Origin of the sequence: Isoptericola sp. NPDC056134 (assembly GCF_042264825.1) — a bacterium.
GTDB lineage: Bacteria > Actinomycetota > Actinomycetes > Actinomycetales > Cellulomonadaceae > Isoptericola > Isoptericola nanjingensis.
Window position 1 is genome coordinate 1 of record NZ_JBHJVM010000018.1, and the last position, 53,997, is coordinate 53,997.

A 53,997-nucleotide genomic window follows, 5' to 3' on the forward strand; every position below is an offset into this window, starting at 1 on the left:
CCCCTCGACCCGCCGTGACCAGGGCGCCGCCCCGGCGGGCTCCGCCACCGGGTACGGGCTGCCGCCGGTGGCCGCCCCGTCGAGCGCCGCGCCAGCGGCCCCGGCGGCCAGCCCGCCGGCGACGGTGGCGCCGCGCCCCGACGGCCCCGCCCGCCGTTCCCCGTTCGCGACGACGGGCACCTCCTCGCCGTTCGGCACCACGTCGGCCCCGGCGTCGGCGCCGCCCGCCCAGGCGGCCCCGAGCCCGGCGCCGACCGCCGCACCCACGTCGGCGGCGCCCCCGCTGCCCTGGGCCAGCCCGACCACGGAGCGGCCCGCGTCCGTGCCGCCGTCGCGCCCCACGGCGGGGGCCGCCCAGCCGGCGGCCGCGCCGGAGCGACCCGCCGCGTCCCCGTTCGACGCGCTGGTCGCGTCGGAGCAGCCCGTCCGCGCGCGCTCGGCCGCGCCGCTGGACGACGAGGACGACGACGAGGACTGGGACGAGCCCGAGGCGTCCTACACCTGGCTGCACTACATCGTCCTCGTGGTCGTCGCGTTCGTGCTGGGGCTCCTGGTCTGGAAGCTGCTGCTCGGCGACAACGGCGCCCAGGACTTCACGACCGACGGCGCCGCGCCCGCGAGCGTCGTCCTCCCGTACGAGCACCCCGGAGCCGCTGCATGACCGCCAGCCCCCGCGCCGTCGAGCTGGCGATCGTCGCCGCTCGGGCCGCCTCGGACCGCAAGGCGCAGGAGATCATCGCGCTGGACGTGAGCGACCAGCTGGTGCTCACCGACGTGTTCCTCATCGCCTCGGGCACGAACGAGCGGCAGGTCTCGGCCATCGTGGACGCCGTCGAGGAGGCGATGTTCCTCGCCGGGTCCAAGCCGATCCGCCGCGAGGGCAAGGCGCAGGCGCGATGGGTGCTGCTCGACTTCGGCGAGGTCGTCGTCCACGTGCAGCACGCCGAGGACCGCGTGTACTACGCGCTCGAGCGCCTGTGGAAGGACTGCCCGGCGGTCGAGCTGCCGGAGGACGCGCGCGGCGGCGACGGCGCGGCGGCCGCCGCCGAGTACGGCGACGGCGGGGGCGACGGCGCGATCCGTCTCGCGGGCGACGAGCGGTGACGGCCGGCACCGTCGTCCTGCTGCGGCACGCCCGCACCGCCTACAACGCCTCCCTGCGGCTGCAGGGGCAGATCGACATCCCGCTCGACGAGGTCGGACGCTGGCAGGCGGCGGAGGGCGGCTCCGCGCTCGCGTCGTCGCACCGCGCGACGCGCATCGTGTCGTCCGACCTGGGCCGCGCCGTCGAGACGGCGTCCGCGTACGCGGACGCGCTCGGCGGGGAGCCCCTGGTGACGGACGAGCGCCTGCGCGAGCGCGGCTTCGGCGCCTGGGAGGGCCTCACGGGCGCCGAGCTGCAGGAGCGCTGGCCCGAGGAGTACGCAGCCTGGCGCCTCGGTGCCGAGCCCGTGGGGGCGGGGGCCGAGACGAAGGCGGCGGTCGCGCAGCGCATGGCCGAGGCCGTGGCCGAGCACGCCGCGGACCTGGCTGACGACGCGACGCTCGTCCTCGTGTCGCACGGGGCCGCCATCTCGCTGGCGGTGACGGCGCTGCTCGGGCTCGACCCGGCCACCTGGCGCGGACTGGCGGGCATGCACAACGTGCACTGGTCGCACCTGCACCGTGCCGGGGAGGGCGCCGTGCCGGCATGGCGCCTCGTGGCGCACAACGTGGGCGCGGGGTACCCCCTGGACCGCTGGCAGGCGGGACCGGACTGGAATTTGGAACCTGGCCCGAAGTCTGCCTAAGATATCGACGTTCCGAGGGGCGCAAGCCCGGAGGAACACACCGAATCAGACGAATCGCCTGGCCGTCCGCGGTCGCGAGAGTCGGTTCTCGGGGCTGTGGCGCAGCTGGTAGCGCACCTGCATGGCATGCAGGGGGTCAGGGGTTCGAGTCCCCTCAGCTCCACCCCGACAAGAAGGCCCGGAACCTCATGGTTCCGGGCCTTCTTGCGTGACCAGGGGTTTCACGGTGCGGGACGGTCTTGCGCGGACGCCGACGTCGCCTAGGGTCGGACCTGCGGCCGCGTCGTCGGCCGTCACATCTGAAGACACCCATGACAGGGGAGCGCCGTCGAAGGGGCGCTGAGAGTGCGGGCACAGCCGCAGACCCTTGGAACCTGCTCCGGTTAGCACCGGCGAAGGGAGTTACCTGGAATGTCCGCGCCCATCTCTCTGCGCAGCGCGTCCCCGCGGTACCGTACCGTCGACCTCGTCACCGTGGCCATGCTCGGCGTGGCCGTCGGTGTCGTCTTCTGGGGCTGGACCCAGCTCTACCACCTGCTCTCCGCCGGGCTGGCGGTCGCCTTCCCGCCGGCCACCGGGCTGCTCGGGGGCGGCTGGCTGCTCGGCGGCGTGCTGGGCGGCCTCATCGTCCGCCGCCCGGGCGCGGCGCTGCTCACCGAGGTCGTCGCCGCGAGCGTCGAGGCGCTGCTCGGCGCCGGCTGGGGCTTCTCGGCGATCGTCTCCGGCGTCGTCCAGGGGTTCGGCGCCGAGCTCGTGCTCGCCCTGTTCCTCTATCGCCGGTTCGGCACCGCCGTCGCGGCCCTGGCGGGTGCGGCGGCGGGCGCGTGCGGCGCCGTCTACGAGTGGTTCGCCTACTACCCGGACTGGGCGTGGGGCTTCCGGCTGGCGTACCTGGGCCTGTTCGCGCTGTCCGGCGCGCTGCTCGCGGGCCTGGGAGGCGCGGCGCTCGTGCGCGCCCTCGCGCGGGCCGGCGTGCTCGACGCGTTCGGGCCGGGGCGCGACCTCGCCGACCGCGGCGTCGGTCGTGCCGCCGATCGCGCCCGGGCCTGACGGCGTGGCGCGCGACGACGTCCGGGCGCGCGTGCGGGGGCTGAGCTGGCGGCCCACCGGGCGCCGGGTCCCGACGATCGAGGGCCTCGACCTCACCGTCGGCGCGGGGGAGCGCATCGGCCTGGTCGGGCCGAGCGGGGCGGGCAAGTCGACCGTGCTGCACGCCCTCGCGGGGGTCCTGGGGGACCCGCTGCCCGGCGACCTGTCCGGCACCGTCCACGTGGACGGCGGGGTGGGGCTCGTGCCGCAGGACCCGGGCTCCGCGGTCGTCGCGGCCCGGATCGGCCGGGACGCCGCCTTCGGCCCCGAGAACTCCGGCCTGCCGCGGGACGAGATCTGGCGTCGGGCCCGGAAGGCTCTCGACCGGGTCGGGCTGCGGTACCCGCCCGACAGGCCGACGTCGGCCCTCTCGGGCGGCGAGCTGCAGCGGCTCGCGCTCGCAGGGGCGCTGGCGAGCGCCCCGGGCCTGCTGCTCCTGGACGAGCCGACCGCGATGCTCGACCCCGCCGCCGCGGCCGAGGTCCGCGCCGCCGTCGTCGGCGCGCTGGAGGGCACGGGCACATCCCTCGTGGTGGTCGACCACCACGTCGGGCCGTGGCTCGAGCACCTGGACCGCGTCGTGGTGCTCGGGCCGGCGGGTCGGGTCACGCACGACGTCGCGCCCGCCGCGCTGAGCGACGGCGCGGCCGGCCGGCGCGCTGACCTGACGCGCGCCGGCGTCTGGCTGCCCGGGGTGGCGGCGCCCGATCCGCTGCCCGTCCCGGCCGCGCTGGTCGCGCCGGACGACGCCGGGCCGGAGGTCTCGGTCGACTCCCTCGAGGTCGACCTGACGACGCGCGGCCTGCGCGGCCGTACCACCACGCGGGCGCTCGACGGCGTGGCCGCGCGGCTGCCTGCGGGGCTCCTCACGGCCGTCACGGGGCCCTCGGGTGCGGGGAAGTCCACGCTCGTCGCCACCCTCGCGGGGCACCTGCGGCCGACCGCCGGCGTGGTGCGGGGAGCTCCGGGGCGTACGGCCCGCTCGCGAGACCTCGCGCGGTCGTGCGGCTGGGTGCCGCAGCACCCGGAGCACGGCCTGCTCGCCCCGCGCGTGCGGGACGAGGTGGAGCTCACCGGCCGACGCCTCGGCGTCCGGGTGGACGTGGACGAGGTGCTCGCGCTGCTGCGCCTGGACCATCTCGCCGACGCGCACCCGTTCCGGCTGTCCGGCGGCGAGCAGCGGCGGCTCGCGCTGGCGGCCGCGCTCGCGCACCGGCCGGGGCTCGTGCTGCTGGACGAGCCGACCGTCGGCCAGGACCGGGGGACCTGGGCGGCGGTGGCGGGGTGGGCCACCGCCGCCGCCCGGCATGGCGCCACCGTCGCGGCCAGCACCCACGACGCGCACCTCGTCGCCCTCGCCGGGCACCAGGTGCAGCTCGGCGGCCCGGCACGCGAGCGACAGGCGGTGGCGGCATGACCGGTGTGCTGGGGCGCGTGAACGCCCTCGTGCTCGTGGCGCTCGGGCTGCTCGGGCTGGTCGCCTCCCTGGGCGTCCGGGACGTCGCGAGCGCCGGCGTCGCGCTGGGCGCCTGCCTGGCGTTCGGGCTGCTGCTCCTGCCGCGCGGGGCCGGGTCGCCGGCCCGGTACCTCGCGGTCGTCGTCGCCATCGCGTCGGTGGCGTGGTCCACCTGGCTGCTCGGCGGCCGCGACCCGGTGGAGGCCGGCGTCGCGGGGGCCCGCATCGCGGTGCTCGCGCTGCCGGGCGTGGCGCTCGCCCCGCTCGTCGACCCGAGCGGGCTGGCCGACCAGCTCGGCCAGCGGCTGCGCCTGCCGGCGCGCTTCGTCGTCGGCGTCGCCGCGGCGCTGCAGCGGTTCGAGCGGCTCGGTGCGGTGTGGGAGCAGGCGTCGCGAGCCCGCCGGTCGCGCGGCGTCGGGCCCGGCCGGGGTCCGCTCTCGCGGGCCCGACACGCGGCGTCCGTGACGTTCGCGGTCCTGGCCGCCACCCTGCGCGACGCGGCCGCCATGGCCGTCGCGATGGACGCCCGCGGCTTCGCCTCCGCCCACCACCGCACCTGGGCGGAGCCGGCGCCGTGGACCCGCACCGACACCGTCGTGCTCGCCGGCGGCGCGTTCGTCGCGGCGTTGCCGTTCGCCGTCCTCGTCGGGTAGCGGTCGCGCGGGAGGCGCCGCCCAGGAGCCGTGGGCGCAGAATGGGCAGCGGGAGGTGCTCCATGGCCCGCCAGGTGCACGATTTCGACGCCCTGTACGCCGCCGACGCCCCGCCGCCGTGGGAGATCGGCCATCCGCAGCCCGCGCTCCTGGCGCTCGTGCGCCGGTCGGTGCTCGCGGACCCGGTCCTCGACGTCGGGTGCGGCACGGGCGTGCTGGCTCTCGCCGTCGCTCGGGCGGGCCACCGGGTGGTGGGCGTGGACGCCGCGGCGCACGCGATCTCCCGCGCGCGGGAGCGGGCCGCGGAGTCGATCCTCGACCCGCCGGGCGAGGTGCGCTTCGAGGTCGCGGACGCCCGCCGGCTCGACCGCCTGGACCTCCGGCCGCGGACCGTCCTCGACTCGGGGCTGCTGCACACCCTGGACGACGCCGGGCGCGCGGCCTACGTGGCGGGGCTGGAGGCGATCTGCCGGCCCGACGCGCTCGTCGCCGTGCTCGCGATGTCCGTGGACGCCGGGCTGGGCTGGGGCACGACCGGCGCCCGGCTGCGCGCGGCGTTCGAGGGGCCCGCGTGGTCGGCCACGGTGGTCTCGGACGCCGAGATCGCCGCGCGCACCGCGGGGGAGGAGCTCAGCCTGCCGGCGCTGCTCCTCACGACGCGGCGCGCGTGACGAGACGTCCGTGAACGGACGGGCCTCGGACAGGTCCCGTGCGATAGGAAGGGGGCGTGCCGTCCCCGCCCCTCTTCCCCTTCCGTAGCGTCGTCCTCGGGGCGTTCCTCCCCACCCTGGTGCTGGAGATCGGCATCGGCGCGCTGCTGCCGGTCGTGGCGGTCACCGCCACCGGCCGCGGCGCGACCCTCACGGTCGCCGGGCTCGTGGCCGCGCTGCTGCCGCTCGGCAAGATCGCGTTCGACCTGCCGGCCGGCGCCCTCTCCCAGCGCCTCGGCGACCGGGTGGCGATGCTGGTCGCCGGCAGCGTCGCCGTCGTGGCGTTCACGACGATCGCGCTGTCCTCGGCGCTGTGGGGCCTGGCGCTGGGCGTGCTCGCCCTCGGCGCGGCGAACGCCGTGTTCAACCTCGCCCGGCAGGCGTACCTGACGGAGATCACGCCGCCGCTGCGGCGGGCGCGCGTCATGTCGACGCTCGCCGGGGTGCACCGCATCGGCCTGTTCCTGGGGCCGTTCGCCGGCGCCGCCGTGATCGCCGCGACGTCGCTGCACGGCGCGTTCTGGCTGGGCACCGGCTCGGCCCTGGTGGCGGTGCTGGTCATCGCCCTGGTGCGGCCGGAGCCGCGGGCCGACGCCCCGTTGCCGCGGCCCGCCGGCCGGCAGCGCGTGTCCATCGCCGCGGTCGCGCGCGAGCACCGGCAGCTGTTCGCGACCCTCGGCGTCGCCATCCTGCTGGTGAGCGCCGTGCGCGGCGCACGCCAGACCGTCATCCCGCTGTGGGGCGAGCACCTGGGGCTCGACGCCGAGGTGACGTCGCTCGTCTTCGGCGTCTCGGGCGCCCTGGACATGCTGCTGTTCTACCCGGCGGGCAAGGTGATGGACCGGTTCGGGCGGCTGTGGGTGGCGGTCCCGTCCATGCTCACGATGGCGGTGGGGCTGGCGGTGCTGCCGTTCGCGCACACCGCGGGAGCGCTCGCCGTGGTCGCCGCCCTGCTCGGTGTGGGCAACGGCATGGGCTCGGGCATCGTCATGACGCTGGGCGCCGACGTCGCGCCCGCCGCGGTGCGGCCCACGTTCCTCAGCGTGTGGCGGCTCTTCCAGGACACGGGCGACGCGCTCGGCCCGCTGATCCTGTCGGCGGGGGCGGCGCTGGGCTCGCTCGCCGCCGGGGTGTGGGCCACCGCCATGCTCGGCGGCGCGTCCGCGGCCACCCTCGCGCGCTGGGTGCCGCGGTACTCCTCGCTCGCGAACCTCGTGCCGCCCCGGCGCGGGCGGACCTGAGCCGAAGCCTCACGCGCGCAGGTGCACGCCCAGCCCGCGGCCGCCGGGCGCCACCGCGTCGCGCAGCTCCCCGTGCCCGTCGTAGTCCCCGCCGTCCTGGCGCCGGTAGGGCACGAGAGGCCCGTCCGGCAGAGCGAGCAGCCGGCGGCGCAGGCCGTCCGAGGCCGCGGCGAAGCCGGCGTCGTCCAGGCGGCTCGCGCCGGGCACGAGCACCGGCTCGGCCACCAGCATGCCCGTGTACCAGAACGTGCCGTGCAGCAGCGGGAACAGCACCTCCGCGAGGTCGCCGTGCAGGCCGCGCGGGCCGAGCCCGGTGCCCGCCCCGACGGTGACCACGGCGAGCGCGCGGCGGCCGGCCAGCCCGCCGTCGCCGTACCGGCGGGTGCGGCCGGCGCGGTCGCGCACGTTGTACGCGTAGCCCTGCACCAGCACCCGGTCGAGCCAGCCCTTGAGGATCGCGGGCGTGCCGTGCCACCACAGGGGGAACTGCACGACGACGGTGTCGGCCCGGGCGAGCTTGTCGTGCTCGGCCCGGATGTCGGGCGCGAGCGTGCCGCCGCGCAGCGCGCGCTCCGAGGCGCCCGCGACGTCGAGCCGGTCGCCGTCGCCCACGGCGTCGCCGAAGTCGGCGGCCGTCACCACGGGGTTCCAGCCCATCGCGTACAGGTCGGACTCGACCACCTCGTGCCCGGCCCCGCGCAGCGCGCGGACCCCCTCGTCCCGCAGCCGCGCCGTGAGCGACCGCGGTTCCGGATGGGCCAGCACCCACAGCACCCGCATCGGACCGTCCTTCCCGTCGGGGTCGGGCGCCGGTCGGCCGCCCGTCCCTCCAGGGTGCCGGGCAGGCCACCGGGCGACCAGTGGCCGGGAGGCCACGATGTGCAAGGATCAGGCCATGCCTGCCAGACGGACGCGCGCACCCCGCCGGCACCTCGTCGCGGTGCTGGTGCGCGACGGCGTGATGCCGCTCGAGCTCGGCGCGGTGCACCAGCTCTTCGGCGTCGCGCGCGACGCCGGCGGCGAGCGGCTCTACGACGTGCGCACGTGCGCGGCTGCACGGGGACCCGTGCGGACCGACGCGGACTTCACGATCGACGTCCCGCACGGCCCGGACGTGCTCGCGCTCGCCGACACCGTCGTCGTGCCGGCGTCGCACGCGCTGGACGACGTCGACGAGGACGACGGCGTCACCCCCGACCTGCTGGCGACCGTCCGCCCGGACGCGCGGGTCGCGTCCATCTGCACCGGGGCGTTCGCGCTCGCACGCGCCGGGCTGCTCGACGGGCGACGCGCGACGACGCACTGGCTGTCGGCGGACCGGTTCCGGCAGGCGTTCCCGAGGGTGGACCTGCACCCGGACGTGCTGTTCACCGAGGACGGCCGCGTCTTCACGTCGGCCGGCGAGGCGGCCGGGATCGACCTGTGCCTGCACCTGATCCGCTCCGACCACGGCGCGTCGGTCGCGAACGACGTCGCGCGGCGCACCGTCGTGCCGCCCTTCCGCGACGGCGGCCAGGCGCAGTACGTGGACGCCCCCGTGCCCGAGCCGGCAGGCGACCACACCGGCCCCGCGCGGTCGTGGGCGCTCGAGCACCTCGACGAGCCGCTCTCGCTGGACGACCTCGCCCGGCACGCGTCGATGAGCACGCGGACCTTCACGCGCCGTTTCCGCCGGGAGGTCGGCGTCTCGCCCGGGGCGTGGCTGCTGCAGCAGCGCCTGCTGCGCGCGCGCGACCTGCTGGAACGCACCGATCTCGCCGTGGACGCCGTCGCGCGCCGGGCCGGGTTCGGCACCGGGGCGTCGCTGCGCCAGCACTTCGCGCGGGCGCTGGGCGTCTCGCCCGCCGCCTACCGCGCGACGTTCGGCCCCGGCCCGCGACATCAGAACGTCACGAAGGTCGTCCCGCGAGTTGCTTGACGGGGCGGGCCTCGGGCACCTACATCTGGTTGATGGAGGTCTTCGAGAAGTGGGAATCCGAGATCCGGGGGTACAGCCGCACGTACCCCACGGTGTTCGCCTCGGCGTCGAACGCGCGGCAGGTGGACGAGGCCGGCCGTAGCTACGTCGACTTCTTCGCCGGCGCGGGCGTGCTGAACTTCGGGCACAACAACCCGCGCATGAAACGCGCGATGATCGAGTTCCTCGAGGCCGACGGCGTCGCGCACAGCCTCGACATGGCGACCACCACGAAACGCGACTTCATCACGAAGTTCGTCTCCACGGTGCTGGAGCCGCGCGGCATGACGATGAGGCTGCAGTTCATGGGCCCCACCGGCAGCAACGCCGTCGAGGCGGCGCTCAAGCTCGCCCGCAAGGTCACCGGGCGGCGCGAGGTGGTCGCCTTCACGCACGGGTTCCACGGCATGACCCTCGGGTCGCTCGCGCTCACGGGCAACGACGTCTTCCGCCGGGCCGCCGGGGTGCCCCTGGAGAACGTGCACCGGCTGCCCTTCGAGACCGCTCCCGGGGGCGGTCTCGCGTCGCTCGAGGCCTACCGGGCGCAGCTCGCCGACGTGTCGAGCGGGCTGCTGCCCCCGGCGGCGTTCGTCGTCGAGACGATCCAGGCCGAGGGCGGCGTCAACGTGGCGAGCGCCGAGTGGCTGCACGCCGTGCAGCGCCTCGCCCGCGACGTCGGGGCGCTGTTCGTCATCGACGAGATCCAGGTGGGCTGCGGCCGCACCGGCAGCTACTTCAGCTTCGACGGCATGGGGCTCGACCCCGACGTCGTGTGCCTCGCCAAGGGGATCGGCGGCTACGGGACGCCCCTGGCGATGAACCTCAACCGGCCCGAGCTGGACGCGCACTGGGCGCCGGGGGAGCACACCGGCACCTTCCGCGGCCAGGGCCTGTCGTTCGTGGCCGGGCGCGAGGCGCTGACGTACTTCGACGACGACGAGCTCATGACCCAGGTGCACGCCAAGGCCGAGCGGATGGTGTCCGTGCTGGACGGGCTCGCCGCCGCGGCCTCCGACCGCGGGTTCACCGTGCGCGGCCGCGGCATGATCCAGGGCCTCGACGTCGTCGACGGCGCGTTCGCCAAGGCGGTCGCGGCCGAGTGCTTCGCCCGGGGGCTGCTCATCGGCCCGTGCGGCAGCGGCGGCCGCGTGCTCAAGCTCATCCCGCCACTGACCATCCCCGACGACGACCTCGACGAGGGCCTGGAGATCCTCGCGGGGGCGGTGCGCGACACCCTCTAGCGCCCCGCCCGGGGGCGTGCGACAGCAGCTGAAGGAGGCCGGCATGCGGCAGCGCGACGACATGACGTTCCCGTTCGAGGAGTACGCGAGGCGCCTCGGCGATCTGCGCCGCCGCATGGCGGAGCGGATGCTGGACGCGGTGGTCATCACCGACCCCGAGAACCTCATGTACCTCACGGACTACCAGACCACGGGGTACTCCTTCTTCCAGGCGCTGGTCGTGCCGCTCGAGGACGAGCCGTTCATGATCACGCGCGCCATGGAGGAGTCGAACGTGCACGCCCGCACGTGGGTGGAGCTGACCCGCCCCTATCCGGACACGGGCGACGCCATCCAGAGCCTGGTGCAGTCCCTGCGCGAGTTCGGCCTCGACACGAAGGACGTCGGGTACGAGCGCAACAGCTACTACTTCCCGGCCTACCACCAGGACTACATCCACAACTCGTTCACCGACGGCCGCCTGCTCGACTGCTTCGGCATCGTGGAGGAGGGGCGCGTGACCAAGTCGGACGCCGAGATCGCCGTCATGCGGCGGGCCGCGCGCGCCACGGAGGTCGGGATGGCGGCGGGCATCGAGGCGGTCGCCGCGGGGGTGACGGAGAACGAGATCGCGGCCGAGATCGCGTCGGCGATGTTCCGCTCGGGCGGGGAGTTCCCGGCCGTGATGCCGTACGTCACCTCCGGGCCGCGCAGCATGATCGGGCACGCGACCTGGGAGGGCCGCACCGTGCAGCCCGGGGAGCACGTCTTCCTCGAGGTCGGCGGCTGCTTCCGGCGGTACCACACGGCGATGATGCGGACCGTGGTGCTCGACGACCTGTCGCGCAGCATGCTGGTGGCGCAGGAGCGGATGAAGCTGGCGCTCGCGGAGGTCAAGGCGGCCATCCGGCCCGGCCTCACCGTGTCCGACGCCGACAACATCGTGCGGAACATCATCTCGGACAACGGCGTCGGCGCACGGCTGGTGACCCGGTCGGGGTACTCGATCGGCATCGCGTTCCCGCCCAGCTGGGACGAGGGGTACATCGTCAGCCTCAACCAGGGCGACCCGCGCGTGCTCCGGGAGGGGATGACGTTCCACATCATCCCGTGGATGTGGGGCGTCGACGGCGACAAGACCGTCGGCATCTCCGACACGGTCCGGGTGACGGCCGACGGGTGCGAGTCGTTCTTCACCCTGGCCGAGGACTTCACCTGCAAGCCCGAGCACGCCGCGGGGAGGGCGGAGGCCGAGCCCCTCGCGCTCGTGCAGGACACGACCACGGACGCCACCGAGGAGGAGACCGCATGATGCTGATCGCGACCGACCCGAGCACGGGCGAGGTGGTCCGCGAGGTCCCGGCGGCGACGCCGGGCGAGGTGGACACCACCCTGGCGGCCGCCGAGGCGGCACGGTCCGCGTGGCGGGACCGGGGGCTCGACGGGCGCGCCGAGGTGCTGCACGCGGTGGCGGCGGACCTGCGCGCGCGGGCCGACGAGCTGGCGCCCCTCATGACGCAGGAGATGGGCAAGCCGATCTCCGAGGCGCTCGGCGAGGTGGAGAAGGCGGCCTGGTGCGCGGAGCACTACGCCGAGCACGCGGCGGCGTACCTGGCGACCGAGGACATCGCCTCCGACGCGACGCGCAGCTACGTGCAGCACCTGCCGCTCGGCACGGTGCTCGGCGTGCTGCCGTGGAACGCGCCGTTCTGGCTGGCCCTGCGCTTCGCGGCGCCCGCCCTCATGGCGGGCAACACGGCCGTGCTCAAGCACGACCCGCACGTGCCGGGCTGCGCGGAGGCGATCGGCGACGTGTTCGCTCGGGCGCTGTCGGCGTCGGGCGCGCCGCAGGGCGTGTTCCTCAACCTGCCGCTGGAGACCGCGGACGTCGCCGGCGTCATCCGCGACCGGCGCGTGCAGGCGGTGTCGTTCACCGGGTCGTCGCGCGGGGGGTCGGCCGTGGCGAGCGTCGCGGCCGCCGAGATCAAGCCCGCCGTGCTGGAGCTGGGCGGCTCCGACCCGTGCGTGGTCCTCGCCGACGCCGACCTGGACGCCGCGGCCGACACCATCGCCCTGTCGCGCATCATCAACGCGGGCCAGTCGTGCATCGCCGCGAAGCGGATCATCGTCGAGGACGCCGTGCACGACGCGCTGGTCGACCGGCTCCGGGACCGGCTCGCCGCGCTGAAGGTGGGCGACCCGCGCGACCCCGCCACGCAGGTGGGGCCGATCGCCCGCGAGGACCTGCGCGAGAACCTGCACCGCCAGGTCACGCAGACGGTGCAGGCGGGGGCGCGCCTGCTTCTCGGGGGCGAGCTGCCCGACGGCCCGGGCTTCTTCTACCCGCCCACCCTGCTCGACGACGTCACCGACGACATGACCGCCGCCTGCGAGGAGACGTTCGGTCCGGTCATGGCGGTGCTGCGGGCCGCCGACGCCGACGAGGCGCTCGAGACCGCGAACCGGACCGAGTACGGCCTGGCGGCGAGCGTCTGGACCACGCCGGAGCGCGGCGAGGCGATGGCCCGCCACATCGCGGCCGGTCAGGTCTCGGTGAACGGCATCGTCAAGACCGACCCCCGGCTGCCCAGCGGCGGGGTGAAGCGCTCCGGGTACGGGCGCGAGCTCGGCCCGCACGGCATCAAGGAGTTCGTCAACGTGCAGCAGGTGTGGGTCGGCCCGCGCCAGGGCTGAGCCCGGCGCGGGCCGACCGTGCGGGGACGGTCGTCAGTCCACCGTGGCGAAGCTGGGGTGCGGCGGCTGGTTGTACGCCGTGTTCTGCCACGCGACGGCCAGCCGGTACTGCCGGTCCTCCATGAGGGACGGGTGCGCGATGGCGGTCGGGATGTCCGTGGAGTAGATCCGCAGCGCGCTGGAGTCGGTCGTGCGGAAGACGACCTCTTCGCGCCAGTCGCCGAGGATGTCGGCCTGGAGCGCCGGCGTCGCCTTGGTGCCGTTGTTCGAGGCGACCCCCTCGCCCGTGAGGAGACGGGTGTCGCCGCTGGCGCCGTACTTGTCGATGTGGGTGTCGTCCAGCAGCTCGCGCTGCCCGTCGCCGTCCCACCAGATCACGAAGTTGGTGGAGCCTGGCTTGCGGCCGACCTCCGAGCCGTCCGTCGCGCTGCGCAGGCCGGAGACCTTGGACGACCAGACCTCGGCGCCGGGGTTGTCCGCGGTGATGTCCGCGGCCACTCCGCGCCCGTTGTCGGACCCGGCGGCGGGGGCGCTGGAGAGGATCCTGCCGGTGGCGGCGTCGGCCACCCAGTGGGCCGGGTCGGTGCCCGACTCCGACGGCTTGAACACCTCCAGCCCGGGGTTCGAGGGCACCAGGTCGCTCACGTGGTACGCGTCGCCGTGGTGGGTGCCGTTCTGCCACAGCCCGTTCCCGTTGTCGTCGATCGCCATCGACCCGTAGAGGATCTCGTCGCGGCCGTCGTCGTCCACGTCCGCGATCGACAGCTGATGGTTGCCGCGGCCCGTCCAGTCGGGCCCGTTGGTCGACGAGCTCGAGTCGAACGTCCAGCGGCGGGTGAGCGCCCCGTCGCGGAAGTCCCACGCGGAGACGGCCGTCCTGGCGTAGTAGCCGCGCCCCATGACGATGCTCGGCCGGGACCCGTCGAGGTACGCCGTGCCCGCGAGGAAGCGGTCCACCCGGTTGCCGTACGTGTCGCCCCAGTCGCCGACGTTGCCGCGGGCGGGGCGGAAGTCGACGGTGTCGAGCTCGGCGCCGTCGGTGCCCCGGAAGACCGAGAGGAACTCGGGCCCGCTCAGCACGTAGCCGCTGGAGTTTCGGTGGTCGGCGTCGCCGTCCCCGATCACCTGGCCGGTGCCCGAGACGGTGCCGTCGCCGGTCTTCACGGCGACCTCCGCGGCGCCGTCGCCGTCGTAGTCGTACACCTGGAACTGCGTGTAGTGCGCCCCGGCGCGGATGTTGCGGCCGAGGTCGACGCGCCACAGCCGCTCGCCGTCGAGCTCGTAGGCGTCGAGGTAGACGTTGCCCGTGACGCCGGACTGCGAGTTGTCCTTGGCGTTGCTCGGGTCCCACTTCAGGACGATCTCGTACTCGCCGTCGCCGTCGAGGTCGCCCACCGACGCGTCGTTCGCGGAGTAGGTGTAGCCGCTGCCGGCGGGCGGCACGTCCAGCGGGACGTCGAGCGAGCTCGCCTCGGCGCCCGCGACGGGCGCGAGCGTCAGGGACTCGCCGGCGACCTGCCCGGCGGCTCCCTCGGCGGAGGGGTCGTCGGACCGTGCGGCCGCGGCACGCGCGGCCCCGTCCCCGACGGCGAGGACGGCGTAGCGGGCGTCGGCGGGCGCGCCGCGGTCGAGGAACGACGTCGCGCCGGTCACGGCGGGCCCGGGCACCCGGACGCCGTCGCGGTAGACATGGAACGCGGCGTCGCCGCCGTCGGACGCCAGGAGGCGCCAGCTCACGCGGTTGCCGTCGGCGGTGGGTGTGCTGATCACCGCCCGGCCGCCGGGCGACGCGTCCGCGGCGGACGTCGGCACCGCGGGGGCGGGCGGGTCGCCGGCGGCGCCGGCGGCGCCGGCGGCGCCGGCGGCGACGGCGGGGGAGGCGAGGGCGAGCGCGCAGAGCGCGCCCACGGCGGTGGCGAGCGTGGTGGTGGCTGCGGTCGTGCGGAGTGTCGGCAGCATCGTTGCTCCGTTCCGGTTGAGACGATTCACACCGTTCGGGACCGAGGCTGCCAGAAACCGGTTGCTCGCGTCACCCCCGGGTCTCACGACGTGGGACGCGCGGGAGGGCGGGCGCTCAGGGCTTGGGGATGCTGGTCACCGTCGTGAGGAGGAAGACCGAGTCCTCCAGCGCGCTGACGGCGTGCCGCTCGTGGGTCAGCACGCGCAGCTGCCCGGCGTGGACCTCGTCGTTCCCGTCGAGCGCGGTCACCCGCACGCGCCCGTGCAGCACCAGGACCGAGGCCGCGGGCGGCGAGTTGTGCTCGCCCAGCTCGATCCCCTCGACCAGCGCCAGGATCGTCTGCCGCAGCGGGCCGTCGTGCACGACGATCTCCGCGCTGCGACCGTTCTCGGCGGCGCGGGCCTTGTCGAGGTGGGTCGTCGTGAGGGCGTCCAGGTCGGCCATCAGGGGCTCCGTCCGTCGGTCGGCACGCGGGTCCGCGTCGTCGCGGGCCAGCCGCCCTCACCGTACCCGCGGTCGCCGCGCGTCGGGGGCGTGGCGCGTCAGGCGGCGCCGTCGATCATCCCCAGCCGGGCGAACGCCTCCGCGACGCCGCCTCGCGCGGGCCCGGGCACCACGAAGTCCGCCTCGGCGAGGACGGCAGGCGGCGCGCCCTCGACCGCCACGGCGGTGCCCGCGTACTGGAGCATCTCGACGTCGTTGTGCCCGTCGCCGACGCCGACCGCCTGCGCGGCGGTGAGCCCCAGGTGCTCGATCACGGCCGCCATCCCGACCGCCTTGTGCACCCCGGCCAGGTGGATCTCCCCGGCGTTGTCGCCCGTGTCCGCGTAGGACGAGGGGAGGATGCCGACCTCGGGGCCGAGCTCGGTACGCAGCGCCGCGATCGGCACGCGCGAGTCGAAGTAGCTGATCTTGGCGTACCGGACGCCCGCGAGGTCGCCGGGCATCCGCAGCACGTCGAGGATCTCGTGGGGTGCCGCGTCCCCGCGGACCGCGAGCCGGGCGTCGAGGCCGACCGGCCCGTACACCGCGTCGGGGGTCTCCAGCAGGTACGCGACGTCGTGGGCGTCGAGCACGTGGCGCACGCGCGTCGCGAGGTCGTCGGGGAAGCGGAGGTCGGCCACGACCTCGCCGTCGAGCCGGACGAACGCGCCCGCCGTCGCCACGACGCCGTCGAAGCCCGCCGCCAGGAGCGACGGCGGCAGCATCGACTCCGGGCGGCCCGTGCACAGCAGCACCCGGTGGCCGGCGCGCCGCGCGGCGCGGACGGCCTCCTCGTGCGCGGGCGGCACCGCGCCGTGGTCCGCGTAGGTGCCGTCCACGTCCAGGAACGCCACGCGCGCCCCGTCACTCATCGAACCCGACACGGGCGCAGTCCTCCAGGTCTTCGGCGTCGTCGTGGGCACCGTCGAGCCTAACCGCGCCGTCGGTGTCCCGTGGTTGGCTGCCCACGTGACGACGAGCACCCCGCGCGCCGAGACCTGGTCCATGATCCGTGCCGAGCGCGAGGCGCTCGCGGACGAGCTCAGGGAGCTCGACGACGCGGCGTGGGCCGGGCCTTCGCTGTGCGGGGACTGGACCGTGGAGGACGTCGTCGCGCATCTCACGGCGGGCGCGAGCACCGGCCGGTGGGCGTGGCTGCGCAGCATCGTCGGGGCGCGGTTCGACGCCGACCTGCACAATGCGCGGCGCCTGGCGGAGCACCGCGGCGCGACGCCCGTCGAAACGCTCGAGCGCTTCCGCGCCGTCGCGACCAGCACGGTCGCGCCGAGCGGGCACACGGCCGCGTGGCTGGGCGAGGTCGTCGTGCACGGGCAGGACGTCCGCACGCCGCTCGGCATCCCGCGCGTGCCGCCGGTCGCCGCGACCACCGAGGTGGCGCGCTTCTTCGCCGCGCGCGACTTCACGGTCCCCGGCCGGAGCGTCGCGCGCGGCCTGCGCCTCGAGGCGACCGACGGCCCGTTCGCGCACGGCGACGGCCCCGTGGTGCGCGGCAGCACCCTCGCGCTCGTCATGGTGCTGGCGGGCCGGAGGGTGTTCTGCGACGCGCTGGCGGGTGAGGGGCTGGCGCGGGTGCGCGAACGGGTCTAGGCGCCCTGGGCCTCGGCGCCGGCCCCGGCGTAGAGGGCGGCGAACTCGGCGGACGGCGGGATCGGGGTGACGACGTCGACGAGCACGCCGTCGGGCCCGGCCACGATGAAGTGCCGCTGGCCGAACTCCTCGTCGCGCAGCGGCAGCAGCACGTCGTGCGCGCCCTCGGCGAGGACGCGGGCGTGCGCGGCGTCGACGTCGTCCACCTCGACGGTGACGAGGACGCCGGCCGCGCGGGCGCCGCGGGCGGGCTCGGGGATCGTCTCGTGGTCCGCGTCGACGACGGCGAGCTCCGCCGTGCCGGAGCGCAGGCTGACGTACCAGTCCGAGGAGAACGTCGGCGTCATGCCGAGCAGGTCGGCGTAGAAGCGCGCGGCTCCCGGGACGTCCGAGACGGCGAGGACGGGGTACAGGCTGGTGATCATGACGACTCCCGGAGGGTTTACGTACGGCGTGTATGTATCTATACATTCACGGTGTCGGTAATCTGTCAACCATGCCGAGGAGAACGAGGGCGGAGAGCGAGGCGACGGCGGCCGCGATCCTCGCCGCCGCGCGCGGGCTGTACGCGGAGCGGGGGTACGCCGCCGTGGCGGTCGAGGAGGTCGCCGCGGCGTGCGGCGTGACGCGGGGCGCCGTGTACCACCACTACGGCAGCCGCGCCGGGCTGTTCGCCGCCGTGCACGCAGACGTGACCGCGGCGGTCGGCGCGGAGATCGAGCGCGCGACCGACGGCCTCGGTGACCTGTGGGAGAGCCTCGAGGCGGGCTGCCGCGCCTTCCTGTCGGCGGTCGTCGCCGACGACGCCCGGCAGGTCGTGCTCGTCGACGGGCCGGCCGTGCTCGGCTGGGCGCGCTGGCGCGAGGACGACGCCGCGAGCTCGGGGCGGTTGCTCGACGAGGTGCTCGGCGAGCTCGCGGACGCCGGACGGGTGCGCGCCGCCGACGTGCCCGCCACGTCCGCCCTGCTTTCCGGAGCCATGAACGAGGCGGCCCTCTGGGTGGCCGCCTCGCCCGACCGCGACCGCGCGCTCGACCAGGCGTGGGCCGTGCTGCGCCGCCTGCTGCGCGGGATCGAGGCCTGAGCCCGGTGGGCCTGCCGGGTTCGGGTGCCCGTCAGGTGACCGCGCCGAGCTGCCAGGGCACGAACTCGTCGGCGCCCAGGTCGAGCTCCTCCGAGACGGTCTGCTCCCCGGACGCGACGGCGAGGATCTTCTCGAACAGCTCCTCGCCCACCTCCTCGACGCTCAGCCCGGTCTCGACGATCCGGCCGGCGTCGAGGTCCATGTCCTCGCTCATGCGGCGGTAGGTGTCGGAGTTCGTCGCGACCTTGATCGACGGCGACGGCTTGCAGCCCAGGACGGAGCCTCGCCCGGTCGTGAAGACGACGACGTTCGCGCCGCCCGCGACGATGCCCGTCACGGACACCGGGTCGTAGCCGGGCGTGTCCATGAAGGTCATGCCGCGCTCGGTGACGGGCTCGGCGTACTCGTGGACGGCGACGAGGTCGGCCGCGCCCGCCTTGGCGACGGCGCCGAGCGACTTCTCGAGGATGGTCGTGAGACCGCCGGCCTTGTTGCCGGGGGACGGGTTGTTGTCGAGCGTGCCGCCGCCGGCCGCCGCGTAGCCCTGCCACCAGTCGAGCCGGTCGAGCAGGCGCTGGCCCACCTCCCGCGACACGGCGCGGCGCAGCAGCAGGTGCTCGGCGCCGAACACCTCGGGCGTCTCGGCGAGGATCGACGTGCCGCCCTGCGCGACGAGCAGGTCGGAGGCGTGGCCGAGCGCGGGGTTGGCCGTGATCCCCGAGAACCCGTCGGAGCCGCCGCAGTTGAGGCCCAGCACGAGCTCGGACGCGGGGGCCTCCTCGCGTCGCAGCGCGTCGATCGCGGGCAGCATCTCGGTGACGGCGGCGACGCCCGCGCGCACGGTGGCGCGGATGCCGCCGGTGTCCTGGATGGTGAGCGTGCGCACGGGCAGGTCGTCGCGCAGCTCCAGGCCGTCGAGCACGGAGGCGGCGGGCAGCATCTCGCAGCCGAGCCCGACGACGAGCAGCCCGGCCATGTTCGCGTGGGACGCGTACCCGCGCAGCGTGCGCAGGGTGACCTGCGCGCCTTCCGACGTCGGGACCAGGCCGCAGCCGGTGTCGTGCGTGAGCGCGACGACGCCGTCGACGTGGGGGTAGGCGTCGAGCACCGGGCCGCGGAACTGGTCCGCGATCATCCGGGCGGTGGACGCCGAGCAGTTCACGGACGTGAGGATGCCGACGTAGTTGCGGGTGCCCCAGCGGCCGTCCGAGCGGCGGTAGCCCTGGAACGTGCGGCGCGTCGTGGGCTCGGGGAGCGTGGTGCGCGCGGTGCCGAACTCGTACTCGCGCGCGCCGTCGTCCATGCCCAGGTTGTGCGTGTGCACGTGGTCGCCCGGCGCGACGTCCCTCGTCGCGCGGCCGATGGACTGCCCGTACTTGCGCACCTCCGTGCCGGCCGCCACGGGGCGGACGGCGAGCTTGTGCCCCCGGGGCAGGGTGGAGCGGGTGGTCGCCTCGGTGCCGTCGGGCAGGCGCACGGTGGTGCCTGCGGGCACCTGGCGCGTCGTGACGGCGACGTCGTCGGCCGGCCGCAGCAGCAGCGCGACGTCGGCGAGGTCGACGACGTCCGGCAGCGGCGGATCGGCCGGCGCGCCCGGCGTGGGGGTCGCCGCGAGCGGCAGCAGCGGGTGGTGCGGGGCGGTGCTCATCGGATCGCGACCTCGGGATCGGTGGAGAGGGGACGGGAGTCGGTGACGGCGGGGGCGGGAGACGCCGGCGCGGTGGACGCGCGCACGACGAGCTCGACGGACAGCCGGCGGTGCTCGGGCTCGGGGGAGTCGCCGGCCAGCAGGTCGACGGCGACCCGTCCGGCCCGGGCCAGCGGGACGGCGACGGTGGTCAGGGCGGGAGTCACGAGCGACGCGGCGGCGACGTCGTCGAACCCGACGACGGACACGTCGGCGGGCGTGGCGACCCCGCGCGCGTGCAGCCGGGCCAGGACGCCGAGGGCGACGAGGTCGTTGAAGCACAGCACCGCCGTGGCGCCGGCGGCGAGCGCGAGGTCCGCGGCCTGGACGCCGCCCCCGTGCGTCGGCCGGAAGCTGCCGAGGTCCAGCACGGCGTCGCCGGTCGTGCCCGTCGAGAGCCTGGCCAGCGCCGTCCGGCGCTCGGCGTCCGACCACGAGGAGCGCGGGCCGCCGGCATAGGCGACGACGTCGTGCCCCAGGGCGCGCAGGTGGTCGAGCGCCTGGCGCACCCCGTCGGCGATGTCGAAGGAGACCGACGGCGCGTCGGGCGCCTCGCGGTTGACCAGGGCGACCGGGCCGTCCGCGGCCGCCAGCAGCGGTCCGAGCCGGTCGGCGGGCAGGCGTGGCGAGCAGAGCACGAGCCCGTCGACCCGGTCGCCGAGCCGGGTGATGACGTCGGGCTCGACGGTGACGTCCTCGTCGGTGTCGGCGACGAGGACCTCGCGACCCGTCTCCCGGGCCCGCGCCTGCACGCCCTTGGCGACAGCCGCGAAGAACGGGTTGGCGAGGTCGGGCACGACCAGCCCGACCGTGCCCGTGCTGCCGGTGGTCAGCGCGCGGGCTGCGGGGTGGGGCCGGTAGCCGAGCGACTCCGCGGCCCGGGCCACCTGGGCGCGGTTGGCCGCCGACACGTGCGGCGCGTCGCTCATCGCGCGCGACGCGGTGGCGAGCGAGACGCCCGCCGCGCGAGCGACGTCGCGGAGCGTGACCACGCGGGCCTCCCGGGGCTGCGTCGGGGTGGACGGTCGGTCGGCTGGAACCGGTTCCAGCCTGTTCCACACCCTACCCGCCGCCCGGGCTGTCGGGAACCCCGAGCTCAGGCGGGCTCGTCGTCGAGCCAGCGGAACCACGCGTCGGGCACGTCCTCGTCCAGCCGCCGTACCTCGTGGCTCCCGAGGACGCCCGCGGTGAGGAGACCGGTCGCGACGAGCCGGGCGACGGCTCCCGCGCCGGGCGGGTTGAAGTGCGTGTCGTCGCGGCGCCCGTCGTCGGCGTGGAAGAAGAGGTGCAGCGTGCGCTCCGGCCCGAGGTCGTGCCACAGCGCGAGCGAGTCGCGCTGGACGTCCACGAGCGGCACGTCCTCGCGCGCGGCGAGGGCGCGCATCGCGTCGGGGTACTCGCCGTGGGCGGGCACGGCCCGGCCCGCGGCGTCGAACCGGCGTCGTTCGACCGACGTCGCGAGCACCGGCTGCGCGCCGGCGGCGCGCGCGACGTCGACGAACCGGGCGAGGTGCTCGGTGTACGACGTCCACGGCTCGGTGTACCGCTCGGGGTCCTCGACCTTCGCGTCGTTGTGGCCGAACTGGATCACCAGGACGTCGCCCGCCCGCAGGTCGCGGGCCACGGCGTCGAGCCGGCCCTGGCCGACGAAGCTGCGCGAGCTGCGGCCGTTGCGCGCGTGGTTGGCGACGGCGACGGCGTCGTCGAGGTAATACGGCAGGGCCATGCCCCAGCCGGTCTCGGGCGCGGCGGCGCGGCTCTTCGGGCCGGCGGTGGAGTCGCCGGCGAGATGGACGGTGCGGGTCATGCGGGTCCTTTCGGAGGGAGCGGACGGCCGGAACCGGGCAAGCGCTTGCCGATCACCCTAGCGGGGGTGCGACACGACGAGATCGCGTGCATCCGCGCACGTCCAGGGCGTAGCGTCGGCGCCGAGCGACCGACACGTGCCACGCACCACCGGAGTATGCGAGGAGTCAGCGATGCCCCGTCCGCCGTTCCCGGCCCCCGTGCTCGACCTGCTGCGCCGTCCCCAGCCCGCCGCGATCGGCGTCGTCCGCCCGGACGGCAGCCCCGTCACCGCGGCGACGTGGTACCTGCTCGAGGAGGACGGTGCGGGCGGCTGGCACGTGCTGGTGAACCTCGACGCGACGCGCAAGCGGGTGCAGCACCTGCGCGCGAACCCGCACGTCAGCCTCACCGTGCTGGACGACGACTGGTACACGCACGCCACCCTGCTCGGCCGCGTCACCGCGTGGCGCGACGACGTCGACCTCGCCGACACCGACCGCATCGCGCGCCACTACACCGGCGACGCGTACGGCGTGCGGGACCGCGCGCGCGTGACCGCCGTGGTCGAGGTCGACCGCTGGACGGCGTGGGGCAGCCTGCGCAGCTCGCTCGGCACCCCGAACGACACGGTCCGCTGAGGGAGGCGGCCGTGCGCATCGGAGCCCCCCGCACCGCCGGGGCGGACCCGCGCCTCGTCGCCGTCACCCCGGACGCGGTGCGGCGCCTCGTCGACCTCGGGCACGACGTCGTCGTGGAGCCCGGGGTCGGGGACGGCGCACGCCTGCCCGCGCACGACTACGTGGCGGCGGGGGCCCGTGTCGCGGACCGCGCCGACGTGTGGGCGGCCGACGTCGTGGTCACGCTGCACGCGCCGGGCCTCGCCGAGCTCGACCTGATGCGGCCGGGCGCGACGCTCGTCGCGCAGCTCGCCCCGCCGACGAGCCCCGACCTGCTGGCGGCGCTCGCCGCCCGCGGCGTGACGGCGCTGGCCCTCGACGCGGTGCCGCGCATCTCGCGCGCGCAGGCCCTGGACGTCCTGTCGGCGCTGTCCAACGTGGCCGGCTACCGCGCGGTGGTCGAGGCGGCCGAGGAGTTCGGCGGCATGTTCACCGGTCAGGTGACGGCCGCGGGCAGCACCCCGCCCGCGCGGGTGTTCGTCATCGGCGCCGGCGTGGCCGGCCTGGCCGCGATCGGCACCGCGGTGAGCCTCGGCGCCGAGGTGCACGCGTTCGACGTGCGGCCCGAGGCGGCCGAGCAGATCGAGTCGCTCGGCGCGCGCGTCGTGCGGGCCGACGACGCCGTCCAGCAGGTCAGCGCCGACGGGTACGCGAGCGCGCAGAGCGCCGACCAGGAGGCCGCGGCCCTGCGCGCGTACGCGGAGCAGTCCGCGCGGGCGGACGTCGTCGTCACGACCGCCCTCGTGCGCGGCGCGGCGCCCACCACGATCACCCGCGCGATGCTCGACGCGATGCGACCCGGCTCGGTGGTCGTGGACCTCGCCGCGCCCGGTGGCGGCAACTGCGAGGCCACGGTGCCGGGAGAGCGGGTGGTCACCGGCCGCGGGGTCGTCGTGCTCGGCTACACGGACCTGGCCGCGCGGCTGCCGCAGCACAGCTCGCGGCTGCTCGGCACGGTCGTCGTCAACCTGATCACGCTGCTCACGCCGGGGAAGGACGGCCGGGTGGTGCTCGACCTCGACGACCCGGTGGTCCGCGGCATGACGGTGACCCATGAGGGCGCGGTGACGTGGCCGCCCCCGCCCGTCGCGGTGTCCGCGGCGCCGCCACCGGCCCCGGCGCCCCCGCCGCCCGAGGCTGCTGCCGCCGACCCCGGGGCCGAGCGCCGTCGCCGCGGGATGCGCCGCACGGTGCTGGGCGCGCTCGGCGCCGTGGCCGCCGGCCTGCTGATCGCCGCCTCGCCGCCGGACGCCGTCGGGCACTACACGGTGTTCGCGCTCGCGGTGGTGGTGGGCTTCTACGTGATCTCGAACGTCACGCACGCGCTGCACACGCCGCTCATGGCCCAGACCAACGCCATCAGCGGCATCATCATGGTCGGCGCGCTGCTGCAGATCGGCGACCCGTCGCCGCTCGTCACGACGCTCGCCGTCGTGGCCGCCGCGCTCGCGAGCGTCAACGTGTTCGGCGGGTTCCTCGTGACCCGCAGGATGCTGGGCATGTTCCGTCCTGAGACCCCGGGCGGGGAGGCGTCATGACGGTGACGTCGGTCGCGCAGGCCGCGTACGTGATCGCGGGGCTGCTGTTCGTGCTGTCCTTGGCGGGGCTGTCCGCGCAGGAGTCCGCACGGCGCGGCACGGTGCTCGGGATGCTCGGCATGGGGCTGGCGATCGCCGCGACGATCGCGCTGGCGCTCGACCGGTCGCAGCGCCCGTGGCCCGTGACGGCGGGGCTGATCCTGCTGGTGCTGGTCGTGGGCGCGGCGGTGGGGTCGTGGCGGGCGCGGCGCGTCGAGATGACGCAGATGCCGGAGCTCATCGCCCTGCTGCACTCGTTCGTGGGGCTCTCGGCGGTGCTGGTGGGCTACGGCTCATTCCTCGCGGAGCCGGTGGGTGCCGCGGCGGCGGGCGGCGACACCGTGCACCGCGTCGAGGTGTTCCTCGGCGTGCTCATCGGCGCGGTGACGTTCACGGGCTCGGTCGTGGCGTTCGGCAAGCTCTCCGGGCGGCTGCCCTCGGCGCCGCTCACGCTGCCCGGCCGGCACGCGCTCAACCTGCTGGCGCTCGTCGCGTCCGCCGGTCTGCTGGCCTGGTTCGTCACCGCGGACGACGTCGGGGCCGCGGTCCTGCCGCTGGTGCTCATGACGCTCGTCGCGCTGGCGCTCGGCTGGCACCTCGTCGCCGCGATCGGCGGCGGGGACATGCCGGTCGTCGTGTCGATGCTCAACTCGTACTCCGGCTGGGCCGCTGCGGCGGCGGGCTTCACGCTCGGCAACGACCTGCTCATCATCACGGGTGCCCTGGTCGGGGCGTCCGGCGCGATCCTCAGCTACCTCATGTGCCAGGCGATGAACCGGTCGTTCTGGTCCGTCGTGCTCGGCGGCTTCGGCGCGGGGGCGACCGGTGGCCCCGGCGGCGGCACGCAGGAGGCGGGGGAGGTGCGCGAGACGTCGCCGGACGAGGTGGCGGGACTACTCACCGCGGCGCGCTCGGTCGTCGTCGTGCCCGGGTACGGCATGGCGGTGGCGAAGGCGCAGCACCCGGTGGCGGACCTCGCCGAGCGGCTGCGGGCGCGCGGCGTGACCGTGCGGTTCGGCGTGCACCCCGTGGCGGGGCGGCTGCCGGGCCACATGAACGTGCTGCTGGCCGAGGCGCGCGTGCCCTACGACCTGGTGCTCGAGATGGACGAGGTCAACCCCGACCTGCCCGGCACGGACGTCGTGCTCGTCATCGGTGCGAACGACACGGTGAACCCGGCGGCGCAGGACGACCCGTCGTCACCCATCGCGGGCATGCCCGTCATCGAGGCGTGGAAGGCGCGCGACGTCGTGGTGTTCAAGCGGTCTCTCGCCACCGGCTACGCGGGCGTGCAGAACCCGCTGTTCTTCCGCGAGAACACCCGGATGCTCTTCGGCGACGCCAGGGAGCAGGTGGACAAGATCGTCCAGGCTCTCTGACGCCGCCGAGGAGGGTCGAGCTCAGAAGCGGGAGTCCGCCTGCGACTCGTAGACCGCGGCGTCCAGGACGCCGTCGGCGTGCAGGTACGACGGCGAGTCGGGGACCGGCGTCGCGTCGATCGTGCTGGCGTCGGCGGGCACGCCGTCCAGGCTGGGCATGACCGAGGCGAGCTCGGGACGCCACTTGGTGAACCGGAACGGGAAGCACCGCTCGAGCAGGTCGACCATCGCGGAGGCCGCGGTCGAGGCGCCCGGCGAGGCGCCCAGCAGGCCGGCGATGGAGCCCTCGGCTCCCGTGACGATCTCGGTGCCGAACTGCAGCACGCCCTTGCCGTCGGCGTCGCGCTTGATGACCTGCACGCGCTGCCCGGCCGTCAGCTTCTCCCAGTCCTTGGGGTGGGCGGTCGGCATGAACTGCTGCAGCGCCTGGAACTTGGTCTCGGGCGCGGCCATGAGCTGGCCGACGAGGTACTGCGTGAGGTCGAGGTTCTTGAGGCCCGCACCGAGCATCGACGTGACGTTGTTGGCGCGCAGCGACGTGATCAGGCCCAGGTACTTGCCCTTCTTGAGGTACTTGGGGCTGAAGCCGGCGTAGGGGCCGAACATGAGGTACGTCTTGCCGTCGACCACGCGGGTGTCGAGGTGCGGCACGGACATCGGCGGGGCGCCGACGTCGGCCTTGCCGTACACCTTGGCCTGGTGCTGGGCGACGAGCTCCGGGTTGTCGGTGCGCAGGAACTCGCCCGAGATCGGGAAACCGCCGAAGCCCTTGATCTCGGGGATGCCGGCCGACTGGAGCAGGGGGAGCGCGCCACCGCCGGCGCCGACGAAGACGAACTTCGCGGTGACGGTGCTGGTGCGGTTCCGCGCGTTCCACGAGCGGTCCTTGACGCGCAGGCGCCAGCGGCCGTCCTTGGTGCGCTTGAGGCTCTTGACCTCGTGCTGCAGCTTGAGCTCGGCCCCGTTCGCGACGAGCCCGTCCACGAGCTGGCGCGTGAGGTTGCCGAAGTCGACGTCGGTGCCCGACGTCGCGCGGGTCGCGGCGATCGGCTCGTCGGCGTCGCGCTCGGTGGTCAGGAGCGGCGCCCAGCGGCCGACGGTCGCGCGGTCGGTGCTGTACTCGAGGTCGCGGAAGAGGGGGTGCACGCGCAGGGTCTCGTACCGGCGGCGCAGGTAGTCCACGTTCTTCTCGCCGCGCACGAACGTCATGTGCGGGGTGTTGCTGAGGAACGAGTCGTCCTTGAGACGGCCGGTGGCGAGCAGGTGCTGCCAGAGCTCGCGCGAGATCTCGAACTGCTCGTTGATCGCCACCGCCTTGGTGATGTCGATCGAGCCGTCCTTGCGCTCGGGCGTGTAGTTGAGCTCGCAGAGCGCGGCGTGCCCGGTGCCCGCGTTGTTCCACGGGTTCGAGGACTCCTGCGCCACGTCGTCCAGGCGCTCGTAGATCCGGATGGACCACGACGGCTCGAGCTGCTGGAGCAGCGTGCCGAGCGTGGCGCTCATGATTCCGCCGCCGATGAGGACGACGTCGACGTCGGCCCCTGTGGGGGCCCCAGCAGTCGTAGCACTCGAAGTCACCGGCTCACCATACGCCGCGCGTGAAAACTGTCACAAAGAATGAGAGCAACCTCACACGGGCCCCTGACCTGCAGTGACGTGGGTCACATCGACCGCTGGGCGCCGCCGCAGGTCAGGGCTTCGGCGCCGCCGACGACGGCCACGGGCCAAGCGCGGGCCGCGGCACGGCGACGCCGTCCCGGAGCGCCGAGACGGGCCGCTCGGGCGTGCGCCCGGCGAGCCATGCGGCGACGTCGCGCGCGTCACCGACGAGCTCGAGCCCACCGCCGTCCGCCGGGAGCCGCACCGCGAGGAACTCCCGCAGGTGCGCGCAGAACGCGTCGTCCCACGTGTCGTACCCGAGGGCGCGGTCGCCGAGGCCGGCGGTCGCGTCGACGGAGTGGATGCGCGCCTCGCGCCACCAGGCGAGCAGGGCGTCAGTCAGCACCCCGTCGCGGTAGGCGACCCGCGCGGACCAGAGGGCGTCGCCCGGCGCGGGCCATGCCGCGGCGAGACGGGCGCGCGAGGCCTCGAGCGCCGCCGCGTGCTCGGTCGCCGTGCGGCCCGCGCCCGCCTCGATGGCGGCGTCGCGGCCGGCCTGTCCGCCGTCGTAGGGCGCGATCTTCTCGCCGCGCGCGGCGTGCTCCGCCTGCCGGGCGAGCGCGGCGCCGACGTTCGCCACGTGCGAGAGCACGTGGCCGCGGCTCCACCCGTCCAGCGGCGACGGGTCGGCGCCCGCGCCCTCGGGCAGGGTGCGGACGACGTCGATCAGGGCGGCGAGCGCGGCGTCGGCGTCGGCCAGGGCGTGCGCGAGGGCGGTGTCAGGGGTCGTCACGGCCACAACAGCTCCTTGGTCCAGGTGGGGTCGTTCTCCGTCGTGCTCGGGTCGGTGCGGTAGCGGAGGCGGGACTGGCCCTTGTCGTCGCTCGCCGCCCAGAACTCCACGGTGGCGGGGGCGAGCACCCAGGCGGTCCAGGAGGGGGCGACGACGGCCGGGTCCTCGCGGGTGTCCCCGAGGCGGCGGGCGAAGGCGTCCCAGTACTCCTGGCGGGAGCCCAGCGGCTCGCTCTGGTGGCCGACGAGCCCGGCCGCGCGCGAGCCGTCCGGGCGGGCGTGGAAGTCCGCCGCTCCTGCCTCGGGGCCGGCGGAGGCGGCGTGTCCGGTGACGCGGACCTGCCGGCCGAGCTCGCGCCAGAACACCGTGAGCGCCGCGTGCGCGTTCTCGGCCAGGTCGCGGCCCTTGGGGCTGGTCGCATGGCCGGCGAACCACCAGCCGTCGGCGGTGACGTCCTTGATCACGAGGGTGCGCGCGTGCACGTGGCCCTCGGCGTCCGCCGTCGACAGGGTCGCCGCGTGCGGGGCGCCGACACCCGCGGCGAGCGCGTCGTCGAACCACTGCGCGAAGAGCTCCTGCGGCGTGGCGGGGGCGGTGGCGAGGTCGTCCAGGTCGACGCCGAACGGCGGCAGCCCGGGCGGGAAGGTCGGCAGGGCGCGCAGGCGCTCGCGGAAGGTCACATGGTCTCCTGGGTGGGGTCGGTGTGCCGGTCGTCGGGAAGGTCGGTCAGGAGCGTCACGAAGCCGCGCACGGCGGCCTGCATCGCGTCGGGGTCGCCGGTGGCGCGGGCGAGCACGTAGCCGCCCTGCACGATCGCGACGGCGGCGTGCGCGCGGTCGCGGGCGGCGTCGTCGGCCAGGCCCGCCTCGCGCAGGGTCGTGGCGACGACGTCGAGCAGGCGGACGAAGTAGGCGGTGACGACGTCGCGCAGGCCGTCGTCGTCCATGACGGCCTGGTCGCTGGTGAGACGGCCGACCTTGCAGCCGGCCAGGGCGTCGCGGGGGCGCTCGACGTAGGCGACGACGCGGTCGAGGGCCGGCGCCGTGCCCTCGAGGTCGCGGCGCGCCGCGGTGAGCGCGCTCTCGACGGTGGCGCCGACGGCGGCTGCGGCGAGGTCGTGCTTCGTCGGGAAGTGGTGGTACAGGCTGCCCTGCCCCACGCCGCTGGCTGCCAGGACCTGGCGGGGGCTGGTGGCGCCCACGCCCTGGGCGGCGAACATCTCCTGCGCGGCGGCGACGAGGCGGTCGCGCGCATCGGTCGACGTGCTCATGCGGTCACCATACCTACCTCTAGGTATGGCGGCTAGTCCTCGCGCGCCCGCGCCGGGAGAAGGCGCGCACGAGGGCGACGCCCGCCGTCCCGCCGACGGCGGCGCCCACCGCGGACCAGAGCAGGGCCGTCGGGGAGAAGGCAGGGTCGAGCACCGGGGCGAGGGCGGGCCACCGCTCGGCGAGCGCCCCGGGCAGCGGGGTCAGCCCCAGCAGCTCGACCGCCGCGCAGAGACCGAACCCGGTCAGGCCCGCCGCGAGCGGGTGCATCCCGGGGCGGACGACCAGGACGAGGACGGCGACGAGGGCCGCGGCCAGCACGCCGCCGAGCGCGTCGCCGACCGGGTCCGGGAGCCGGTGCTCGGCCAGCCGCCCGATGCGCGCGACGACGACCGCCAGCAGGAGCAGTGCGAGCCGGGGTGCGAGCGCGCGGGCCACGGTGGCGGAGGCGGGAGCGCGGCCGGGCACGGCAGAGCGCCTCAGAAGTAGTCGCGCACGTGCACCTGGCGACCGCCCCACAGGGCGTCCCAGAGGGCGTCGTGCGCGTCGGGTCCCGAGACGCCGCCCGCGAGCCGGGCGTTCGCCGTCGACTGCGCGCCCGCCCACGTCGCGGCCAGCCCGGCGGACGTGAACGTCAGGCGGTCGCCGGCGGTCGCGGCGTCGTCCGGCGAGACGCGCACCGCGCCGTCGGCCGCCTCGAGGGTCCACGCGCCCTCGAGGTCCGGCGTCCGCGGGTCGACGACGGCGAACGGGACGCGGGCCGACACCGGGGCCACGCGGGAGGCGCCGAGCGCGCCGGGCACGTCGAGCATGCGCAGCATGTACGGGCGCGGCGCGGAGGTGGCCGCGTGGTCGGGCAGCACGAGACGTGACACGTCGATGCCGGACCAGCCGCCCGACGTGCAGACCTGCACCCCGCCCGCGACCGACGCGAACGAGGCGAGCACACGCCACAGGACGCGGGCAGCGTCGGGGACGAGCGCGACGAGGTCGTCGACCTCGATGGTGTTGGTGCGGTCGTAGCCCTGACCGCGCGACCAGCTCGCGAAGCCCAGCACCTCCTCGTCCGCCCCCGCGCCGCGCACCGCGAGGCTGACGCCGGTGTACTCGGCGTCGGGCCCGACCATCTCGTCGGCCTCCATGGTGAACGGCGTCTCGCCGCGCGAGAGCGGCCCGTTCTGCGCGGACGCCCACTGCTCGTACACCCGCCGGACGGCGGGGACGTCGGCGGCGGTGGCGCGCCGGGCACGCACGCCCTCGGCGGGCCGGGGCACGGCCGCGAGCGCCGCCATCGGGATCTGCACGTCCTCGAAGGCGCCGACCACCTCGTAGCCCAGCCCGCGGTAGATGCCCGCCGACGACGGGTAGAGCGTCGAGACGACGTCGCCGAGCGCGCGGGCCTCGGCGAGCGCGGCCTCCATCAGCGGGCGGAGCAGCCCGGAGCCCCGGTGCTCCGCGGCGACGGTGACGCCCGCGAAGCCTGCGGTGGGCAGCCGGGCGCCGTGGAACCACGACGTGAACGACCGGACGCCCAGCCCGGCGACGACCTCTCCCGCGTCCGTCGCGACCCAGGGCCGGATGTTCGGCAGGGGCCAGGCCGCCGGGTCGGGGTCGGGTGCGGGCGTGGACGGGACGCCGAACGCCTCGGCGCCGAGGCGCCGCGAGGCGGGGACGTCGGTGATGGCGGTGCGCCGGAACTCTGGTCTCGCGTCGCTGCTCACGTCGGTGACGGTAGCGCGCCGCAGCGGGCGCGTCACCGGCATTGCGCCGTACCGTGATCCGGTGAGCACACCGTCCGTGCCCGACGCGACGCAGGCGCGGCTGCGCAGCCGCGTCCTGGTGGTCGCGATCCTGGCCTCGTTCGTGTCGTTCCTCGACGGCACGGTCGTGAACGTGGCCCTGCCCGCCATCGGCGACGAGCTCGGCGGCTCGGGGGAGGCGCGGCTCAGCCTGCAGCAGTGGGTGGTGGACGGCTACCTCGTCACGCTCGGTTCGCTCATCCTGCTCGCGGGGTCCCTGTCGGACCTGTACGGGCGGCGCCGGGTGCTCGTCGCGGGGCTGGTGGGGTTCGCCGCGGCGTCGGTGCTGTGCGCGCTCGCGCCGACCGGCCCGGTCCTCGTGGGCGCCCGCCTGCTGCAGGGGGTGGCCGGGGCGCTGCTGGTGCCGAGCTCGCTGGCGCTCATCATCTCGACGTTCGAGGGTGAGGCGCAGGGCCGCGCCATCGGACGATGGACGGCGTGGACCGGGACGGCGATGATCGTGGGCCCGTTCGTCGGCGGCGGCCTGGTCGACCTGTTGTCCTGGCGCTGGGTGTTCTGGATCAACCTGCCGGTCGTCGTCGTCACGCTGGTGCTGCTGCGGCCCGTGCCCGAAGTGCACCAGACCACCGGGCGCCGGCTCGACGTGCCGGGCGCCGTGCTCGCCGCGACCGGCCTCGCGGCGGGCGTGTACGGGCTCATCGAGCGGACGTGGGCCGCCGTCGCCGTCGGCGCGGTGCTCCTGGTCGCGTTCGTGGTCTACGAGCGGCGGGCGCGCGACCCGATGATGCCGCCCCGCCTGTTCGCCGCGCGCAACTTCGCGTGGGGCAACGTCGCGACGTTCGCCGTCTACGGGGCGCTCTCGCTCGGCGGGTTCGTGCTCGGCCTGTTCCTGCAGCAGGTGGCGGGCTACTCGGCCACCGCCGCCGGGGTCGCGCAGCTGCCGTCGACCCTCGCGATGCTCGCGCTGTCGACGCGCTTCGGCACCCTCGCCGCCCGGTACGGGGCTCGGTGGTTCATGACGATCGGGCCGGTGGTCGCGGGCGCCGGCTACCTGCTGCTCCTCACGATGGACGCGAGCGCGCACTTCGTCACGCAGGTGCTGCCGGGGCTGCTCGTGTTCGGCCTGGGCCTGTCCATCACGGTCGCTCCGCTGACGGCGGCGATCCTCGGGGCGGCGCCGCCCGCGGACGCCGGCATCGCCTCCGCGGTGAACAACGCCGTCTCGCGCGTGGCCGGGCTGCTGACCGTCGCGTTCGCCGGCGTCATCCTCGGCGGGGTGCTCGACGTCGCGTCGTTCCACCGCGCGCTGCTGGTCACCGCGGGGCTGCTCGTGCTCGGCGGCCTGGTGAGCATGGTCGGCATCCGGGACGTGCGCCGCCCGGCGGCGTCCGGCGCGGCGGACGCCGCCGGTCCCGACGTCACAGGGGCAGCTTGAAGCCCTCGTGCGACTGCGCGTAGCCGAGCGACCGGTAGAACCGGTGTGCGTCCGGGCGCTGCTTGTCCGACGTGAGCTGGGCCAGGACGCAGCCGCGCTCGCGGCCACGCTCGTGGGCGTGCGCCATGAGCGCCCGGCCGAGGCCCTGACCACGCAGCGCGGCGTCGACGCGCACCGCCTCGACGAGGAGCCGCGTCGCGCCGTTGCGCGAGATGCCGGGCACGAACGTCAGCTGCATGCAGCCCACCACCGCGCCGTCCAGCTCGGCGACGACCAGCTCGTCGTTCGGGCTGGCGTCGACCGCCTCGAATCCCGCGACGTGCGCGGGGCCGAACATGCCGGTCCGGGCGGCGGCGACGGCGTCGTCGGCGATGAGCTCGACGACGCGCGGCAGGTCGTCGCGGGTCGCGAGGCGGAAGGTGACGGCGGGGGCGGGGGAGTCGGGCACGCCCGGACGCTAGCAGGCGGCGCCAGCCTCGCCCGCCGCCGGGTCACGACCGACGACGGCGCACGCCTCGACGTCGACGGCCTCGACGGTGGGGCGGAGGACGTCGCGCAGCGCTGGTGATCGCGGGTGCCGGCGTCCGGACGGTGAGGTCGCGGCGGGCGCCCGGCGGCGCTCAGCGCACCCGGTCGGCCCCGCCCGCGGCGACGTAGGCGGCCACGACCGACGCGGGCTTGCGCGCGGCCTGGTCCCGGAGGCAGGCGCTGAACGTGTCGCGGAAGTCGAGTCGCGGCCAGCGGGCCTCCAGGTCGGCGCGGAGCGTCGTGTGCCAGTGCTCGAGGCCGCGGCCGCTGACGTCGGCGCCGGTGGACCGGGCGAGCAGGTACCCCTCCGGGCGCTCGTCCGCCGGGACGTCGTCGTCGTCGAGCATGTGGTCGACGACCGCGCGCGCCACCCGGTCGCGACGGTCGACCGACCAGCCCGCGCCCGCGGCGACCGCCCACGCCACGTTCCCGCCCGCGACCTCGAACGGTTCGGCGTGCGCGTCGAAGCCGGCGGTCAGGCCGGTGTCGTGCAGGAGACCCGCGACGGCGAGCACCTCGTCGTCGAGGGGGAGGGCCAGCCGCCGCCCGAGGTCGGCCGCCAGCAGGGTGGAGCGCACGGCGTGGTGCACGAGCGCCGCGGGGGAGGAGCGCACGAGCACGTCGAACGCCGCGCGGACGGGCACGGATGGGGGCAGCCCGTCGGGCAGCGCGTCGGTCATGGCACGGACGGTAGCGCGTCGGCGTCCCCGGACGTTCTGCCGCGGGCGGAAGGCGGGGGCGGGCGGCGTCGGGGTGCGCCAGGGTGGGGCCATGAGGCTCCTGGTGCTGGGTGGTTCGGTGTTCCTGTCGAGGGCGGTCGCGGCGGACGCCGCGGCGCGCGGGCACGAGGTGGTGGCCGCGAACCGCGGCCGGTCGGGGACGGTGCCGGAGGGCGTGCGGCATGTGCCGCTGGACCGCGCGGACCCGTTCCGGGAGGACCTCGCGGCGGAGGGGTTCGACGCCGTCGTGGACGTGTCGCGCACCCCGTCGCACGTGCGACGCGCGGTCGCGGCGCTGCCCGATGCGCACTGGGTGTTCGTCTCGACGGTCAACGTGTACGCGGACGACGCCGATCCGGGCGGTCCCGGCGTCGGGCGGCTGCGCGAGCCTCAGCCGGACGACGTCGACGGGGCGGGGGACCCGGAGGCCTACGGCGCGATGAAGGTCGCGTGCGAGAACGCCGTCCGCGACGGCGCGGCCACCGCCGTCGTCGTGCGCCCCGGCCTCATCGTGGGCCCGGGCGACCCGAGCGGACGGTTCGCGTACTGGCCGGCGCGCCTGGGTCGGGTGCCGGCTGGCGCCGCCGACGTGCTGTCGCCGGGCGACCCCGCGGACCCCGTGCAGGTGATCGACGTGCGTGACCTCGCAGCCTGGGTGGTGGACCTGGCCGAGCGCCGCGCCGAGGGGACCTTCGACGCCGTCGGGCCGGTGACCGCGGTGGGCGACCTGCTCGCCGCGGTGGCGCGCGGTGTCGGCGCCGCGCCGCGCTGGGTGTGGGCGGACGACGCCGCCCTGGAGGCGGCGGGCGTCCGGCCGTGGTCGGGGGAGCGGTCGCTGCCGCTGTGGCTGCCGCGGCCCGAGTACGCGGGGATGCCCGCGCACGACGCCGCGCCCGCGACAGAGGCCGGCCTGGCGCCGCGACCGGTCGAGGAGACGGCGCGCGACACCCTGGCGTGGCTCCGCGCGACGCCCGACGCGCACGTCACCGGGCTGACCGCGGACGAGGAGGCCGGCGTCGTCGCCGACGTCGAGGCCGCCGTGCGCCGGACGGCGCGGAAGGCCTCCGGCGTCTAGTGCGTCACTCTCGGGGGAGAGCGGGCCTCGGCGCCCGGCGCGCGGGCTTACGGTCGAAGGGTCAGCGCCCTTTCCCTCACGAAGGTGACGGGGCGGTCGTTCGTCCCGTCCGGGCCGTCGTCACGCAGACCGCGTCCCTGCCCGTCGGGGCGTGGTGCGAAGGAGTACGGACATGGCGGCAGGCAGCAGTCTCGCGGGTCGGGTGGCGCTCGTGACGGGCGGCGGTTCGGGCATCGGCGAGGCGGTGAGCAAGGAGCTCGCGGCGCACGGCGCCCGGGTCGTGGTGACCGACATCCGGTTGGACGCCGCGCAGCGCGTGGCCGACGAGATCGTCGCCGCCGGCGGCGAGGCCGCGGCGTTCGAGCAGAACACCGCGGTGAAGGAGGACTCCGCCCGGGCCGTCGAGTTCGCGAAGGCCACGTTCGGCGGGCTCAACTATGCCGTGAACAACGCGGGCATCGGCGGCCAGCAGGCGCCGGCGGGGGAGACCGACCTGGACGACTGGGACCGGGTCATCGACATCAACCTCAACGGCGTGCTCTACGGGATGCGGGCGCAGATCCCGGCGATGCTCGAGCGGGGCGCCGGCGAGAGCGCGATCGTCAACATGGCGTCGATCCACGGCACCGTCGCGGCGCTCGGCAACGGCGCCTACACGGCCGCCAAGCACGGCGTCGTCGGCATCACGAAGAACGCCGCCGCCGAGTACGGCCCGCAGGGGCTGCGCATCAACGCGGTCGGCCCGGCGTACATCAAGACGCCGCTGGTCGAGTCGAGCCTTCCCGCCGAGGCCCGCGAGGCGCTCGTCGCCAAGCACCCGCTCGGCCGCCTCGGCGAGCCCGAGGAGGTCGCGCGCGTCGTACGGTTCCTGCTCTCGGACGACGCGTCGTTCGTCACCGGCGCGTACTGGCTGATCGACGGCGGCTACACCGCCGTCTGACCTCACGCCGCGTCGAACAGGCGGTTGCCACCGGTACGGGCCTCGATCCGGTCGCATACCGGTGCAACCGCCTGTTCGGCGTTCGGGTCAGCGGGAGGCGAGGGACGCGGCGAGCTCGTCGACGAGGTCGAAGCCCTCCTGCAGCCCGCCCTCCATGCCGGACTCGACGATCGCGTCGCGGACCTCCTTGCTCGGCGCGCGCGTGACGAGCGTGAGAGTGGTGGCGCCGTCCTCCTCCGTGAAGGTGTAGGTGTTCATGGTCGCCGCGGCGTCGCCGTCGGGCATGCCCTCGAAGACCTCGGTGTGCACCAGGCGCTCCGGCGGGACCACCTCGGTGAACTCGCCGTGGAACGCGACCTCGAAGCCGCCGTCGGCCTCCATCGCGTAGCGGTAGGTGCCGCCGGGGCGCGGGTCGATCTCGATGCTCGTCACGGTGCCCCGCTTGCCGGCCCACCAGCGCGCGATCAGCTCGGGCTCGGTGAACACGCGCCAGACGTCGGCCGCGGGAGCGGCGAACCGGCGCACGACCTGGATGTCGGTGTCGTTCGGCAGCGTCAGGACGGCGGTGCCGGTGGTGGTGCTGGTCATGATCGATCTCCTCGGGGCTCCGGGGGCTGGTCCGGGCGGGTGCCCGGCGGGTCGTCCAGGGTGTCGAGCAGCTCGTCGATGAGCTCGAACCGCTCCTCCCACAGCCGCTCGTACCGGCCGACCCATGCGTGGATCTCCTGCAGGGGCCGGGCGTCCGCGCGGTAGAGGCGACGACGGCCGTCGTCGCGGACCTCGACCAGCCCGACCTCCCGCAGCACCTTGAGGTGCTTGGAGACCACGGGCTGGGCGACGTGGAGCAGCTCGGCGAGCTCGCCGACGCCCCGTTCCTGCTGCGCCAGCGTGTCGAGGATCTCGCGGCGCCGGGGCTCGGCCACCGCGTTGAACGCATCCGTCGTCGTCGCTGCGCGTGCCATGAGCCCAACCTATGCCTATATCGGAATATGTCAAGGGGTCAGGAGGTCGGGTTGCAGCGCGCGGCCATGGTCGCGACCAGCCCGACGTCCGGCCGCCACGGCTCCAGGTTCCACGAGTCCTTGTCCGGCGCGCCGATCGCGTGGCACTCGAGCTGGTCGCGCATCGTCGCGGTGTCGACGTCCGGGTCCGCCGCCACCAGCTCGGCCCAGACCAGGTCCGTGCCGGCCTGCCCGGCCTCGCGCGCCCAGCCCGTCGGCACGACGGCGAGGGACCGGCCGCCCTCGCGGTCGCCCCAGTCCGTGCTCGCGACCGCCGAGGTGCCCAGGGTGGTCGCGGCGTCGCCGGCGTCCTCGTCGTCCGTGCCGCCCGTCGCGCGGACCTCCAGGCGCGAGCCGTCGACCGCCGTCAGCCGAGCGCCCCGCGGGGCGGACAGCCCGCCGATCGCCGTGCCGTCGCTGCGCACCGTGACGCTGCCGTCGACGCGGGTCTCGAACGCGCCGCGCGAGACCAGGGTGATCGTCGGCGGGTCGGCATCGCCGACCGCGGGCCGTTCGAGGGTCACGGTCGCCGTGCCGGCCTGCTCGTCGGGGGTGACGTGCACGCCCGGGTCGTCGGGAGTCGCGCCGGGGACCGACACCTCCAGCGTCACGTCGCCAGCCGTCACCTCGACCCGGAGCGGCTCCTCGGGGGTCGCGGACGGCGCCGCGCTCGTCATCGCGCTCGGCGCCGCGGTCGGCGCGGGCGTCGACGGCGTGCAGGCGGCGAGGGCGAGGAGCGTGACGAGCGCAGGGAGCGCGGGGAGCGCGCGCGACCGGAGGCGGGGCTGCACGGTCCCAGTCTCGGGCACGAGGCCGTCCGCGACATCGGACAGAAGCTGGTCAACGAGGTGAGGTTCGCCTAACCTTACCGATGTGAGCACCCGAACGCTGTCGAAGCCGGTCGACCCGCACGTCCTCGTCGCCGAGGTCGTCACGACGAAGCGACTGAGCCCGCACCTGCAACGGGTCACGCTCGGCATCGGCGACATCGACCGCCTCACTCTCGTGGGCGACGACCAGTGGTTCCGACTGTTCCTGCCGCGCCCCGGCCAGGACGCGCTGAAGCTCCCCACGCGCACGTCGAACCTCGGCTGGTACGCCCAGTACCTCGCGACCCCGCGCGCCCGCCGCCCGCTGGTGCGCAACTACACGATCCGCGCGGCGCGGCCCGAGCTGCACGAGATCGACGTCGACTTCGTGCTGCACGGCCACGACGACGCGGCGCCCGCGGGGCCGGACGGCGGCCACGAGCCCCTCGGCCCGGGTGCGGGCTTCGCGTTGTCCGCCCGCCCGGGGGACCGGGTCGGCATCCTCGACCAGGGCACCTACCACCACCGGCAGGCAGCGTGTGACTGGCGGCTGCTCGTCGCAGACGAGAGCGGGCTGCCCGCCGTCGCCGGTATCTGCGAGGCGCTGCCCGACGACGCGCGTGGCGTCGCCGTCGTCGAGGTGCCCACCGCCGACGACCGGCAGGACTTCCGCGTCCCGGACGGCGTGGACCTGCGGTGGGTCGAGCGCGACCGTGCCGCCGCCGACGACCCGGCCCTCGGCGAGGTGCCCGGCCGTGCCGCTCTCGACGTCGTCCGCGGGGCCGACCTGCCGGCGGGCGCCGGGTATGCGCTCGTCGCCGGCGAGCAGGCGCTCGCGGCCGGCGTGCGGCGGCACCTGGTGAACGACCGGCAGTGGCCGAAGGCGGCGGTCGACTTCGTCGGCTACTGGCGGCACGGCAAGGCCTCGCCCAGCTGACCTGCCGGTCGACCCGGCTACTCGACGACGACCACCTCGTGCGGCGAGGTGTTGAGCCGCACGCCGGCATCGGGAGTGTCGGCCAGACCGGGCGCCCCGGCGGGGAACGCGACGACGATGTCCTCGATGCGCACGCCGAACTCGCCCGGCAGGTAGATCCCCGGCTCGACGGAGAAGCACATCCCGGCCTCGATCGGGGTGCTCTCGCCCTCCACCATGTACGGCGGCTCGTGCGTCGTCAGGCCGATGCCGTGACCCGTGCGGTGCACGAAGAACTCGCCGAACCCGGCGTCGGCGATGACGGTGCGGGAGGCGCGATCGACGTCCTGGCAGGTCGCGCCGGGACGCACGGCGTCGACGCCCGCCTGCTGCGCCGCGCGCACGACGTCGTGCACCTCCTGCTCGCGCGCGGTGGGCGCGCCGACGTGCACCGTGCGGGTGGTGTCGGAGCCGTAGCCGTCGGCGAGCCCGCCGAAGTCCATGACCACCATGTCGCCCTCGCGGATCACCCGGTCGCCGGCCTCGTGGTGCGGGTCGGCGCCGTTCTCGCCCGCGCACACGAGCGTGAAGTCGACCTGCTCGTGCCCGTGGGAGCGCAGCAGGGCGTCCAGGTCGTCGGACACCTCGCGCTCGGCGCGGCCGGCGAACCGGCGGGTGACGATCTCGGCGAACACGGCGTCCGCCCCGGCGCCCGCAGCGGCGAGCCGGGCCACCTCCTCGGGCGACTTGGCGGCGCGCAGCATCGGCAGGGCGTTCGTGACGGCGGCGTACGACGACGCGGGCAGGGCGCGCTGCAGGCCCAGCACGTGCAGCGCCCACGCCGCGTCGCTGATCGCGTACCGGCCGTCCGGGCGTAGGAGCCGGCCGGCGACCTCGTGCTCGTCCTCGCCGTCCGACCAGGTGACCGCCTCGATGCCGCCGACGGCGCCGACCTCGAGGTCGTGGGCCTCGAGCTTCGGCACGACGGCGACGGCGTCGCCCCCGCCGTCGTCGGACGCGGGGATGGCGAGCAGCGTGAGCCGCTCCGTGTCCGCGGCGGGGGTGTAGCCGAGGAAGTAGCGCAGGTCGGGGCCGGGGGTCACCAGCACCCCGGCGAGACCGGCGGCGGCCGCCTGGGCGGCGGCGCGGCGACGGCGGTCGGCGTACACGGCGGGGGCGAAGGGCGTCATGTGCCCAGGGTGCCGCGTGCGGCCCGGGCCTGCACCACCACGGTGGGGAGGACGGTAGGGAGGACGGGAGGACGCGCGGTGGGAGGCGCCGTCAGACGCGCACCACGATCTTGCCGCGCCCGTGGCCGCTCTCGCTGGCACGGTGGGCGTCGGCGGCGTCGGCGAGATCGAAGACCTGGCCCACCTCCACGGCGACCTTGCCGGCGTCGATCAGCGCGCCGAGGGCCTCCAGGTCGGCGCTCGACGGGCGCACCCACACGTAGTGCCCGCCGTGCTCCGTGCGCGCCGTCGCGTCCGTGATGGACGTGACCGTCCCGCCCGGCGCGAGCAGCGCGGCGCTGGTCGCGACGGCGTCGCCACCCACGTAGTCGAGCGCGACGTCGACGCCCTCCGGGGCGAGGGCGCGGACGCGGTCGGCCAGCCCGTCGCCGTAGGTGACGGGCTCGGCGCCGAGGCCGCGCAGGAAGTCGTGGTTGGCCTCGCTCGCGGTGCCGATCACGCGGGCGCCGAGGCCGCGCGCGATCTGCACGGCGAAGGAGCCGACGCCGCCTGCGGCCGCGTGCACCAGCACGGTCTGGCCCTCCCGCACCCCGGACCGCAGGATGGTCTGGTAGGCCGTGAGCCCCGCGAGCGGCACCGCGGCCGCCTCCTCGAAGCTCAGCGACGCGGGCTTGCGCGCCAGCGTCCGCACGGGCGCGGCGACCAGCTCGGCGAACGTGCCGCCGTGCACCCAGTCCTTGCGGACGTACCCGTACACCTCGTCGCCGACCTCGAACTCGGGGGTGTCGAGGCCCACCTGCTCCACGACGCCCGCGACGTCCCAGCCGGGGACGACGGGGAACTGCGTGTCGAACAGCCCGTCCAGGTAGCCCTGGCGGACCTTCCAGTCGACGGGGTTGACGGACGCGGCGCGCACGCGCACGACGACGACGTCCGCCCCGGGGCGCGGGTCGGGCTGGTCGGTGAGCTCGAGGACGTCGGCGCCGCCGAAGCGGGAGTAGGTGATGGCTCGCATGCCCGGCACAACAGACGACGGGCCGCGAGACTTCCCGCGCCCCGGCCCCGATGTCGCCCGCTCGTCGCTCCCGCCCGCCGCCCGAGGCGTCAGGCCGTGACCCGGAAGCGCTCGCGGTACCGCGCGGGCGTGGTGTCGAGCCGGCGCCGGAACGCGCGGGCCAGGGTGTCGGTCGTGCCGAACCCGCACGCGGTCGCGACGCGCTCCAGGGTGTCGTCCGTGGTCTCCAGCCGCTGGCGCGCCGCCTCGACGCGGATCGACTCGACGTAGGCCGCGGGCGTGGTGCCCAGCTCGCTCTTGAACAGCCGGGTCAGCTGCCGTTCGCTCACGTGCGCGCGCTCGGCGAGCCCGGCGACCGTCAGCGGGGACGCCACGTTCCGCAGGACGTGCTGGCGCAGGTCGTCCACGCGCCGCGTGGTCGCGCGGGGGTCGGTCGCGACGGAGAACTGGCTCTGCCCTCCCGGCCGCTTGAGGTACATCACCAGCTGCCGGGCCACGCGCATCGCGACCTCCTGGCCGAGGTCGTCCGCGACCAGCGCGAGCGTGAGGTCGAGGCATGCCGTGAGGCCCGCGCCCGTCCAGATGCCGCCGTCGCGGACGAAGATCGGGTCCGGGTCGACGTGCACCTCGGGGTGCTCGTCGGCGAGCTGCCCTGCGGTGGACCAGTGCGTGGTGGCGCGCACGCCGTCCAGGAGGCCGGCGTCGGCGAGCACGTGCGCGCCCACGCAGACGGACGCGAGGCGCCGGGTGCGCGGCGCCAGCTCCCGGACGCGCCGTACGACGGCGGGGTCGACGACGGCGCGCACCCGCCGGTCGTCGTCGAGCTCGACCGCTCCGGGCACGACGACGGTGTCGACGGCGCGCCCGGCGAGGTCGTCGAACGTGGCGTCGGGCAGCACCCGGACACCGGCCGACGTGGTCACGGGGTCGAGCGTCTCGGCGGCGAGGACGACGGCGTAGCCCGGCGGCTCGTCGGTCTCCCGCCGCACGAGCGAGAAGACCTCGGCGGGCCCGGTGACGTCGAGCAGGTCGACGCCGTCGAACAGCGTGACCACCACGAGGCGCTCGATCATGGGGATGTCCGAATCTGCGGCTTGCATGTCATTGCCGACACGGTAATCCCGTTCGTAGCGTGGAGGGTCGCCGCCCGGCGGCGACCGACCGACCGACCTCCCGGAGGGACCTTCATGACCAGCACCACGCTCCGCGACCTCAGCGGCCTCGACCCGACCCCGGCCTCGCTCGCTGCGTCGACCGTGATCCTCGTCGACTACCAGACCACGTACACGCGGGGCGCGATGGAGCTGGAGGGCTGGGAGCCCGCGCTCGACGCCGCCGCGGACCTCCTGGCCCGCGCCCGCGCGGCGGGCGCCACGGTGGTCCACGTGCAGCACGACGGCGGCGCGGGATCGCCCTACGACCTGGCCACCGAGCTCGGGCAGATCCACCCGCGCGTCGCCCCGAGGCCCGGGGAGGCGGTGGTCACCAAGACGGCCCCGGACTCCTTCGTCCGCACCGAGCTGGGCGACCTCGTCGCCGCGGCCGGGCACGACGACGTCGTGGTGGTGGGGTTCATGACCCACATGTGCGTGACGTTCACGGCCCAGGGCGCGTTCCTGCGCGGCCTGCGGCCCACCGTGGTCGCCGACGCCTGCGCGACCCGGTCGCTGGCGAGCGCGGCGGGCGAGGCCCCCGCGGCGCAGCTGCACCGCGGGGCCCTCGCGACCGTCGCCGACCTGTACGGGGTGGTCGTGGCCACGGCCGACGACCTCACCGGGCAGGCGGCGGCCGCCTGACGCAGGCGGTCAGACGAGCACCTCGCCGTCGCGGGCGACCACCCGGCCGCCCGCGACGACGAGTGCCCGGCGCGGCGCGCGCACCACGGCGTCGGGCACGTTCTCGGCGTCGACGAGCACCACGTCGGCCGGGGCGCCGACCACGAGGTCGTGCACCTTGCGGCCGACGAACCGGGCGGCGTCCGAGGACGCGACGCGCGCCGCGGTGACGAGCTCCTCGTCGTACCGCAGGCCCGACAGGCGCGCGAGCTGCGTGGTGAGCGCGAGCAGGTCGCCCGTCCCGTACGGGGACCACAGGTCGCGGATGCCGTCGGTGCCGAGGCCGACCGGGACGCCGGCCTCGCGCAGCGCCAGCAGCGGCAGGGGAGCGGCGCCGATCGGCGCCACCGTCGTCATGGTGATGCCGGCCTCGGCCATCGCCGCGACGAGGTCGGCCCGGCGCGACCCGGGCAGCTGACCGACCGCGAAGCCGTGCGCGACGTTGACCCTGCCCTGGAGCCCGGCCCGCAGGGTGCGGTCGACCATCAGCTCGACCTGGAACGCGCCCAGCTCCCCGCCGTCGTGCAGGTGCACGTCGATCCCGACGCCGCGCCGCTCCGCGATCTCGAACAGCCCGTCGAGCTGGCCCACCGGGTCGCGGTCGATCGACGCGGGGTCCAGGCCGCCGACGTGCTCGGCGCCCGCGGCGGCCGCCCGGTCCAGCAGCTCCAGGACTCCGGGGCGACGCAGCACGCCGTCCTGCGGGAACGCCACGATCTCCGCGTGGACGGCGCCGCCCAGCGCCGCGACAGCCTCGCGCACCACCTCGATGCCCCGCAGACCCACACCGAGGTCGACGTCCACGTGCGTGCGCACCGCCGTCGTGCCCGTGCGGACCGACTCGCGGAGCACCGCCAGGGTGACGTCGACGCCGGGGATGCCGAGCTCGTCGCGGTGCGCGCGCTCGTGCGCGATGCGCGCCCGGACGCCCGGCTCGCCGCCGTAGCTCACCCACGGCTTGCCCCACCACGACTTGTCGACGTGCGCGTGCGCGTTGACCAGACCGGGCAGCGCGAGCAGGCCGCCCCCGTCGACCGCCCCGTCCGCCTCGCCGGCGGCCGGCGCAGCGGCGTCGTGCGGCACGACGGCGGTGATGACGCCGTCCCTCACGTGCAGGTCGGAGCGCTCGCCGCCCCAGGGCCGCACGTCGCGCAGCACGGTGACGGTGGTGGGGGCGCTGGTCATGGGGCTTCCTCCTCGAAGGGGGCGACCGCCTGCGGCCGTCCGGGGATGGTGAACTCGTCGCTCTGGTCGGAGCCGTCGGGCGCCGCGTCGAGCGGGGCGATGGTATGCCATATTCGCCTCCGGCTGGCTGGCAAGATGTGCGCATGTCCTCCGAGCTCTCGGCCCCCTTCGAGCCCGAGTCCGTGCGGGTGGCGCGCGTCGTCCGCGAGCAGATCGTGGACGGCTCCCGGGAGCCGGGGAGCCGCCTGGTCGAGCGCGACCTGGCCGCCGAGCTGGGCGTGAGCCGCATCCCCGTGCGGGACGCGCTGCGCACGCTCGTCGCGGAGGGGCTCGTCACCCCGCGCCCGCGCACCTGGGCCGTGGTCCGCGAGTTCAGCGACGCCGACGTCGACCACCTGCACGAGGTGCGCGAGGCGACGGATCCCCTGCACTTCCGGCTCGCGGCGACGCGCCGGTCGCCGGAGCAGCTCGAGGCCCTCACCGAGGCGTGGCAGCGGGAGGACGCCGCCGCCCGCGCGGGCGACGGCCCCACGGCCCGGCGCGCCGGCGCCGACTTCCACGAGCGCGTCGTCGAGGCCGCCGGGAACCCGGTGCTCCTCGAGCTGCACCTCGTGATCGCCAGCCGCGTGCGCTGGCTGCTCGGGCAGCACCTCGACCTGCAGGCGATCGCCGACGAGCACCGCGAGCTCCTCGACGCCGTCCGTGACGGGGACGGCGAGGCCGCCGCCCGCCTGGCCGGCGCGCACCTCGGCACGAGCCGGGCCGCGGCCCAGGAGCGCCGGGCCTGACGCAGGCCGTGCCAGGCACGAGGCCGTGGGCGAGGCCGCGGGCGAGGTCATGCGCCCTCGCTCGCCGCCCCCGCCGCGACGGCGCATCGGCACTTCCGGGGCGCGTCGGCTCATCCGAACGGATGAGGTGCGGATCAACCCCGCCCGGTGAGCGTGCTCGTCGTGCCCGGATCCCTCACCCGCGGCGTGCACCTCGCGTTCGCCGCGCTCGTCGCGACGTCCGCCGCGCGCTACCTCACCAACCACGGCCTCGACGGCCGGTGGTGGCTGGTCGTCGTGCTCGTCGCGGTGGTCGCCGCCGCGTACGCGGCGCTGGTGGTGCTCGCGCGGCAGACCGGACCGACGGCCCGCCGTGTCGCGGTCGACCTGGTGCTGGGCGTCCTGCTCCTGGCGTGGGGCGCCCTCGTGCTGGTGGCGCCGAGCTTCGCCTGGTCGGCGATCCCGCTGTTCTTCGTCTGCCGCACGCTGGTGCCCGTGCCCGCCGCGCACGTCCTGGTGGGCGCCGTCGCCGTGGTGACGGGCGTCGCGCTCTTCGGCCTGTCCGGGCGCAGCGACTGGGCGGCCGCCGTCGCGCCGCTCGTGGTGGCGGTGCTGCTCAGCCTCGCGTACGACGCGATCGTGCGGCAGGCGGGGGAGCGGGTCCGCTTGCAGCGCGAGGTCGCCGTCCTGGCCGAGCGCGAGCGCGTGGCGCGCGAGATCCACGACACCGTGGCCCAGTCCCTGTCCTCCGCGGTGCTGCGGCTCGAGGCCGCCGACCAGCGCTGGGACGCGGACCCCGGCGCCGCGCGCGACGACGCCCGGCAGGCCGCCGTCGCCGTGCGCGCCAGCCTGGGGCAGACGCGCGACCTCGTGCACGACCTCGTGGACCCGCCCCCGGCGGCGGGCGGCGTGGCCCCGGCGGACGTCGCGGCCGGGATCCGGACGGCGGCGCGCCGCCACGTCCCGGACGCCGAGCTCACCGTGGTGGGCGAGCCCGTGCGGGTCGGCGCCGAGACGGCGCACGCCCTCGCGCGCATCGCCCAGAGCGCCGTGGCGAACGTGGACCGGCACGCCGGCGCCGCGCGGCTCGGCCTCACCCTCACGTACCCTCCCGACGCCGTCGCGCTCGACGTGTTCGACGACGGCCGCGGCTTCGACGTCGCACAGGTCGTGGCGCGGACCGCCGGCGCGGGGGCTCCCGGACGGCAGGGCGGGTTCGGGCTCCGCGCCATGCGGCAGCGGGTGGAGCAGCTCGGTGGCACGATCACGGTGGAGAGCTCGCCGGGCGAGGGGACCGTCGTCGGGGTGCAGCTGCCCGTCGTCGCCGACGCCGGGACGGCCTGGCCGAAGGACCAGGAGGACGCATGAGCGACCCGATCACCGTGCTGCTCGTGGACGACCACCACGTGGTGCGCGCCGGGCTGCGCGCGCTGCTCGACTCGCAGCCGGACATCAGCGTGGTCGGGGAGGCGGGCACCGCCGACGAGGCACTCGACGCCGCAGGGCGCCTCGCGCCCGCGCTCGTCGTCATGGACCTCGAGCTGGGCGCGGGGGAGGACGGCGTCGCCGCCACCCGCCGTATCCGGGCCGCCCACCCCGACCTGCCCGTCCTCGTGTTCAGCGCCTACGACACCGACGCCGACGTGGTGCGCGTCGTCGACGCGGGCGCCATCGGCTACGTCCTCAAGGACGCCCCACCGGCCGAGATCTTCTCCGCCGTGCGCGGCGCCGTCGTCGGGCGCAGCGTGCTGTCCCCGCCGGTCGCGTCCCGGCTCATGCAGCAGGCGCAGAACCCCGGCAGCGCGCTCACCCCGCGGGAGGCGGAGCTGCTCACGCTGCTCGCGCAGGGGCTGAGCAACCGGGAGCTCGGGCGCCGGCTGTTCATCTCCGAGGCGACCGTGAAGACCCACCTCGCGCACGTGTACGCCAAGCTCGGCGTCGAGTCGCGGGCGGCCGCCGTCGCGCACGCGCTGCGCGGGCAGACGGTGCGCTGACGGCTCAGCTCTCGACGCCGACGTCGTCCGGGCGCTTGTCGTCGCGCCACCCGCGCCACACCGAGTGCCGCAGTCGCGGTCCCTCGTCGTCCGCGCCGCCGCCCTCGTCGCCACCGTGCGTTCCGAGGTCGGCGGGGTCGCTCGTCCAGTCGCCGTAGGTCACCTCGGCCACGCGCTCGGGCGCGGCCCACCGCGCGTGCACCGCCTCGGTGCGCGGCACGCCGTCGAGCGGCGCGTCGTCCACGGGGTGCAGGTGCCGCACGACCTCCCGCCGCTCCGCCTCCTTGAAGCCCGTGCCGACCTTGCCCACGTAGCGCAGCACCCCGCCGTCGTCCGGCACCGCCAGCAGCAGCGACCCGGCCACCCGCGCGTCCTCGCGGCCCGTCCCCGCGTGCAGGGGGCGCCAGCCGACGACCACCACCTCCTGGGTGCGGGCGTGCTTGATCTTGAGCCAGTCGCGCGAGCGGCGGCCCGGCGTGTACGGCGACCGGCGTCGCTTGGCCACCACCCCCTCGAGCCGCATGAGGCGGCTGGTCTCCAGTGCCTCGTCGAGCGTGCCGTCCAGGGCGTCCGGCACGTGCACCGGGCGGCGCGGCGTCACGACCCGCGCCAGCTCCGCGCGGCGCTCGGTGTACGGCCGGTCGGTGACCGCGCGCCCGCCGACGACGAGCGCGTCGAACAGCACCAGGTCGACCCCGACCGCGCGGCGCGCCTTCTCGACGTCGCGCGGCCGGGTGAGGTTGGCTCGCTGCTGCAGGCGGCGGAACGACGGGCGTCCGTCCCCGTCGAGGGCGACGATCTCGCCGTCCAGCGCCAGCGGCAGATCGTCGTCGGACACCATGTCGGCGACCGCCCGCAGCTCCGGGAACGTCACCGTGAGGTCCTGGCCGGAGCGGGACGTGAGGCGCACCGGGTGCTCGTCGGCGCCGTCCGCGCCGGCGAGCACCTCCACGACGGCGCGGAAGCCGTCCCACTTCACCTCGAACGCCCAGTCGTCCGGGTCGAGCCGGGCCAGCTCGCCCGGCGGCGCCGTCGTCGCGAGCATCGGGCGCGGCGTCTCGGCCGGCGCGTCGTCGGCAGCCGCGCGAGGCCGGGCCGCCGGCGGGCTCGGGCGGGCGTCGTCGTCGCGAGCCTCGGTCCCGGCGTCCTCGTCGCCGGGCTGCGTCTTGGTGCGGTGGATCAGCCACGAGTTCTGGTCGTCGCCGCCCCGCCCGCCGGTGCGGATGAGGGCGAGCCGGCGGGAGCCGCGGCGCTCGCTGTGCAGGACGGCGATCACCTCGTCCTCGCGCCACTTCTCCAGGTCGTAGGTGCCGGCGTCCCAGATCGTCACCTCCCCGCCGCCGTACTCGCCCGCGGGGATGCTGCCCTCGAACGACCCGTACGCGAGCGGGTGGTCCTCGGTCTGCACGGCCAGGTGGTTCTGCTTCGGGTCGGTGGGCTCCCCCTTCGGCAGGGCCCAGCTCACGAGGACGCCCTCGTGCTCCAGCCGGAAGTCCCAGTGCAGGCGGCGGGCGTGGTGCTCCTGGATGACGAAGGTCGGCGCGCCGTCGTGGGCGTCCGGGTCCTCGGGGCCGAAGGGCTCCGGTGTCTTCTCCGGGTCGCGCTTGGCGCGGTAGGTCTCGAGCCGCTCGGCCGGGGTGCGCTCGAACGTCGCCATGCGCTCGGGCGTCGGCTCGAGCTGGGCCAGGTGCCCGGCCGCCAGGGGCTCCAGGAGGTCGCCGTCGCGTTCCAGCCGCTCGACCACCTCGGTGAAGGTGAGGTGGCGCAGACCCGGGTCGTCGAGCTCGTCCCAGGTGCGCGGAGCGGCGACGGTGGGCTCGTCGCGCCCGCGCAGCGAGTACGGCGCGATGGTCGTCTTGGCGCCGTTGTTCTGCGACCAGTCGACGAGCACCTTGCCCGCGCGCAGCGACTTCTTCATGTCGCTGACGACGAGGTCCGGGTGCTCGGACTCCAGGTGCCGCGCGAGCTCGTGCGCCACCGCGGAGACGGCGTCCGCGGTGAGGGAGTCGTCGTGCCCGACGAGCGCGGCGTACAGGTGGATGCCCTTCGACCCGCTGGTCACGGGCAGCGGGTCGAGGTCCATGCCGCGCAGGACGTCGCGCGCCAGCCGCGCCACCTCCGCGCACTCGGCGAGGCCCGCGCCCGGCCCGGGGTCCAGGTCGAGGACCAGCCGGTCGGGCGGCATCGGCGTGCCCGTGCGCCCGAACCGCCACTGCGGCACGTGGATCTCGAGCGTCGCGGTCTGCCCCAGCCACGTCAGCGTGGCGAGGTCGTTGACCAGCACGTAGTCGTTGGTCGACGTGCGGTGCTTGATCGAGCGCCGCGGCACCCACGACGGCGTCGACGCGTCCAGGTTCTTCTGGAAGAACATCTGCCCGGCGACGCCGTCCGGCCACCGCTTACGCGTCGCCGGGCGGTGCGCCGCGTGCCGCAGCAGCGCCGGCGCCACCTGGGCGAGGTACTGCAGCACCTCGCCCTTCGTCGTCCCGGTGGCGGGGTAGTAGACCTTGTCCAGGTTCGTCAGCTGCAGGCGGCGGTCGCCGACCACGACGGTCTGCGGCTTGCTCGACGACGTGCGGGCCATGGCGCCATCGTCGCGCGAGGTGACGATGTGCGCGCCTCGGGCGGTTCCTCCCGCATGTCAAGTTCCCGGACGGAGCCGCCACGTGGCACGCGCGCCGTGTGCCACGTCGAGCACCTGAATTGCGTTGCGGCGGACTCGTGGGACGACTCGGATCCCACCCGCGCGCACTGACTCCTGGACGAGCTCGGCGCGACGGTGCGGAATCCTCGGGAATGCGGCTTCGTCACAGCGCCGACGGGCTGCCCGATCTCTGCTGCCTGGTCGCGGCGAGCCGGTCGAGCCAGGTGCGGTAGTGGTCGCCGAACGGCTCGACGCCGTCGCGCAGGGCGGTGGTCAGCCACGCGGCCGCCGCTTCCGCCCGCCGGACGACGTCGGCCGGGTAGCCGTACCGCACCTGGTGGACGGCGAACTCGTCCTCGTCGTCCACGAAGACCGACATGTCGTCGCGGACGCGGCACACGTCGAGGTCCAGGTCGACCATGGTCACCTCGCCCGACGTCTCGTCCGTACGCGTCCAGGTGGAGGGCGTGGCGACGTCGCAGTACGCGTCCAGGTGGGCCGGGGCCGCCTGGAACTCGGCGGTCCACCACGCGTCGTGGGGGACGAGCATGACCCGGTCGTCCTCGACCGCCACGACGGCGGTCTCGTGCCCGGGCTCGCCCCTGCGGTAGACGGTTCCTGCCGGCGCACCGAGCCAGACCCCGAACTCGTCCTCGCCCAGCCGCGTCATGGGGTAGTGCCAGTGCAGGCTGCCGTCGTACTTGCGCACCACGACCCGGACCTCGTCGTCGACCATCGCCCGAGGCTATCGGCAACGTGACCTGGTGCCCGTGCGGGGCGAGGCCCACGCGTGCCGCAGCCCGCCGTCCGACCCGTCCATCGGTACGCGCCCCGAGCGCCCGTCACAGCGACGGCGCGCGCGTGGCAGGGTTCTCCGCGTGAGCGACGCGTACCTCTCCTCCCTGTTCTCCCTCGACGGCCGGACCGCCCTGGTGACCGGCGGCAGCTCCGGTATCGGCCGGGCGATCGCGGGCGCGCTCGCCCACGCCGGGGCACGCGTCGTCGTGATCGCCCGGCGCGAGGCCGAGCTGGACGCCACCGTCGCGGAGCTGCGCGCGGACGGTGGCACCGCCGACCGGGTGAGCGCCGACCTGAGCACCCGCGACAGCGTGCGCGCAGCGGCCGAGGAGGCCGCCGCCGTCTTCGGCGAGCCCGACGTCGTCGTGAGCTCCGCGGGCATCAACCTGCGCCCGCCGCTCGGCGAGACGGACGACGCGACCTGGGACGCCACCATGGCGGTCAACCTCGAGGCGCCGTACCTGCTCGGACAACGGTTCGGTCCGGGCATGGCCGAGCGCGGGTACGGCCGGCTGATCCACGTGTCCTCCCAGCAGGCGCACCGCGCGTTCGTGCAGTCCGGCGTCTACGGGGTGTCCAAGGGCGGCCTGGAGTCGCTGGCCCGCTCGCAGGCCGAGGCCTGGTCGTCCCGCGGCGTCACCGCCAACACGCTGGTGCCCGGCTTCGTCCTCACGCCGCTGAACGCCCGGCTGCAGTCCGACCCGGCGCGGGTCGAGGCGCTCGCGGCCCGCACGATGGTCGGCCGCAACGGGCTGCCCGACGACTTCGCCGGTGCCGCCGTCTTCCTCGCCGGCCCGGCGTCCGCCTATGTGACGGGTCAGTCACTGTTCGTGGACGGCGGATTCTCCGTGCACTAACCCCATGGGGGTATGGTGCTGCGCATGACCGTCGACACCACGACCGACCTCCGCCGCCCCGCGACCCTCACGATGTACGGGGCCACGTGGTGCGGCGACTGCCGCCGCGCCAAGCGCGTGCTCGACACCCGCGGCGTCGAGTACGTGAACGTGGACCTCGTCGCCGACCCCCTGCGCGCCGACGACGCCGAGGCGATCAGCGGCCGCAAGAACATCCCCGTGGTCGTCTTCCCCGACGGCGAGTTCTTCGTCGAGCCCACCGACGCCGAGCTCACGGCGAAGCTGGACGCCGTCGGCCTCTGACAGGCTCGACCCGCCTTACTCCCAGCGGAACCACACGGCTGCGGCACCCCCCGCCGCGACCATGCTCACGCCGAGGCCGACGAGCGCGGACGCGGGCACGCCGGCGCCGGCCCACGCCGCGCTCAGTCCGTCCACGGCAGCCCCGAAGGGGAGCCAGCCGCCGAGCGTCGTGAGCACGTCGGGCAGGTTCTGGCGCGGCCCGAACATGCCGCCGAGCGCCGCGAGACCGAAGAACGCGACGAGGCCGATCGCCACCGCGGAACCCGGCGTCGGCGCGACGGCCGCCACGAGCATCCCGACCGCGTACATCGCGGCGATCGTCAGCGCCAGGACGCCCGCCGCCACCCACGGGTCGGCCGGCGGCGACGCCCCCAGCCACACGAACGCGACGGCGAGCGCGATGGCGATGCCCAGCAGGATCTGCGCCACCCCGACGAGCGCCTGCGCACCGAGCACCATCGCCGGGGAGGCGGGGGTGACGCCGAGCCGCTTGAGGATCCCGCTGCGGCGGTAGTAGGCGAGGAAGCTCGGCATGTTGATCACCCCGACGGTCGCGACGACCATCGTCACCGTCAGCGGGATCACGTAGACGTCCAGCGCGGTGCGCCCACCCGTCCCGGGGACGACCTGGTCCAGGCCCGGCGTCAGCCCGTTCATCACGAGGATGAGCAACGGCATGCCGAGCGGGATCACGAGCCCGGCGGTGTCGCGGGCCACCATCCGCGCCTCGGCGACCGTGAGCGCGCGCCACGCCCCCGCGCCCGGCCGCACAGCGCGTGGCGGGGGGCCCGGCTCGGGCAGCTCCAGCACCTGGGGGGTCGAGGGGCGGCGGGCGGTGGTCATGATGCCTCCAGGGGGCTTCCGGTGAGGGCGAGGAACGCGTCGTCGAGGGTGTGGCGGCGCAGCTGCGTCTCGGTCGCGACGACGTCCGCGGCGGCGAGCGCAGCGCCCACCGCGTGCAGCAGGTCGCCGCGCGCCGGGTCGTCGTCTGCCCCGGCGGCCGCAGCGCCGGTGACGGTGAGCCGCGGGCCGGAGGTGTCGACGTGCTCGACGGCGGGCAGCCGGGCCAGGAGGTCGGCGGCGCCGGCGTGGTCGGTGCGCAGGGTGACGGCGGGCCGCAGGCCGGCCCGGTCGATCAGCTCGGGCACGGTGCCGCGCGCGACGACGCGGCCGGCGTCGAGGATCGTCACGTGGTCGCACAGCCGCTCCACCTCCTCCATGAGGTGGCTGACGAGCAGCACCGTGACGCCGTCGGCCCGCAGGTCCTCGACCAGCGACCACATGCTGCGCCGCGCCTCGGGGTCGAGGCCGGTGGTGAGCTCGTCCAGGACGACGGCCCGCGGCGCGCCCACGAGGGCCAGCGCTACCGAGACCCGCTGCTGCTGCCCGCCCGACAGCTTCTCGAAGCGCACGTCGCGCGAGGCGCCCAGGCCGACGCGCTCGACGAGCAGGTCGGGGTCCAGGCCGCGCGGGTAGAAGGACCGGTACAGGCGCACGAGCTCGCGGACGGTCAGGGCGCCCTGGAGATACGCCCCCTGGAGCTGGACGCCGAGGACGGCGCGCACCCGCCCCCGGTCGGCCCGCGGGTCGAGGCCGAGCACCCGCACCCGCCCGGAGTCCGGGGCCCGGGCGCCGGCCAGGAGCTCCACGGTGGTGGACTTGCCGGCGCCGTTGCGGCCGAGCACGCCGGCCACCTCGCCGGGCCCCACGGACAGGCTCACGTCGTCGAGGGCGACCACCGGCGGGCGGCCGCGACCCCGGGTGCGGTAGGTCTTGCGCAGGTGCTGCGCCACGAGTGCGGTCATGGCGGCGACGCTACGGACGCGTCCGGCGCCGTCGCGCGTGCCGCCGGTCACGACCCGCGCCCATGACTTCCGGCACTCCTCGGCGCCCCGCCACCCCGGATAGCGTGGGTGCCGTGCGCCGGCTGGGACCCGAGGAGACGTCCGGGCTGACGACCCTCGTCGTCTGCCTGGCGATCGTCGTGCCCGTGCCCTTCGTGGCGGACCCGGACCGGATGCTCGTGCCGCTCCTCGCCTGGGTCCTGCTCGCCGCCGCCTGGTTCGCCACCACGGTGGTCACGGTCCTCGGCCCTCCGCGCACCCGACGCACCCTCGCGGCGCTCGCGGCCCAGACGCTCCTGGCCGGCGCGCTCGTGGTCACGGTGCCGGGGATCGGGTGGCTGCCGATCCTGCTGGTGTTCGGCGCGGCCGTGAGCACGTACGTCGCACCGGTGGGCGCGACGGTCGCCGTGATCGCCGTGAACACGGGTTCGCTGCTCCTGTCGTACCTGCTCGTTCCCGGCGAGGTCCGCGCGTTCGAGATCCTGCTCTCCCTGGGGCTCTACCTGCTGCTCCAGGTGGCGAGCGCGGCGATCAGCGTCGCGCTGCAGCGCGAGCAGCGGATGCGCGCCGAGCTCACCGTCGCGCACACCGAGCTCGCCGCCGCGGCCGTGCTCGGCGAAGAGGCCACCCGGGCGTCCGAGCGGCTGCGCATCTCCCGCGAGCTGCACGACCTCATCGGGCACCAGCTCACCGTGCTCACCCTCGAGCTGGAGTCGGCCGCCCACCTGCCGGGCGAGCGCGGGGCGGCGCACGTGGAGCGCGCCCGCACCGTGGCACGCGAGCTGCTCGGCGACGTCCGCGCCACCGTGGGCGAGCTGCGGCGTCGCGCGCCCGACCTGCGCGACGCCCTGGACGCCGTCGCCGCGGCCGTCCCGTCGCCCCGGGTCGAGGTGCACGTCGCCGACGACGTCGTCGCGGACGAGGAGCAGACGGCCGCCCTGGTCCGCGTCACCCAGGAGGTCGTGACCAACGCCGTGCGGCACGCGGAGATGGCGACGGTGCTGCGGATCGAGGTCGCGGCGGACGACGACGGCGCGCTCACCCTGGTCGCCCGCGACGACGGCCTCACCTCGGGGCCGGTCCGGATCGGGCACGGGCTCGCGGGCATCGTCGAGCGGGCCGAGGCGCTGGGCGGCGGCGCGACCTTCGACGCGTCGGCGGGGTTCACGGTGCGGGCGCGCCTCGCCGCGCGGGTGGCGTCGTGACGGCGGACCCGGCGTCCGACGGGGGACGAGGCCGCGTGCGCCTCGTGCTCGCCGACGACCAGACGCTGGTGCGGCACGGCATCCGCAGCCTGCTGGAGATCGCGGGCGGCATCGACGTGGTCGCGGAGGCGGAGGACGGCGCGACGGCGGTCGACGCGGTCCGGGAGCACGAGCCCGACGTGCTGCTGCTCGACCTGCGGATGCCCGGCCGTGACGGGATCTGGGCGCTGGAGACGCTGCGCGACGACGGGCCGGAGGTCGCCGTCCTCGTCCTGACGACGTTCGACGACGACGCGCTCGTGCTGCGCGCGCTGCAGGCGGGGGCGCGGGGCTACCTGCTCAAGGACGTGACGCTGGAGCAGCTCGCGGACGCGGTGCGGACCCTGGCCGCGGGCGACACCCTGGTGCAGCCCGCGGTGACGGCGCGGCTGCTGCGGGCGGTCCGCTCGGGGCCGGCGCCGGCC

56 protein-coding genes, 1 tRNA gene, 1 pseudogene and 1 riboswitch (1 of these 59 only partly in view) are annotated in these 53,997 nt (G+C 75.6%); of the genes and pseudogenes, 30 read left to right on the forward strand and 28 right to left on the reverse strand.

The window, feature by feature from the left end:
* Nucleotides 1-342: hypothetical protein (locus ACFCZN_RS16050; protein ID WP_430557406.1), on the reverse strand; the 342-nt coding region annotated here is incomplete at its 3' end.
* Between ACFCZN_RS16050 and ACFCZN_RS16055 the strand changes: the two genes are divergently transcribed.
* From ACFCZN_RS16055 to ACFCZN_RS16095, 9 genes are all read left to right on the forward strand, one after another.
* Entirely contained in the window at nt 323-661 is a 339-nt protein-coding gene (locus ACFCZN_RS16055; RefSeq protein WP_430557407.1) for a hypothetical protein, read from the forward strand. The genes ACFCZN_RS16050 and ACFCZN_RS16055 overlap by 20 nt on opposite strands.
* The gene (gene rsfS, locus ACFCZN_RS16060) at nt 658-1,104 is read left to right on the forward strand and encodes a ribosome silencing factor (RefSeq protein WP_429764034.1); all 447 of its coding nucleotides are present in this window, start codon (nt 658-660) and stop codon (nt 1,102-1,104) included. The genes ACFCZN_RS16055 and rsfS overlap by 4 nt, the downstream gene beginning before the upstream one ends.
* On the forward strand, nt 1,101-1,790 hold the full coding sequence (locus ACFCZN_RS16065; RefSeq protein ID WP_430557408.1) for a histidine phosphatase family protein: 690 nt from the start codon (nt 1,101-1,103) through the stop codon (nt 1,788-1,790). Before rsfS ends, ACFCZN_RS16065 begins: the two co-directional genes overlap by 4 nt.
* 90 nt (nt 1,791-1,880) lie before the next feature.
* Nucleotides 1,881-1,953 (forward strand) — tRNA-Ala (locus ACFCZN_RS16070).
* 143 nt (nt 1,954-2,096) lie between these two features.
* Nucleotides 2,097-2,208, forward strand: a riboswitch (TPP riboswitch).
* Nucleotides 2,202-2,840, forward strand: coding sequence for an ECF transporter S component (locus tag ACFCZN_RS16075; RefSeq protein WP_430557409.1), 639 nt, complete (start codon nt 2,202-2,204; stop codon nt 2,838-2,840). It overlaps the preceding riboswitch by 7 nt.
* Nucleotides 2,815-4,296, forward strand: a complete 1,482-nt coding sequence (locus tag ACFCZN_RS16080) for an ATP-binding cassette domain-containing protein (RefSeq protein ID WP_430557410.1) — start codon at nt 2,815-2,817, stop codon at nt 4,294-4,296. Before ACFCZN_RS16075 ends, ACFCZN_RS16080 begins: the two co-directional genes overlap by 26 nt.
* Entirely contained in the window at nt 4,293-4,988 is a 696-nt protein-coding gene (locus ACFCZN_RS16085) for a CbiQ family ECF transporter T component (protein ID WP_430557411.1), read from the forward strand. Before ACFCZN_RS16080 ends, ACFCZN_RS16085 begins: the two co-directional genes overlap by 4 nt.
* Nucleotides 4,989-5,050: 62 nt before the next feature.
* Complete coding sequence (locus tag ACFCZN_RS16090) at nt 5,051-5,659, forward strand: class I SAM-dependent methyltransferase (RefSeq protein ID WP_430557412.1); 609 nt, start codon at nt 5,051-5,053, stop codon at nt 5,657-5,659.
* 56 nt (nt 5,660-5,715) lie between these two features.
* Nucleotides 5,716-6,939: an MFS transporter gene (locus tag ACFCZN_RS16095; RefSeq protein WP_429764040.1), complete on the forward strand. Its 1,224-nt coding sequence runs from the start codon at nt 5,716-5,718 to the stop codon at nt 6,937-6,939.
* A 9-nt stretch (nt 6,940-6,948) separates the two neighbouring features.
* Here the strand turns inward: ACFCZN_RS16095 and ACFCZN_RS16100 are convergent, their stop codons facing one another.
* Nucleotides 6,949-7,719: an NAD(P)H-dependent oxidoreductase gene (locus ACFCZN_RS16100; protein WP_430557413.1), complete on the reverse strand. Its 771-nt coding sequence runs from the start codon at nt 7,717-7,719 to the stop codon at nt 6,949-6,951.
* A gap of 115 nt (nt 7,720-7,834) precedes the next feature.
* Here ACFCZN_RS16100 and ACFCZN_RS16105 point away from each other — a divergent pair, with 115 nt between their 5' ends.
* Genes ACFCZN_RS16105 through ACFCZN_RS16120 form a run of 4 tightly spaced genes read left to right on the forward strand, consistent with a single transcriptional unit; the run spans nt 7,835 to nt 12,810 of the window.
* Nucleotides 7,835-8,857, forward strand: coding sequence for a GlxA family transcriptional regulator (locus ACFCZN_RS16105; protein ID WP_429764042.1), 1,023 nt, complete (start codon nt 7,835-7,837; stop codon nt 8,855-8,857).
* A gap of 32 nt (nt 8,858-8,889) precedes the next feature.
* Nucleotides 8,890-10,137 (forward strand): aspartate aminotransferase family protein, encoded by a 1,248-nt coding sequence (locus ACFCZN_RS16110; protein WP_430557414.1) that lies wholly within the window; start codon nt 8,890-8,892, stop codon nt 10,135-10,137.
* Nucleotides 10,138-10,180: 43 nt separating this feature from the next.
* The gene (gene doeA / locus ACFCZN_RS16115; RefSeq protein ID WP_430557415.1) at nt 10,181-11,428 is read left to right on the forward strand and encodes an ectoine hydrolase; all 1,248 of its coding nucleotides are present in this window, start codon (nt 10,181-10,183) and stop codon (nt 11,426-11,428) included.
* Nucleotides 11,425-12,810 (forward strand): aldehyde dehydrogenase family protein, encoded by a 1,386-nt coding sequence (locus ACFCZN_RS16120; RefSeq protein WP_430557416.1) that lies wholly within the window; start codon nt 11,425-11,427, stop codon nt 12,808-12,810. The genes doeA and ACFCZN_RS16120 overlap by 4 nt, the downstream gene beginning before the upstream one ends.
* A gap of 33 nt (nt 12,811-12,843) precedes the next feature.
* Here ACFCZN_RS16120 and ACFCZN_RS16125 read toward each other — a convergent pair whose 3' ends face one another.
* The 3 genes from ACFCZN_RS16125 to ACFCZN_RS16135 form a co-directional block, all read right to left on the reverse strand.
* Entirely contained in the window at nt 12,844-14,769 is a 1,926-nt protein-coding gene (locus tag ACFCZN_RS16125; RefSeq protein WP_430557417.1) for a rhamnogalacturonan lyase, read from the reverse strand.
* 115 nt (nt 14,770-14,884) lie between these two features.
* Complete coding sequence (locus ACFCZN_RS16130) at nt 14,885-15,214, reverse strand: cupin (protein WP_429764047.1); 330 nt, start codon at nt 15,212-15,214, stop codon at nt 14,885-14,887.
* A 98-nt stretch (nt 15,215-15,312) separates the two neighbouring features.
* Nucleotides 15,313-16,107 carry an HAD hydrolase family protein gene (locus ACFCZN_RS16135; protein ID WP_430557418.1) on the reverse strand — a complete coding sequence of 265 codons (795 nt, stop codon included), beginning with the start codon at nt 16,105-16,107 and terminating at the stop codon, nt 15,313-15,315.
* Between the two features lie 115 nt (nt 16,108-16,222).
* Here ACFCZN_RS16135 and ACFCZN_RS16140 point away from each other — a divergent pair, with 115 nt between their 5' ends.
* A complete protein-coding gene (locus ACFCZN_RS16140; protein WP_430557419.1) occupies nt 16,223-16,861 on the forward strand; it encodes a maleylpyruvate isomerase family mycothiol-dependent enzyme in 639 nt (212 codons plus the stop codon).
* Here ACFCZN_RS16140 and ACFCZN_RS16145 read toward each other — a convergent pair.
* Entirely contained in the window at nt 16,858-17,286 is a 429-nt protein-coding gene (locus ACFCZN_RS16145) for a VOC family protein (protein ID WP_430557420.1), read from the reverse strand. The two genes, ACFCZN_RS16140 and ACFCZN_RS16145, sit on opposite strands and share 4 nt — an antisense overlap.
* Nucleotides 17,287-17,357: 71 nt before the next feature.
* Here ACFCZN_RS16145 and ACFCZN_RS16150 point away from each other — a divergent pair, with 71 nt between their 5' ends.
* Nucleotides 17,358-17,945, forward strand: a complete 588-nt coding sequence (locus ACFCZN_RS16150) for a TetR/AcrR family transcriptional regulator (protein WP_429764051.1) — start codon at nt 17,358-17,360, stop codon at nt 17,943-17,945.
* 31 nt (nt 17,946-17,976) lie between these two features.
* On the opposite strand, the gene ACFCZN_RS16155 is transcribed toward ACFCZN_RS16150, so the two are convergent.
* The 3 genes from ACFCZN_RS16155 to ACFCZN_RS16165 form a co-directional block, all read right to left on the reverse strand.
* A complete protein-coding gene (locus ACFCZN_RS16155) occupies nt 17,977-19,593 on the reverse strand; it encodes a UxaA family hydrolase (protein ID WP_429764052.1) in 1,617 nt (538 codons plus the stop codon).
* Nucleotides 19,590-20,624: a LacI family DNA-binding transcriptional regulator gene (locus ACFCZN_RS16160; protein ID WP_430557421.1), complete on the reverse strand. Its 1,035-nt coding sequence runs from the start codon at nt 20,622-20,624 to the stop codon at nt 19,590-19,592. Before ACFCZN_RS16160 ends, ACFCZN_RS16155 begins: the two co-directional genes overlap by 4 nt.
* 104 nt (nt 20,625-20,728) lie before the next feature.
* Nucleotides 20,729-21,439, reverse strand: coding sequence for a rhamnogalacturonan acetylesterase (locus ACFCZN_RS16165; protein WP_430557422.1), 711 nt, complete (start codon nt 21,437-21,439; stop codon nt 20,729-20,731).
* Between the two features lie 172 nt (nt 21,440-21,611).
* On the opposite strand from ACFCZN_RS16165, the gene ACFCZN_RS16170 reads away from it, so the two are divergent.
* Genes ACFCZN_RS16170 through pntB form a run of 3 tightly spaced genes read left to right on the forward strand, consistent with a single transcriptional unit; the run spans nt 21,612 to nt 25,053 of the window.
* On the forward strand, nt 21,612-22,058 hold the full coding sequence (locus tag ACFCZN_RS16170) for a pyridoxamine 5'-phosphate oxidase family protein (RefSeq protein WP_430557423.1): 447 nt from the start codon (nt 21,612-21,614) through the stop codon (nt 22,056-22,058).
* A gap of 11 nt (nt 22,059-22,069) precedes the next feature.
* On the forward strand, nt 22,070-23,635 hold the full coding sequence (locus ACFCZN_RS16175; protein ID WP_430557424.1) for a Re/Si-specific NAD(P)(+) transhydrogenase subunit alpha: 1,566 nt from the start codon (nt 22,070-22,072) through the stop codon (nt 23,633-23,635).
* On the forward strand, nt 23,632-25,053 hold the full coding sequence (pntB, locus tag ACFCZN_RS16180) for a Re/Si-specific NAD(P)(+) transhydrogenase subunit beta (protein WP_430557425.1): 1,422 nt from the start codon (nt 23,632-23,634) through the stop codon (nt 25,051-25,053). The genes ACFCZN_RS16175 and pntB overlap by 4 nt, the downstream gene beginning before the upstream one ends.
* A gap of 21 nt (nt 25,054-25,074) precedes the next feature.
* On the opposite strand, the pseudogene mqo reads toward pntB, so the two are convergent.
* The 6 genes and pseudogenes from mqo to eis all read right to left on the reverse strand — a co-directional run.
* Nucleotides 25,075-26,634, reverse strand: a pseudogene (gene mqo / locus ACFCZN_RS16185) (malate dehydrogenase (quinone)); the annotation flags it as partial.
* Between the two features lie 109 nt (nt 26,635-26,743).
* On the reverse strand, nt 26,744-27,445 hold the full coding sequence (locus ACFCZN_RS16190) for a maleylpyruvate isomerase family mycothiol-dependent enzyme (protein ID WP_430557426.1): 702 nt from the start codon (nt 27,443-27,445) through the stop codon (nt 26,744-26,746).
* Complete coding sequence (locus ACFCZN_RS16195; protein ID WP_429764059.1) at nt 27,442-28,125, reverse strand: pyridoxal 5'-phosphate synthase; 684 nt, start codon at nt 28,123-28,125, stop codon at nt 27,442-27,444. Before ACFCZN_RS16195 ends, ACFCZN_RS16190 begins: the two co-directional genes overlap by 4 nt.
* A complete protein-coding gene (locus ACFCZN_RS16200; protein WP_430557427.1) occupies nt 28,122-28,715 on the reverse strand; it encodes a TetR/AcrR family transcriptional regulator in 594 nt (197 codons plus the stop codon). The genes ACFCZN_RS16195 and ACFCZN_RS16200 overlap by 4 nt, the downstream gene beginning before the upstream one ends.
* A gap of 19 nt (nt 28,716-28,734) precedes the next feature.
* Nucleotides 28,735-29,181, reverse strand: a complete 447-nt coding sequence (locus ACFCZN_RS16205) for a hypothetical protein (RefSeq protein ID WP_430557428.1) — start codon at nt 29,179-29,181, stop codon at nt 28,735-28,737.
* An 11-nt stretch (nt 29,182-29,192) separates the two neighbouring features.
* Nucleotides 29,193-30,434, reverse strand: coding sequence for an enhanced intracellular survival protein Eis (gene eis, locus ACFCZN_RS16210; protein WP_430557429.1), 1,242 nt, complete (start codon nt 30,432-30,434; stop codon nt 29,193-29,195).
* A gap of 61 nt (nt 30,435-30,495) precedes the next feature.
* On the opposite strand from eis, the gene ACFCZN_RS16215 reads away from it, so the two are divergent.
* On the forward strand, nt 30,496-31,908 hold the full coding sequence (locus ACFCZN_RS16215; protein WP_430557430.1) for an MFS transporter: 1,413 nt from the start codon (nt 30,496-30,498) through the stop codon (nt 31,906-31,908).
* Here ACFCZN_RS16215 and ACFCZN_RS16220 read toward each other — a convergent pair.
* Together ACFCZN_RS16220 and ACFCZN_RS16225 are read right to left on the reverse strand one after the other, a co-directional pair.
* Nucleotides 31,892-32,356: a GNAT family N-acetyltransferase gene (locus ACFCZN_RS16220; RefSeq protein ID WP_430557431.1), complete on the reverse strand. Its 465-nt coding sequence runs from the start codon at nt 32,354-32,356 to the stop codon at nt 31,892-31,894. The two genes, ACFCZN_RS16215 and ACFCZN_RS16220, sit on opposite strands and share 17 nt — an antisense overlap.
* Before the next feature lie 172 nt (nt 32,357-32,528).
* Nucleotides 32,529-33,116, reverse strand: a complete 588-nt coding sequence (locus ACFCZN_RS16225) for an HD domain-containing protein (protein ID WP_430557432.1) — start codon at nt 33,114-33,116, stop codon at nt 32,529-32,531.
* 91 nt (nt 33,117-33,207) lie between these two features.
* On the opposite strand from ACFCZN_RS16225, the gene ACFCZN_RS16230 reads away from it, so the two are divergent.
* Nucleotides 33,208-34,230, forward strand: coding sequence for an epimerase (locus ACFCZN_RS16230; protein ID WP_430557433.1), 1,023 nt, complete (start codon nt 33,208-33,210; stop codon nt 34,228-34,230).
* 172 nt (nt 34,231-34,402) lie between these two features.
* Nucleotides 34,403-35,170 carry an SDR family NAD(P)-dependent oxidoreductase gene (locus ACFCZN_RS16235; protein WP_429764067.1) on the forward strand — a complete coding sequence of 256 codons (768 nt, stop codon included), beginning with the start codon at nt 34,403-34,405 and terminating at the stop codon, nt 35,168-35,170.
* 87 nt (nt 35,171-35,257) lie between these two features.
* Here the strand turns inward: ACFCZN_RS16235 and ACFCZN_RS16240 are convergent, their stop codons facing one another.
* Genes ACFCZN_RS16240 through ACFCZN_RS16250 form a run of 3 tightly spaced genes read right to left on the reverse strand, consistent with a single transcriptional unit; the run spans nt 35,258 to nt 36,962 of the window.
* Complete coding sequence (locus ACFCZN_RS16240) at nt 35,258-35,758, reverse strand: SRPBCC family protein (protein WP_429764068.1); 501 nt, start codon at nt 35,756-35,758, stop codon at nt 35,258-35,260.
* Nucleotides 35,755-36,132, reverse strand: a complete 378-nt coding sequence (locus ACFCZN_RS16245) for an ArsR/SmtB family transcription factor (RefSeq protein WP_430557434.1) — start codon at nt 36,130-36,132, stop codon at nt 35,755-35,757. The genes ACFCZN_RS16240 and ACFCZN_RS16245 overlap by 4 nt, the downstream gene beginning before the upstream one ends.
* A gap of 38 nt (nt 36,133-36,170) precedes the next feature.
* Nucleotides 36,171-36,962: a DUF2599 domain-containing protein gene (locus tag ACFCZN_RS16250; protein ID WP_430557435.1), complete on the reverse strand. Its 792-nt coding sequence runs from the start codon at nt 36,960-36,962 to the stop codon at nt 36,171-36,173.
* An 82-nt stretch (nt 36,963-37,044) separates the two neighbouring features.
* Between ACFCZN_RS16250 and ACFCZN_RS16255 the strand changes: the two genes are divergently transcribed.
* Complete coding sequence (locus tag ACFCZN_RS16255; RefSeq protein WP_430557436.1) at nt 37,045-37,917, forward strand: siderophore-interacting protein; 873 nt, start codon at nt 37,045-37,047, stop codon at nt 37,915-37,917.
* A 17-nt stretch (nt 37,918-37,934) separates the two neighbouring features.
* On the opposite strand, the gene ACFCZN_RS16260 is transcribed toward ACFCZN_RS16255, so the two are convergent.
* From ACFCZN_RS16260 to ACFCZN_RS16270, 3 genes are all read right to left on the reverse strand, one after another.
* The gene (locus tag ACFCZN_RS16260) at nt 37,935-39,086 is read right to left on the reverse strand and encodes a M24 family metallopeptidase (RefSeq protein ID WP_429764072.1); all 1,152 of its coding nucleotides are present in this window, start codon (nt 39,084-39,086) and stop codon (nt 37,935-37,937) included.
* Between the two features lie 91 nt (nt 39,087-39,177).
* Nucleotides 39,178-40,101 (reverse strand): NADP-dependent oxidoreductase, encoded by a 924-nt coding sequence (locus tag ACFCZN_RS16265; protein WP_429764073.1) that lies wholly within the window; start codon nt 40,099-40,101, stop codon nt 39,178-39,180.
* An 89-nt stretch (nt 40,102-40,190) separates the two neighbouring features.
* Complete coding sequence (locus ACFCZN_RS16270) at nt 40,191-41,174, reverse strand: GlxA family transcriptional regulator (protein ID WP_430557437.1); 984 nt, start codon at nt 41,172-41,174, stop codon at nt 40,191-40,193.
* 114 nt (nt 41,175-41,288) lie between these two features.
* On the opposite strand from ACFCZN_RS16270, the gene ACFCZN_RS16275 reads away from it, so the two are divergent.
* Entirely contained in the window at nt 41,289-41,897 is a 609-nt protein-coding gene (locus tag ACFCZN_RS16275) for an isochorismatase family protein (RefSeq protein ID WP_429764075.1), read from the forward strand.
* A 9-nt stretch (nt 41,898-41,906) separates the two neighbouring features.
* Here ACFCZN_RS16275 and ACFCZN_RS16280 read toward each other — a convergent pair whose 3' ends face one another.
* The gene (locus ACFCZN_RS16280; RefSeq protein WP_430557438.1) at nt 41,907-43,121 is read right to left on the reverse strand and encodes an amidohydrolase; all 1,215 of its coding nucleotides are present in this window, start codon (nt 43,119-43,121) and stop codon (nt 41,907-41,909) included.
* Between the two features lie 143 nt (nt 43,122-43,264).
* Here ACFCZN_RS16280 and ACFCZN_RS16285 point away from each other — a divergent pair, with 143 nt between their 5' ends.
* From ACFCZN_RS16285 to ACFCZN_RS16295, 3 genes are all read left to right on the forward strand, one after another.
* A complete protein-coding gene (locus ACFCZN_RS16285) occupies nt 43,265-43,909 on the forward strand; it encodes a GntR family transcriptional regulator (protein WP_429764077.1) in 645 nt (214 codons plus the stop codon).
* Nucleotides 43,910-44,071: 162 nt separating this feature from the next.
* Nucleotides 44,072-45,256 (forward strand): sensor histidine kinase, encoded by a 1,185-nt coding sequence (locus tag ACFCZN_RS16290; protein WP_430557439.1) that lies wholly within the window; start codon nt 44,072-44,074, stop codon nt 45,254-45,256.
* On the forward strand, nt 45,253-45,882 hold the full coding sequence (locus ACFCZN_RS16295) for a response regulator (RefSeq protein ID WP_430557440.1): 630 nt from the start codon (nt 45,253-45,255) through the stop codon (nt 45,880-45,882). Before ACFCZN_RS16290 ends, ACFCZN_RS16295 begins: the two co-directional genes overlap by 4 nt.
* Before the next feature lie 4 nt (nt 45,883-45,886).
* Here the strand turns inward: ACFCZN_RS16295 and ACFCZN_RS16300 are convergent, their stop codons facing one another.
* Together ACFCZN_RS16300 and ACFCZN_RS16305 are read right to left on the reverse strand one after the other, a co-directional pair.
* A complete protein-coding gene (locus ACFCZN_RS16300; RefSeq protein ID WP_430557441.1) occupies nt 45,887-48,466 on the reverse strand; it encodes an ATP-dependent DNA ligase in 2,580 nt (859 codons plus the stop codon).
* A gap of 223 nt (nt 48,467-48,689) precedes the next feature.
* On the reverse strand, nt 48,690-49,262 hold the full coding sequence (locus ACFCZN_RS16305; RefSeq protein WP_430557442.1) for a DUF402 domain-containing protein: 573 nt from the start codon (nt 49,260-49,262) through the stop codon (nt 48,690-48,692).
* A 142-nt stretch (nt 49,263-49,404) separates the two neighbouring features.
* Between ACFCZN_RS16305 and ACFCZN_RS16310 the strand changes: the two genes are divergently transcribed.
* A complete protein-coding gene (locus tag ACFCZN_RS16310) occupies nt 49,405-50,181 on the forward strand; it encodes an SDR family NAD(P)-dependent oxidoreductase (protein WP_430557443.1) in 777 nt (258 codons plus the stop codon).
* A gap of 24 nt (nt 50,182-50,205) precedes the next feature.
* Complete coding sequence (locus tag ACFCZN_RS16315; RefSeq protein ID WP_430557444.1) at nt 50,206-50,484, forward strand: glutaredoxin family protein; 279 nt, start codon at nt 50,206-50,208, stop codon at nt 50,482-50,484.
* 15 nt (nt 50,485-50,499) lie between these two features.
* On the opposite strand, the gene ACFCZN_RS16320 is transcribed toward ACFCZN_RS16315, so the two are convergent.
* Both ACFCZN_RS16320 and ACFCZN_RS16325 read right to left on the reverse strand, forming a co-directional pair.
* Nucleotides 50,500-51,327: an ABC transporter permease gene (locus ACFCZN_RS16320; protein ID WP_430557445.1), complete on the reverse strand. Its 828-nt coding sequence runs from the start codon at nt 51,325-51,327 to the stop codon at nt 50,500-50,502.
* Nucleotides 51,324-52,289, reverse strand: a complete 966-nt coding sequence (locus ACFCZN_RS16325) for an ABC transporter ATP-binding protein (RefSeq protein ID WP_430557446.1) — start codon at nt 52,287-52,289, stop codon at nt 51,324-51,326. The genes ACFCZN_RS16320 and ACFCZN_RS16325 overlap by 4 nt, the downstream gene beginning before the upstream one ends.
* Before the next feature lie 113 nt (nt 52,290-52,402).
* Between ACFCZN_RS16325 and ACFCZN_RS16330 the strand changes: the two genes are divergently transcribed.
* Both ACFCZN_RS16330 and ACFCZN_RS16335 read left to right on the forward strand, forming a co-directional pair.
* Nucleotides 52,403-53,533, forward strand: coding sequence for a sensor histidine kinase (locus tag ACFCZN_RS16330; protein ID WP_430557447.1), 1,131 nt, complete (start codon nt 52,403-52,405; stop codon nt 53,531-53,533).
* Nucleotides 53,530-53,997 carry the 5' portion of a response regulator gene (locus ACFCZN_RS16335; RefSeq protein ID WP_430557448.1) on the forward strand. The gene runs 207 nt beyond the window's last position, so the window shows 468 of its 675 coding nt (coding positions 1-468); its start codon is at nt 53,530-53,532; its stop codon lies beyond the right edge, outside the window. Before ACFCZN_RS16330 ends, ACFCZN_RS16335 begins: the two co-directional genes overlap by 4 nt.

Bases quoted from the DNA above. Each gene is read 5' to 3' on its own strand.
- ACFCZN_RS16200 (WP_430557427.1), bottom strand. From the start codon at position 28,715: ATGAGCACGTCGACCGATGCGCGCGACCGCCTCGTCGCCGCCGCGCAG.
- ACFCZN_RS16090 (WP_430557412.1), top strand. From the start codon at position 5,051: ATGGCCCGCCAGGTGCACGATTTCGACGCCCTGTACGCCGCCGACGCC.
- ACFCZN_RS16315 (WP_430557444.1), top strand. From the start codon at position 50,206: ATGACCGTCGACACCACGACCGACCTCCGCCGCCCCGCGACCCTCACG.
- ACFCZN_RS16165 (WP_430557422.1), bottom strand. From the start codon at position 21,439: ATGACCCGCACCGTCCATCTCGCCGGCGACTCCACCGCCGGCCCGAAG.
- ACFCZN_RS16100 (WP_430557413.1), bottom strand. From the start codon at position 7,719: ATGCGGGTGCTGTGGGTGCTGGCCCATCCGGAACCGCGGTCGCTCACG.
- ACFCZN_RS16150 (WP_429764051.1), top strand. From the start codon at position 17,358: ATGCCGAGGAGAACGAGGGCGGAGAGCGAGGCGACGGCGGCCGCGATC.
- ACFCZN_RS16105 (WP_429764042.1), top strand. From the start codon at position 7,835: ATGCCTGCCAGACGGACGCGCGCACCCCGCCGGCACCTCGTCGCGGTG.
- ACFCZN_RS16245 (WP_430557434.1), bottom strand. From the start codon at position 36,132: ATGGCACGCGCAGCGACGACGACGGATGCGTTCAACGCGGTGGCCGAG.
- ACFCZN_RS16230 (WP_430557433.1), top strand. From the start codon at position 33,208: ATGAGGCTCCTGGTGCTGGGTGGTTCGGTGTTCCTGTCGAGGGCGGTC.
- ACFCZN_RS16265 (WP_429764073.1), bottom strand. From the start codon at position 40,101: ATGCGAGCCATCACCTACTCCCGCTTCGGCGGCGCCGACGTCCTCGAG.
- ACFCZN_RS16325 (WP_430557446.1), bottom strand. From the start codon at position 52,289: ATGACCGCACTCGTGGCGCAGCACCTGCGCAAGACCTACCGCACCCGG.
- ACFCZN_RS16300 (WP_430557441.1), bottom strand. From the start codon at position 48,466: ATGGCCCGCACGTCGTCGAGCAAGCCGCAGACCGTCGTGGTCGGCGAC.
- ACFCZN_RS16285 (WP_429764077.1), top strand. From the start codon at position 43,265: ATGTCCTCCGAGCTCTCGGCCCCCTTCGAGCCCGAGTCCGTGCGGGTG.
- ACFCZN_RS16270 (WP_430557437.1), bottom strand. From the start codon at position 41,174: ATGATCGAGCGCCTCGTGGTGGTCACGCTGTTCGACGGCGTCGACCTG.
- ACFCZN_RS16125 (WP_430557417.1), bottom strand. From the start codon at position 14,769: ATGCTGCCGACACTCCGCACGACCGCAGCCACCACCACGCTCGCCACC.
- ACFCZN_RS16120 (WP_430557416.1), top strand. From the start codon at position 11,425: ATGATGCTGATCGCGACCGACCCGAGCACGGGCGAGGTGGTCCGCGAG.
- ACFCZN_RS16170 (WP_430557423.1), top strand. From the start codon at position 21,612: ATGCCCCGTCCGCCGTTCCCGGCCCCCGTGCTCGACCTGCTGCGCCGT.
- ACFCZN_RS16130 (WP_429764047.1), bottom strand. From the start codon at position 15,214: ATGGCCGACCTGGACGCCCTCACGACGACCCACCTCGACAAGGCCCGC.
- ACFCZN_RS16305 (WP_430557442.1), bottom strand. From the start codon at position 49,262: ATGGTCGACGACGAGGTCCGGGTCGTGGTGCGCAAGTACGACGGCAGC.
- rsfS (WP_429764034.1), top strand. From the start codon at position 658: ATGACCGCCAGCCCCCGCGCCGTCGAGCTGGCGATCGTCGCCGCTCGG.
- ACFCZN_RS16085 (WP_430557411.1), top strand. From the start codon at position 4,293: ATGACCGGTGTGCTGGGGCGCGTGAACGCCCTCGTGCTCGTGGCGCTC.
- ACFCZN_RS16155 (WP_429764052.1), bottom strand. From the start codon at position 19,593: ATGAGCACCGCCCCGCACCACCCGCTGCTGCCGCTCGCGGCGACCCCC.
- ACFCZN_RS16145 (WP_430557420.1), bottom strand. From the start codon at position 17,286: ATGATCACCAGCCTGTACCCCGTCCTCGCCGTCTCGGACGTCCCGGGA.
- ACFCZN_RS16275 (WP_429764075.1), top strand. From the start codon at position 41,289: ATGACCAGCACCACGCTCCGCGACCTCAGCGGCCTCGACCCGACCCCG.
- ACFCZN_RS16320 (WP_430557445.1), bottom strand. From the start codon at position 51,327: ATGACCACCGCCCGCCGCCCCTCGACCCCCCAGGTGCTGGAGCTGCCC.
- ACFCZN_RS16110 (WP_430557414.1), top strand. From the start codon at position 8,890: ATGGAGGTCTTCGAGAAGTGGGAATCCGAGATCCGGGGGTACAGCCGC.
- ACFCZN_RS16075 (WP_430557409.1), top strand. From the start codon at position 2,202: ATGTCCGCGCCCATCTCTCTGCGCAGCGCGTCCCCGCGGTACCGTACC.
- ACFCZN_RS16240 (WP_429764068.1), bottom strand. From the start codon at position 35,758: ATGACCAGCACCACCACCGGCACCGCCGTCCTGACGCTGCCGAACGAC.
- ACFCZN_RS16235 (WP_429764067.1), top strand. From the start codon at position 34,403: ATGGCGGCAGGCAGCAGTCTCGCGGGTCGGGTGGCGCTCGTGACGGGC.
- ACFCZN_RS16295 (WP_430557440.1), top strand. From the start codon at position 45,253: ATGAGCGACCCGATCACCGTGCTGCTCGTGGACGACCACCACGTGGTG.
- ACFCZN_RS16280 (WP_430557438.1), bottom strand. From the start codon at position 43,121: ATGACCAGCGCCCCCACCACCGTCACCGTGCTGCGCGACGTGCGGCCC.
- doeA (WP_430557415.1), top strand. From the start codon at position 10,181: ATGCGGCAGCGCGACGACATGACGTTCCCGTTCGAGGAGTACGCGAGG.
- ACFCZN_RS16225 (WP_430557432.1), bottom strand. From the start codon at position 33,116: ATGACCGACGCGCTGCCCGACGGGCTGCCCCCATCCGTGCCCGTCCGC.
- pntB (WP_430557425.1), top strand. From the start codon at position 23,632: ATGACGGTGACGTCGGTCGCGCAGGCCGCGTACGTGATCGCGGGGCTG.
- ACFCZN_RS16260 (WP_429764072.1), bottom strand. From the start codon at position 39,086: ATGACGCCCTTCGCCCCCGCCGTGTACGCCGACCGCCGTCGCCGCGCC.